Below are 55,353 nucleotides of genomic sequence, written 5' to 3'. Positions count from 1 at the left end.
GAGGTAACGATTAAGCTCCATCGTTCATGCATAGCGAATCAACTAGGACCGCTTGCTTCAGTTGCTGCTCCAGGTTGAGCACATACTCCGATGCGCTTCGGGCGTGACCACTGGCGCGAAAGATCGCGCGTTTGTCAGCCTTGAGCAGGCCGAGCCAGGAGTCGATGTAGCCCTCGTGCCGCAGCTCCCCCCGTATACCGGCGTAGGCACATAAAAAAGCAGCGCCCATCTCGGCGATCAACTCCTCAAACACGTAGCCTGGCGAGCCGAAAGGACAGGATGACGTCACACCCTCGCGTTGCAACCGAGAGTGATGCCCAGTCCAGTGCGTCAGCTCGTGAAGTGCAGTGGCGTAGTATCCACCCTCGTCTTGAAACTGCGCTTTTGTCGGCAGATGGATGAGATCCCTGATCGGGTGGTAAAAGGCTTCGTTGGCAGATCGATGAACGATGTGTGCACCCGAACTTAACAGCAGATTTTCCGCAGCGCTGTTGGGCTGGAAGGGATCACTCTGTTCCGTCTCGAGCAGGGTTTCATTGAGCATTTCGAGCCCCTCCGTTTGCTCGATGTTGAACAGGAAATGCGTCCGGAGAATGCCAAAGTGAGTGACCTTGAGCTGACCGTTTTCATCGAGTACGGGTTGGCCTGACTCGCTTTGCTCCTCACGCTCCATCGGCTTGTAGAGCACCGCCAGGGTACTGTGCTCACCCTTACGGATGTGCCCACCGGTTTTTTTGGCTTGGTTGAAGGTCAGCCAACGATCTTGAGTGAATCCCTGCAACCTGGCCTCGGCCCAAAGCAACGGTAAATTGATGCCCGAGTAGGGACGACGCGTGATGGCATTGATGGGGTAGGGTTGATGACCGATGTAAGCTGAGCCACTTGAGGACCAGGGTTTGATCCAGGGGGCAACGCCTTGGTCCAAAGCGGCAACGATCTTGTCAGTCACGTCTTGGTAGATATCGCGCATGGCATTTTCCTCGAGAGAAAACGAAGGAACGCCTTACCCGTCGGGGAGGGTTCCCCGATTGGGTGTGGGTGGATTGATGCAGGTCTTGCATGCCGTCTGAGTGTGGATCTGAGCGTCGAGTACAGTCGTGTGCACTCAGCGCTGGTGCTCTCCTACAAGAGCGATCAGCAATGCGCCAGGCTGGTCCGGCTCTTGGAGTAGGCTGAGACTCAATTGCAGCAACGGATCATGGTCTAAGTGATCTGTTGGTTGAATGTGTACTACCTCGAACAGTACATAGGGCTCGTGTGGAGAGGCGAGGTGAGCCTCGAAGGCTGCGCGCAATACGTGGCTCAGCCGATCGACCTTCAGCTTCTCAGCGTGATCTGAACACTCGAGCAGTACTGCGCGTTGCCACGCGCCAGGAGTGAACACGATGGGCAACCGAAGGGTGTTCAGTGTTTCCGGTGTAAGTAAGTCGGGCATGGTATGTCTCCGTTGAATACGCGAAGAAACCTGTCCCGTGCGGGGAAAGATTTCCCCGCAGTGGGTTGAAGAAAATCAAGAGGGCTTACCTCACGAGCAGCGCTCGAAAGGCGCTCAGAAGAGCAGTAGGCGTTCATCACCGTAGAAACGGTCACCGTGCGAGCCACCGAACGCTAATCGCACTTGGGGAGAACCATCACCGAAGTGAACGTAGCCTTGAAGGCTCTGGCTACCTGGGAAGGTGCTGTCGATAACAGCGATCCATACCTTGTATTTAGCCGGACGATTTGTATGGGTCAATGACTGTAGAGACGCTGTTTCACGGAGCTTGTCTTCTGTCTTCCAGTGAAGATTTTTCGGCTGGGGCAAACTGATAAACGGTCAGGCACGGGCCGATTTCAGTAGTACGCTATTACTCCTGTCTCAATCATGAAAACGCTCAGAAGAGGGCGAGAACATGCAGACGCAGAATCCCGTTCAAGTTTCCCGTGCCCACCGCTGGGTCTACACATGTGGCATGTCGGTAAAGCGTGGTTACCGTAAGTTGAAAACGTTTGAGTACCGCGTGGTTGAGCGTGCGGTGACGGCAGGTATGCCCGCAGGTAAATTACTTGTTCGCGGGAGTTTTTTGATTGCCAAACTGGCATTGATCGGAGGATTGCTTTTTGTCAGTGCTTGGATGGTTACTTTCATTGTGATGATGCTGGCTGTCACTACTTTGCTATGGCTCAGAGTTTTTATTGGTGCCGATCAACAAGAGAAAAATCCAGGGCCAGACTACCTAGGTGCTGACCTCTACATCGGTGACTTCGACGACAATGGGCATTATATAGGCGACAGCAAGTCATCTAATTGAGCGCTTAGCAGCACCCAATATTTGATCCGCACCTTTGCTCGCTGAGTCACTTGCAGCTTTGCTACCGTTCGCCAACATACCTTGAATCCCGTTGCCGACTGAATATCCTGCCCAGCTCATGGCTCCTAGAAATAGCATCGGCAGCACGATGAACATCGCCCCCATCACATACTCAATTACCTGCGCCGTGACAGTCCCATCCATAAACCCGGATGTGGGCAGCGATAACAGCACTTGATTGGAAGCCGAAACTTGGTTGTACAAGGTATCGAGCATGCTGGAGTCGACCCAGCGCGCCAGCTCCCACCAGAAGGTCAGCATGTGTAAGGTGAACAGTGCGAACGTCACTGTCATGACGGTCTTCAACTGATAGGTACTGACCAGCAGGATCAACGGCAAGCTGATGATGACGCCCATGATGAGGAAGGCCTGCACCATTGGCAGAGCGGCGCGTAGTGCATTCATTGCCGGGAAGTTGCTGAAGGAGCCGAGGGCCAATCCGGTATTGGTGGCCAGGTTATTAAGCCCCTGATTGATCGAGCCGCCACGAGCGCTGGAACCATAGTCCTGGTACACCTGTCCGGGCGACATGGACATCGATTGCTGGCGCGGGCTGACCAACTCACGGAGGGTGGCATCCTCTATCTCGTTGCCCGAACGGCCAGTCAACCAACCGTTCAACTGAGTCAGCAGCGAAGGATCGACCTGCTCGATCAAGCGCCCGCGCAAGCCGACACCGCTGTCGCTCCACCACTGCTTGCAGGTGGGGTAGCCCGCGCCATTCTCTAACCGAGGCAAGGAAACATCGCGGTTTTCATCATAGGGCCAGTTGACGCGCGGCCTGCGTGAACGATCCGTATCGTAGTAGCCGGGCGTATCGAGAAAAAAGTTTGAGCCGATCCAGGACGCGTCGTGACTTTGTGCCTTGTCCAACTGCGGACGGTTGGTGAACAGCCGAGAGCGGGAATAGCCATAGCAGTCGCGGGTGAAGTCGGCGACTTCCTGCAGCAGTACCTGGTTGTCGATGCGCGAACTGTCGATCTCCATGCGCATCTGCCGGATATCCGGTGCGCAAGGGATAGAGGCAGTGGCTGACGCAGTCACGCCTTTGCTCAAGGCATGCACCAGAAACCACCAGATCGGCACATTGGCGGAGCGTTCGCCGATAGTATTGAAGGTCGTCCCCCAGGCGGTTTCCGTCGGTTTGGCCACACTCACGCCGCAGCGCTGACTCGCCGCATCATCGAACGCCATCGATGCGAGGCTCAACGGAAAGACCGGCGCGCAACCGAACAACACGACTATGTAGGCCAACCACAATCGGTTCTCGATCCGCGGCACCGAGAGCAGTCCCTTGTTGCCTTCATCCGCGCCTTGCTGACGGGCAGACAACCACTCCTGCAAGATGATTGCACCAAAGGGCGCAGCGAATAGCCCGGTGTCGGACAGGACGCTCCAGAGGCCGTTGTTGATGATCCAGGCCAGCAGGGAGAGGTAAAACTCCAGGTAGCTGTTGGTGCTCATAAGCATGGGGGTGACCTCACAGTCGGGTGAGTTCGACGCAGGTAAAGAGCACGAACCCTAATGCCCCTATGCGTTGCACGCGTAGTCGATCCTGTGGTCGATGTCGGTAGCGTCGAAGCAGGTTCCACCAGAGGGCAAAGAGGGCGCCGTAAAGTAGGGTGCGCCACCCCCGCAGATAAGGTCGTGCGGATTCGAATGCCTGCTGCCAGGCCTCGAAACTACCCAGCGCAGTGCAGCCGATCCAGGCGACCAGTGCGGCGGTCAGGATCATCACCGCGGCAATCCCCAGACTCGAAAGCAAAGTGAATAGCGGTGAGCGTTTCACAGCTCACTTGCGCCTGGCGTCAGCATTATTCAGTCGACCGGGCTCGGGGTCGCCTTGCTCGACGGTGCGCGAAGCATCAGCACCGCCGGCATGCCGATCGAGCACCAGGCTGGCGGTGTTGGTGGCCAACATCTGCCGGACCTGCAGTTCGGTTTGCAGCAGGCGTATTTCGCGCTCCAGAGCGTCCATGTTTTTCGTCAAGGCGGTTTGGGCCGGCTTGGCGGAAGCAATGTTCGGTTCGTGACTGCCCGCCAGTAACGTGCGCAGTAGCAGCAGTGCCTTATCGAGTACGCTGGATAGGGCCGTCTCGCTGGCCAGGCGTCTCGCCAGCAGATCCTGGTCGGGATCGTCGCGCAAGGCTTCGATCACGCCACGGGTCACCGGCAGCATTGGGCTCGAGGCTTTAGCCAGGTTGTCAGGGGTAGGCGACAGTGAACCGGACAGCAGCCCTTGCAGGCCCTTGAGACCTTCGCTGTAGGCCTCCTGGATTAGCGGCGTCAATCCGCTGCCCGCGGTTGCACGCAGGGTTTCGCAGCTGTCGCAGGTCGAGACTTCGCTCTCGCCCAGCACGCGAACGGCCCATTCGGATTCCTCCTGGGGCGAGGTCCATGTCTGGCAAATAGCCCCACCCAGGCAATCGCCGCTACTGATTGAGGCACTGTCATCCACCGACCGGTTATGCAGCAGGTTATAGCCTGCGCGCACTACGTCGGCGGTCACTCGGATGGGTGTCTGCCCGCTACCTCCAGCCTTCTGGCCGCCGACCCAGGACACCCCATTGTTGCCGTTATGGGTCTCGGTGTTTTTTACCGCCGCCACCGCATCACCGCCGGTTTGCTCCAGATTGCCCTGCATTTCCTCGTTCTTGGCCAGCGCACCCCAGCCGGCTTGACCGACCTTGTCCGCCATCTTCTCGGCCATGGCTTGGCAGGTCAGTTTGGAGCGATCGAAGTCGATACGCCCTTGCATCACCCCGTTACTCAACAACTCGTAGAGGCCGGGGTTGGCGCGCTGGATGATCAACGCCGGCAGCGACATCACCGCTTGGGTCGCGTTCTGCACGATGCTGCCCATGATCTGCTGGAAACCTTCGGTGGCGCCGTTCAGCTGGTTTTGCAGGGTGTTGGTGAGGCTCATGTTTCCGCACATCATGTTTGCTCGCCAAGAGCCACCGACGCCGAGACCGCTGGGTCGGTAGAGCGAGCTTGGTGAGCCGACTGCCGAACCGCCACCGATGGTGTACATCACCCGGTCATCGAGCACTTCGCCTTGAGTGCCCAGGCGGTAATCGCCCTCGGCGGCGTGGACATGGAGGACAACGGTCAGCAGTCCGTAGAGCAACAGACTCACCACGCCCAACCATGGTCGTGCGAGAAACCGACTCATGACGCACCGCCTTCGAAGTCGATGCTGAACAGAAAGGTGTGCCCCTCGCGCTTGCAGCAGGTGTAGGGACGCCACAACGACCAGGCGTAGCCGCCATCCGCACTCTGTACCGGATCACTGGGGAAGATGGCGCATGTCGGTTGAACCTGAGGGTAGAGCAATTGCCATTTGTGGGTCGAAGCGTCGTTTTCAACGATCGGGCCGGGTGGCCAGTAGCCGTCGCGTTTGGCGGGCGTGAGTGGTAAGTACACATGCGGCTGCCAGTTGCGGGTAATCACATCGCCCGCCCGTTGCGCCATGACTGCGGCCGCCTTGAAATCGTCGGGCTGTACCAGAAAGCCTTGGCGGGGATAGACGTTGCCCCACATGTTTCCCGAAGCCTGACGACCGATTTCTCGTATCCCCGGCATGAGAGCTTCGGGGTAAAAGCTTTCCGGGATGCCATGGCGCCACGCCAGCGAGTCCAAGGTGCTCAGGTAGTAGGGTATGAAAGCAGTTGCACCACTGGCGCAGGCATAGCCAGATTGCGAAGCCAGTTGCGTTGCGATCCAGCCACCGGGGTGGCCGATGCCATCGACGTTCTTGAAGCGGGGCAGGTTGTCGCGGTGAGTGTTCGGGGTGATTAGGTTGCCGCCACCTTCCGCACCGCTGATGGGATAGGAGAGGGTGGCCATTTCGGTCCAGGAGTTATTGCCGGTGGTGGCGTAGCTCGAGACCACCAGCTCAGGAATGAAATGACGAACCTTGGTCGAGGTTTTGACTGTGCAGCCGAAGGGCGTGCAGAGGAGCCAGAAACAAATGCCGACGACCCTATATTCGAGACAATTTGGCGAAAGCACGGAAGACGTGATGCTGCCGGTGTCCAGAGCCATGCTTGGACCGCACGCTAGCAGGACGCTCAGCGCAAAGGGCCGTAGCTTTGTGGGCGGGATTGAGGAGCAGGCAACAAGCATGATCCAAGCTCTCGGTGGTTGGCCTGGGCAGCGTCGGTTACGGATTGAATACTGTCAGCGGTAATTATGAAGGCGGATCTATCGGATTTGTGAGACGTAAGACTATTATTTGACGTGAAGGGAACTGCGCAGGATATCGGCATCCACAAGTAACTGATCTGCGGTAATTTCAAAAATATTGGCGAGCTTGCACAGAACCAACAGCGACGGATTGCCCGTGCATCGTTCGAATTGACTGACGTAGGTGCGATCCACCTCGGCCATGAGCGCGAGCTGCTCTTGGGTAAGGTTTTTCACGCGTAGCATCAAGCGGATGTTTTCCGCCAGCTGCAGACGAAGCTGTTCGTAGTCTTGAGTCATGCGCGCAAATTGCGCCTTGAGGGACTCTCAATCCACGGGATATAGCCAATACATTGGTATTGATCTAGGCCATTTGATGCTCATTCCTGTTATCAAGCGTTCATTTGGTGTCGTTAAGCTTTTCGAAGCTGGGCCCAGCGTCTAACAAAAAATCAGAAATCTAGGGTGTGTATGGACGAAAACTACATTTCAATTCCGGCGGCGGATGGTAGCCCAAATCTTCTGACACCTTGGGGCAGCGAGTTTGCGCCGATGATCGAACGTGGGGTGCAATGCGCTCAGGCTTGGCTTGATACGTCCGGCGAGATTCCACTGTGGTGGGAGCTGGCGCAAACCCGCAAGACCTTTCCTGTCGGTGACTGCCAAGATGCATTCGAAGCCGGGTTCTTGTTGAGCATCCAGCAGCGGCTTGGAGGCGCACAGAGGTGATTCACTACTCGCAGGCTGAGTCGATGTGCATTGGCACTGTCACAAGGACAGCAATTTGAATCTCTGGAGGCTTTGAAGCTTTGTGCTTTTGCCCCGTCGTTGTAAGACCTCGATCGAACCTCGGCGAGATAGACCAATGGCGGCAATACATAACTATCCAGGCACACAGCTCCCCTAACACTTTCACTTAAACTCTCAATTTTGACCTTAGGCACCGATCATCAATGGGAGCTACTTTCACACTTCGGAACAGGGTTCTGTTGTGCATTGGAGTTTACGGCCTTTCAACACAAACTCGAGGGTTCGAAACTGCGTTGGGCAACACAAGCCGTCATTATCAGCATGCATCATCAGTTGCACGACGACACTCTCACCCTGAATAGATACGCTACGAATCTCTACCCTATCCCCCAAGACGTAAGCTTTCCCGTAAGCCCTTGCATTTCCTCTGTCATTGAAAACGGTGGCAAGGTAGTAGTAAATCCCACTGCCTCCTTCCGATGCCTGCAACACAGCGATGGCATCACCGTTACCGTCGCCATTAATATCGCCAAACGCATGGTCTACTAAATAAACGGCTATATCTTTATCGGGCAAATCACGTCCGGTGTCAGGAGCAAACTCACGCTTTCCGCCTTGCAACGTAATGAAATCGTCGTCAATTCTATACGTAAGATTTTTCAATACCTCCATCGAAATCGGAGGGTAGGTGATTGCGCCTGGTGGCTGGGCGCCAAAGCTTGCAATTGATACATATACCCAAGCCGCGATGCTTGAGAGCCCTAGGGTCAAAAAAGTGAACGCCGTGAACATGACGATCCAAAAGTTTTGTTTCTTTGTGAGGTTCGGAAAGATGACCTTTGCAATGATGTCACGGCCAACGCAAAGGGCCGCTCCAATAGCTAGTCCTGCCGGTGCTGCAATTGGTGCGACTGATTTGATTAGGTCGAGTGTAATTGTTGAAGACATAGGGGATGGCAGTGCCTAGCTATCGAGTTGATGCGGTGTGCTTGAGACTCCGCGTAGTTTGATGTTCAAGAAAGACTCTGCCGAACCACCCCTACTAGGTGTTTCACGGCCTATAGACAAGGCTCCTATCGCCCTGAGAGGGTGGCCAAGGGCCACTTGAGTATGCAAGATGCGCTAACTTGCATTGTCCAGTCAAGTTGCAAGAAAGGCAGGAGGATGCGTAAACAGATGTCCTACACAGGTTCTATTCCTCGCGCTCTATCGATCCGTTCAGCTACCCGGTAGGCCGCTTCCAACTCTGAGCAGCCGTTCTCCTGCATCAGTGTCCAGCGCTCGGCTTTTTCCTCGGGCTCCGTCATGGCCAGGGCGAGATAAAGGCTGGGCGGCACGGCCCGAAACAGCGTTTCGATCTTTTTCGACAGCACGACCCCCTCAGTGTATTTCCCCGGCTCCTTACTGGAGGAGAGCAACAAGGCTTTCTGTGCCAGCGTGAGCTTCTTGAACCGTGCGATTTCCTCAATCTCCGCGGGCGGCATGTTCAAACAAATCCACCATTCGATCATGTTGAGCATGGTCTGCGCAGCAGTGGGAAAGTCGGCAAGGTTTTGCGTCGCCAGCCAGAACCAAGCGCCGAGCTTGCGCCACATCTTCGTGCCCTTGACCACGAAGGGCGCCAGCAGCGGGTTTTTGGTGATGATATGGCCCTCGTCGGTGACCATGATGATCGGTCGCCCCAGGTATTGGTCGCGCTCGGCAAGGTTGTTCACGGTGTTCATCAGGCTGATGTAGCTGATGGACATCTGTGCCTCATAGCCTTCGCGAGCGTAAGTGGCCAAGTCGACAATGGTCACATCGCTCTCGGGCCAAGGTGTGCCCTCGCGATCGAACAACTCACCCTCGAAACCCTGACAAAACAGGTCAATGGACTCGCCCATTTCCTGGGCACGCTCACGACGCTTCTCCGGTAAGTGCGGGTCAGCAGCGACGCGCAGCAAGGCGTCGCGCACGTCGCGAGTCAGCACCTGGCGGCCCGCCGTGACGCAGGTCTGCGCCGCATCCAGGATGCACTCGCGGATCAGGCTGCGGTCGGCTCGACTCAGGCGGGCTTCTTCCTTGGCCTCGCCGCCGGTGATCATCAGCCGGGCGGTGATTTCCAATTCGCCGAGAATGTCGCGCTGGTCTTCGCGACTGGTTACCACCTCATCGTCCAGCTCATCGATCGACAGACTCGCCACCTGATCCGGCTGCTCGACCAGGCGCCTAGCATCAGTAAAGGGAGCGAGACTGACCGAAGCGCCAGGTTTCAATTGGACCTTATTGACCGACAGGCCCTGTGTCGCGAAGTAGTCGCCCTGCAAGCCGAATGAGTTACCGGCCTCGACGATAAACAGGCGAGGGCGGTACACCGCCATGACCTGCATCAGCAGGGTGACCAGGGTCGCCGACTTGCCGGCACCGGTGGGGCCGAACAACAGCAGATGACCGTTCATAGCCCGATCCAGGCGTGACAGAGGGTCGAAACTCAATGGCGAACCGCCACGATTGAACAGGGTGATACCCGGATGTCCTGTTCCTGTGCTGCGGCCCCACACCGGAACCAGGTTCGCCAGGTGCTGGGCGAATATCAGGCGCGTGTACCAGTTGCGCGTGTCTCGGGCCGGGTTGTAAGCCATCGGCAACCAACGCAGATAGCTGTTGCAGGCTGCGACTTCATCGCCTTCACGTACCGGTTGCAGCCCCGCGCCCAACAGCGCGTTGGCCAGGCTGACGGAGCGCTGGTGCAATTGCTGTTCATCGTGACCGCGCACGTAAAACGCCAGGGTTCCCCGATACAGCTTGTGCTGGCGGCCGATGATCGCGCGGGCTTCTTCGACATCCTGACGGGTTTGGGTCGAGGCCAGGTTTTCACCGATGGATTTGCGTGCCAAGCGGTTCAACTGATCCTCGAGCGCATCTTGCGGTTTGACCACCAGGGTCAGACTCATCACCGTGCCTTCAGGCAACTGGTCGAACAGGGCGTTCACCGCGTCACCCTTACGGGTTTCGCCAGTGAGTTGGCCAATCAAAGGTGCCCGCCGCAGCTTGTCCACCACCATGACCCGATGGGGTTGACCATCGAAGTACCAGAGTCCGTGCTGCACATTTGAACGCGGCTCATTGAAAAACAACCGTTCGGCGAAGTCGTGATCGAAAGGTAGTTCCAGCGACTCGCCGTTGCCTGACTCTGGATAGGCCACACGGTGATAGAACTCTTCGGGCGACTCATCGGTGAGCCTGGGTGCTGGATTGAACCAGGGCAACAACCAGGCATACAAATCTCGCCCATCGACTCGCGTTGATTGCACTCCGCACGCCTGCAACGAAGCACCGATACGTTCGCAAGCCTGTTGCAGGGATTGCAACGGGGTGAGTCCCGTCTCTTCAGCGCCAGACTCGAGCCAGCGATAGACCACCAGGCGCACCCGGCGGTTATTGCCTCGCCAGGGTAGGCGTGTCACAACCTTATCCTCAAACAGGCCACCGGGCTTGGCGATGGCCTTTAGATGACGGCGGCTGAGCTCCAAATACGCCTCGGTGAAGGCCGTGCCTCGTGCGCTGTCCTGAATGTAATCGGTAAGCCGGGACAGGTAGGTTGTGAAGTCGTTGTCGTCCTGGCAGAAAAACTGCGCCACCCAAGGCGATTGATCCAGCTCGTCAAAGCTGTCTTGCAGGGCATCCTCAAGGGCATCGCGGGCTGCCATCAGCCAATCAGGTTCGCGCCCTTCGGTGCCAACGGGCAGTAACTCAAACACCGCGCCCACCGAGCGATTGTCATCGAGCAGAAAACACTGCTCGGTGTCGAGGTACTCGACCCACGGCAGGTGATCGGTGAAGCTGGGGTTGTGCGCGTAGAGTGCGGCTTCGTCGGCTAAGGTCGCGCGAGGGCGCAAAGGGGTGCGCCAGCTTTTCCACGCGGGAGTGCCGGTTCGCATCATAAGTCTTCCTGACGTTCACCAGGTAATGCGTACTGCACACGTTGGTAGAACGGAAAGACGGTCGAGTAGCCCGGGACCGGTGCCTGCTCGGTACCACTCAAATGCGGATACACGTACAGCACTAGATCGGGATTGGGCAGGCGAGGGAACAGGTTGCGGATCTCGTTCGCTGCGGTGCGCGTATACGGTTCCTGGAGAGCCGCGGAGACATCTGCCTGAGCCAGCGGGCGGCGTAACTGCTGTCGAGCATCCAGCAGTTGCTGCTGAGTACCTTGCGAACCGGCGCCGTTCCAGATATCCATCATGGTTTGCTCGCCATGGGGCAGCAGCGTGTCTTTGTCGGTGGAACACCCCGTCAGGACCCAGCAGAGCAAGCTAATCCAGGTCAGGCAGGGAAGCATGGTCTTTTTCATGGTGAACGCTCCGGCCCTTGGGCTCGTAGTCGATGGTGATCTCATGGTCGAGGTGCAGTGCGACCTGTGCTGCAGGTGGCACGTACACGGCAGCAAAGGCTTCGCCATACAGTTTGTTGACCCACTCGCGGACGTCGCTGACCCCACCACTGAGAATTGAATTCAGTGCGCTATTGCCACTGCTGCTGGTGACCCCGAAGGCACTGCCGCCCGAACTGATCACGCTGCTGTTGTTCTGCTCATTCCCGAGCAAGGCAGCAACACCCGCGCCGGCTGCAGTGATCAGGCTCTGGCTGCCGAGGTACTGCTGTGCGTTCGAGCGGCGCTCGCCGGCAATGCAAGGAATGCCATACGGATCGGACAGGTAACCGAGCCCACCGCGGATCTTGTCGGTGTTTGAGCTCTGGGTGGTGGAGGCGTTTCGGCTGGCTACCGCCTTCGGCTGAGGCACCGTACGGATGGTGCCATCGGTAAACACAAAGGTGATCGACTCGACCTGTCCGCGTACGCACGACAGGGTCCAATCCCCGGACGCCGTGCCGCTCATCACGGCCCCCGCAATGTCTGGCAGGTCGATGCCGTTGGCGGTCAGGTTCTCCGGACCGACCAGCACCTTGAAGGGATAAGGATCATTCACTGTTCCGTCCACCGGGACTCGGCCGATCATCGCGGTCATGGCGACCGAGCCCATCAGCGTGGCGTTTTCAGGAATGGTGTAGACCGGCTTCGCGCCCTCGGTACGATCAGCGGATCGTGTCAGGTCACGCTCACCCTTGCTGACTGCACGTAGCTGTTTCTGGCTACGATCAATCGCGTTATCTTTCAAGCCTTCCAGCGAGTTGAAGGTGGTAGGCAGACTCAGTGCGGAGGCGGACTTGGTTTTGCCTCGGGCGCCGGTGGGCTGAGCATCCGAAGGTTCAATCCACTGCAGTGCATCATTGGCAGAATGCTGCCCTTCGAACTGAGCACCGTCACCCGGCTCAAGCCCCAATCCGATAGGTATGTCCTTGCCTTTGCCGGTCAGCCCCGACAACTGCTCCTGCAATTGCGTCAGCAGACCACGGGCCTGACGACTGTCTTGTTCTGCTTTGAGTCGGGCCTCGTTGGCTTGGCGTCGGCCTTCGTCGACCTGCTGGGTTACGCTGCCAAGCGCTGTCTGGATACGCGAATCGACGCTGTTTTCCCGCTCGCGCAGGCGGTTGTTCTCCGTCTGCAGCGACTCGTTGTGTTTCTTCAGGCCGAGCATGTCACTGCGCATGGCCTTCACCTGCCCGACCAGCGTGGCGACCGTGTCGCGTGGGGTATCGCCAGCAATGCCGAGCGACTTGGCTTGCTCGGCGGATAACTGAATATTTCCCTGATCAACTGGGTGCTCTGGAGAGGGCGTGCTGCCACCCGCGACCCAGCTTTTCAGGATGATCAGCACCACGCCCAGCAGCGCAGCCGGTACCAGCCATTTGAGCAAGGCGTTAGCGCTCATGGCCGCTACCTTGCGTAACAGATGGGATCAATAGGACCGCTTGTTCGAGGCCGGCACCGAGGGTGACGAGGTAGGTAATCGTGGTGTCTTCAGCATTGCCGACAGGTCCGAGGAAAGCATGCTGGAAGGCCGCGGCGAACAGCTTGGCCTGAAGCCGGCGCGGATCGAGTTGCACCGTCTCTGAACCACGATTGCGCAACTTCACCGCCGTCACCCAGTAATCACCGAGTCTCCAGGCGGCGATGGGCGTGCTGGACACGTTTTCGGTCGGCAGCAGGGTCGGCAGTTCGGTGCGCAGCTTGAGCGGTACGCGGCGTACACCGGGTAGGGATTCTACGGTGCGCAGCGGCGCGTACAGGCTCTGTGCGGCGTAGCGCGTCAAAGCGACCGGGATCGGCGTACGTTCTGGAATAGGTGCGGTGCTCGATTCCGCCTCGGTAGCCTGCACCGGAGCATTCTTGAGAATACGCACGGGCTCCAGCGGTTGATCGCCAGGGGTGGCCGCGATATCCAGGAGGATGATCTCGCCCGTCGTGACCGATTGCAGTTGCAGTCGGGTCGGTGCAATGGCTTCCGACGCTCGCAGGTACAGCGTGCCGCCGGTTGATTGCACGCGCAGCTTGCCCGTCAGGGTTGAGGGCAGGCCGACTCGAACATCCTCATCGATAAAGACCACCCGTTCCTGATTGATCACCAGAGGGACCGCGAGGGGGAGGCGTTCCCAGTGCATCAGTTCGACGGCCTGCGCCACAGCTCCCCATGTAGTCAGTGCGACGGCGAGTCCCAGGGTAGAAATCCGCTTCATGGCTCACCTCCAGGCAGGGAGATTTTTTGGGGAGTGCCCTGATAACAATCCAGTGCCAGCCCCCACTTATTGCGTTCGGCGTCCAGATCAAAACGCACCACGCGCAATGGATACCGCACCACCACCCGTTTCACCGGTTCGGCGGCGTAATATTCATCGGCATTGAGATCGAGCTTGACCAGCCAGCTGTCGCGGTCGAGTTGCTTGACCCTGAGTTCCGGATCCTCGCTGTAGCCTCGGCCCAGAATTTCGTAGACGCCACGCACCCGCTGGCGCAGCTCGCCGGCGGCCTTACGGTACTCATAATCACCGTCGAGAAAGGCCTTGCAGGCGGGGGTCAGGTAGGATTGCAAGCCATAGATGGCGCGGCGATAATCCTGCTCGCCATCCGAGGGCCAGCGGTTGAGTTGGCCAAAGATGTACAGGGCAAAGGCATAGATATTCTCTGGGGGGACATCCCACCACTTACGCGTGCTGCCCGAGCGCAGATCCGGGGGGACATGCACCGTCAGATCGGTCGGTGCCGAGCGCCAGCCATACCAAAGTCCGGCACAGACCAGGGCCAAAATCACTACCGCCAGACGCAGGCTGAAGATGTGGGCCTGTTGGGCATCCACCTTGTTTCGAAATCGGCTCATGGCTGCCACCGGGACAGGGCAGGGCGCAGCCGACGCGAACGGCGAACCGTCCAGGCGCCGGAGTGCAGGATCAGACTTCCGCGACCCAGGCGCCAACGGCTGGCCAGTACCCATTCGAGTTTGCGGTACAACCAGGTCTCTGGCCGGGCCCGTTTGGCCCGACGCAGTAGTGTGCCACCGGCAAATAGCACCACCGCCATGCCTGCGATCATGCTGGTTGGCGCCACGGCAATGGAGACGGTGGCGATCGCCAGAGGAACACCCAGCACCAGGCCGACAAGTGCGCCGGCACCGAGCGCCACCCACATCTCATCATTGGTCAAACCACGCAATACGGCAGGATCACGATTGAGTCGCTCTGGTAGAAAAACCAAAGTGCCGTCGGCAAGGTGTTCGATAGCGTCATTCATGCCAACCTCAAAGAATCGCGGCAGCCTTGGTCAGGAACCAGATGATGATCACCACCAACAGAGCACCGATACCGACCACCGCACCCAAGTCCTTCCAGGTCTTACGCTGGTTTTGCACGTCGGCGTACACGGTCAACGAATGCCAGGCCACCCCCAAGAAAGCGAGCAGGGCAATCAGCAGACCGAGCAGGATGCCGCCGTCGTAGGCGTAGTTTTTGATCGTCTCGATCAACCCGGAACCTTCACCACGTGAAGGAGCTTCCATAGTCGGTAGTTCGGCAAAAGCCAGGCTTGGACCGAGTACTAACAGCAGACCGATCAAGCGCTGGCTAGCGCGATCACGCAGATTGTTTTTCAGGGGGGCAAGGCACTTGAGCATGACGGCGATCTCCGGGGTTAGGACAAGGTGAAGAACATCAGAACCAGCAAGGTGAGCAGCACGCGCGCGGCGCTGCCGCCAAACGCGCCGAAGCGCACACTGCCTGTTGCCCAGCCCCGGTAAGCCGTCCACATCACCCAGGCACACCACAGCAAAACCAGGACGAGAACCAGGGACAGCCAGAGCGTCGAACTGCTCTGCGGTGAGAAGCCGGAGGCGTTTTGAAAGGCAGCGGTCTGCGCGTCGGTCATGCTCATGGCGACGGCTCCGGGGGCGGAGTGTCGAGGCGGTAATCGCCGACCAGCTCACCAGGATCGTGAGGTTGAGCACGCGAGGGCGACAGATAGTTCTGCATTCCTTGGCGAATGCGTTGGATGTCCTGAGACAGGCGGGGATAGTCGAAGCGATAGCGTTCGTTTGGTTCAGAGGTCCTGGCTACCTTAGCTTGCGCCGCAAGGCGCTCAATAGCATCGAGCTGCTGCTGAACTAGGCTGAGCTGTTCGCGCTCATGAGCAGATGCGGCATAGCCGCCGCTATGGAACGTCATCAATATGAGCAGCGTGCAGATTCGGAAAAATGTAGTCGGCATGTGGATAGCCCATTTGGAGATGGGGCCAGCATTCAACTAACGTCCAGAACTCAGCAGTAAGAAACACGAAACACGCAGCGTCATTTTATTTCGATACAGTCTCTGATCGTGTACCGAGTTCGAACATCGTATCGAGAGCTACGAAACGCGGAAAAATGACACGATTGGACCGCAAGTACAGCATTGGTTACTCATGAAAAACGATAAGTAGCCGTTAACGTTTGATTCCGCTAACAACATTGTTAGCGGGGCGCAGATAAGCGCGGACGAAATCAGTTAACGAAGAGTGATTGCAGAGAGTGAACATCCAACAAGCAATTCGGCGGTATCGTATTCGACAGGCCGTGGGCGTCTCCTTGATGGTCTTCGGGGCGCTATTTTATTTGGTTTCATCGTTGATTTTTCTGCACCATCAAGCAGAGATTCTCGCGAGCACAAAAATTTTTGGGCATTTTGGAGGGGTTGTGCAAAATTTAGTAGCCGATGTTTACCAGGCCACATCACCCTACATCGGTTTTGTATGGGAGCACGCGCCTACCCTCAGCCAGGAAAACCCGCTCAGCTATGGAAATTTGCTGTTTTTCGGTTTGCTGGGTGTGATGATTATTGGAAAGCAAATTCTCCTTTCCGCTAGCCAACTCAAGAGGCGTGTTCAGGTTCAACTCGAACGTCTTGAGGAAGCTCAGTGGCGCAACTCGATGCAAAATGGAGCAGCCACCCAACTCAACGCAAATCAGATCGGGCAGATCAATTTTTATCAGCAGTCTATGCCGCCGTCCCCTAGCGGTGATTGGTGGCAGCGGCCATTGGGTATTGTTGGTTTGTCTATTATTGGCGGTTATGTCGTCGCTATTTTGGCCAAATTCACCGGAATGGTTTAACACGTCAGCGTTACATTTTATTAAATGTATTTTTTAAACGTCGCCGCGGTGATAGCTGTCGTTGCTCCGAGCATCACTGCGCAAGGCAAAAAAATGGCCATGGGATTGAGCGAAAAGGGCAATGACAGGTAAATGATCCAGGGCACGATCAGCAGCGGTAGCACTGCTCGTTTAGCGCGGTGATAGACAAAACTGCTTTCTCGCCCGGCTCCAAACTTGCGCAGGTCGCGGCGCATCAAACCATCAACAAAACCGGAGAGCGTGGCCAACAAAAATAGTGGTGTGGCCAGGACTAGAATCGTCAGGCGCACCACGAAGGTAAAGGTCACATACACTGCGGCCACTACGAAATCCTCAATGCTCACGTAGAGTTGGTTGATCCAGCCCCAGATGCCGTTGCCCTGGCTCGACATCCGCGCCTGCCGGGCAAAATCCGCAAAGCCAGTCTTAACTAATAGCCATTGATTGAGAAAATCCAGCCATTGAACAATCGTCTGTCCAGGTTGTTGGAGGATGAGAGAAGATTTGAAGTGCTCACTCAGCCAGCCCAGTTCGTTCGCCAACATGGCTTGGCTGTGCCGCCAACCCTGATCGGCCCAGAACAGCAGCAAGCCGGCGAACTCGGTGAGGATCGAGAATAGCAACGAGGCAATCAGCAGTCCGATGATGCGCAGGACCAGGCTGATCGCCGAGGTGAACAACCCCGGGCGCTGGATCGGTTGTGGCGGCGTGTTCTGGACGGAAGTCGCCATCGTTCACTCCATTGCGCGCTGCAGTGTTGATGTCGTCATGAGGCCTTCTGGATAGTTTTTGCTGAATCGAAACCTGTGCCAGGGGCGGGCTACCCCACCTGATCCAGATCGAAGTTTGTTGTTGGGCCGCCACCGCTTGCGCTCCACCATTGCCCCGCCTGCTCGTTGTAGGCGGCCCGCATTCGCTGGGTGAGCTCCTGCAGGTCCTTGGGCATGGCATCGTCGTTGGAGGGTTTTGGCAAAGGCATTCGGACTTTCCAGAGCTGCCCACCGGCCTGGAAGGAGAACATTTGCCCCTTGGGCAAGCTGACGATGTGAGCGGGCTCGATCAACGGCACGCTGGTGCTGCTGACGCGATCTTGCGAGGATGAGGTGAAGTCTGTATTGGCCTCAGGATCGGAGGTGTCGGTGGCACCGGAGACCAGGGTTTTGGTCAGTACGTTGACCTTGGGCAACTGTTGGGTGAGTAGTTCAGCAGTGGCGGTCTCGCGTACCCGGAGCATCTGCAAGGTGTTGAAGTTACCAATGACCTGGCCAGCCTTGGCGCGGTTGCCGATTCGCGCTTCGATATCGCTGAGGGTCTGGGTGTAGGCCGTCACCTGGATGCCGGCCCCGCCACCCTTATTGATCAGTGGGATGAACTCATCGCCCATCAACTCGTTGAACTCATCGGCGTGCAGGTTGATCGGCAACTTGTCACTGCTGCTGCCCGATGCGGGTAGGCCATGGTCAATTCCATGTTTGTAGATGTGCCCCGCGACCGAGACCAAATCGGCGAACATGGAGTTGCCCACAGCAGCGGCCACCTCGGCGTCGGTCAGTGCATCCAGGCCGATATAGACGATGCCACGTTTTCGGATGATCTGCATCCAGTCGAAGATTGGCCGCGGGTCCTCTAAATCGGTGTAGTTGGGGGCCAGTAACTGGGCGGTCTTGCCGGTGGTGAGTTTCTCCAGCAGCGGCAGTAGCGAGGCAACGATTTTATCGAAGTACGTACGGTCATATCGTACCGCCGAACGCAGTCCGTCCATTACCGGATCAAATACACGCTTCACCGCCAGGTACTGCTCGATGGCCACCACACGCTTTTCGCGCCCGATCATATGCCGGGGAATGTTTTTCTCGGTGAGCTTGCCTTCAAGCTGGACGATCACCTCCCACGCTTTCGGATCAGTCTTGGCGAAAAACTGCTGGGCGTATTCGATGAACAGTGCGTCGATGTTGACCACATGTCGCTGGATCTGCAGGTAGTCCGGACGTCGGCCCAGCTCGATCAGGGCGCGGGCGATGATGTTGACGAAACGCCAGGCGAACTCACGGAAGGCCGCAGAGTTCCCTTCGCCACTGAGTTGCCCAGCAATGCGTGACGCCACTTCCGAGATGCGACCGAAACGTCCCACGGCGTTGTAGCGGGCGGAGATTTCTGGCCAGCCCAGATGGAAGACATAAAACTCCTTCTCCCGACCGGCTCGCTTGGCTTCGACGTACATGCGTTTGAGCAGGTCGGCATCACCCTTCGGATCGAAGACAATCACCACTTCATGTTCGACGCGGTGAATGTCCTGGGTGATGTACACCTCGGCGAGTCGCGTCTTGCCGACACGGGTAGTGCCCAGCACCAGGGTGTGTCCGACCCGTTCGCCCAGTGGCAGACTGACCTCCGTTTCGTTGGGCTCGACCCCATGCAACAGCGGCGAGCCACCTACTGGGGGCAAAGGGCGCAACGGATTGAAGGCACTGTCCCAAGCGGTGACACGGGCCAATGTGGAGAGCGGAAACGGTGCATGTTCCAGGCGGCGTTCGAGACCGCGTGCCAGACGATAGCGAGTCGGTTGGTCGATATAGTGAGCAACAGCCGGATCCTGGGCCTCGACCAAGCGCTGGGTGTGCAGGCGGGTCCAGCGAAAGCCGCGACCCATAAACAAACGCTTACGGCTGACCGGAATCTGCCGACTGGTCAGTTCGTAGCGGGGCAGCCGGCGGATATTGCGCCGATAGCGTAACACATCCCAGGCTTGTCGCAGCCGGATCAGGCCGAACAGGGCATAGGCCAGCGCTGTAACCAGACCGATCTCGGGTGACAGGGCCACAGCCCAGGGCGAGTACACGCACAACACCGCGGCAGCGATGCAGATCGCTACGGTGTACAGCTCCACCGCTGGCCGGAGCTTGGACTCCATCGCATGCTCGGCCATGACCTGGACTCACTGTTCCAGTGAGGTGGCAGTTATCAGGACGGGATAGTGCTCAATCTGCAGGCGGGTGGCGATGTCGTTGCCGTTGACCGGCAGGATGGTGATGCCCGGAGCGGCTGCTCGAATCCGGGCCAGGGCTTCAGCATCGGCCACTTCGACGGCGAGGCCGGCTGCGCCCATTTCGTGCAGTTCAGTCGCACGTTGATGCAGCCAAGCCCGCGAACGGGGATCGTCGCCCACCAGAAAGAAGGGTTGTAGGCCAGGCATGTTCAGGGTACGAGATGCGATCTGGCCGGGGCTCAAATGGGAGCTGCGGACGGGCAGTATCCAGGCTTCATCGGCAAACGTGGACAGGTCCGCCTGCATGACGCGATCAGGCTGGGTCTTGTTGTTTATTGGCGTCCTGGAACCTTGAAAATGGGGCCGGGTGAAGTCGCTAGGCTGATCCCCGGCTACGGTCAGTTCCGGCTGGGCGAAAGGAGCCAAGAGCAGGATGAAATAACAGATAAGGAATATTCGCTTCATGGCGGTGTGCCCTGTTTGAAGGAAACCTGCAGTCGTTCGAGTTGTCGGGAAAAGCCGGCGCGGTAACGCGCGGCTGGCGTTCCTCCTGCCGGGCGGTGATAACGTCCGGCAGCCAACACCCAATCACCTGTGGCAGCGTGATGCTCCTGCAACAGCGCGGCGGTCACGGCGAGATTTCGGTAGGGATCGAGAGCGTCACAGGGGCTGGAAAAACGTTGTCCCAGGTAACCCAGGTTGGTTTGTCCGAGACCGACATCGACCCGCTTGGCGTCATGCCGGGTGAGCGCTTGAAGCAAGGCGTGACAGGCGGCCTGGTGAGTGGCGAAGCGGTAGGGTGTTCCGGCGATGTTCAGGGTCCAAGGCCAGGGCAGCAGTCGACCACGGACGCGGATACCACTCTCCTGCAGGACAATCGCGAACAGCACCGTAGAAGGGATGTCGGCGTCATGCGCCGCCAGTTGGTAGGCCGGAGGCGGAAGTTCGTCAGCCTGGACGGCGAGCATTGTCAGCAGGAGCGCAATAGCACTCAGTTGAGGCGTTGCCATTTTCCATTCACCTGTTGAAATGTGGCAGGCAATGGCCCCGGAGCACCCAGGTTGAACCAGCGACCACGGTCATGGTTCAGGGTGATCTGCCGGCGTTGAACCTTGGCCGGATCGATGTCCGCTTGCCGAGCCCAGCTACGGACGCGTTTATCCTCGCCTTGGCTGCCCACCAGATAGATATCGAACGCCGTGTCGCCGCTTTGCAGACGCTGCGCTTCGGCGGTGCACGCTGGGCAGTGGTCCTCCACAAACAGGGCTTGGCGCGGCACGACCGATGAGCTGCCAGGGGACGCCGCGCCCTGGATCGGCTGCAGCCCGGGAAACAGCTTGGCCCAGGCCGCGGTGTAAGCGTTTTGGTAAGCCAACTCGCGCTCGGCGCGTTTGGCTTCCAGCGCCACCTGTAATTCGGCATAGCGCTGGCGCTCTTGGTCGGTCTGGGCCTCGACCCCGAGTGCGGTCAACGGATCGAGGTTCGGGCTCCAGAAGCTGCGCGGGCCGGCTTGGATCTGTTCGAAGCGCGTCCACTCCTGCTCCGTCAGACCCCAGCTCGCCGCCTGTTCAGAGTCAGAGCGCCCCAGCGGAGCAGACTGCGTGTCCTGGGTCCGTGACTGTGTCGTGACGGGGTTGCCCATCGCAGCGCCCATGGCCAATAGCGAAGCGAGACAGACGACGGTGGGCAGTAGCGCTCTGTTCATGATCGCTTCTCAAGGGAGGTGCACGGTCTGGTCTGGCTGAGCGGCCACCGCGAAGATAGCTGAGTTCGGCTCCAGCACTTTCAGGTGCCAGGTACCGAACTGCTCGCCGCTGTGCAGCAGCCGAACATCCATGAGCGAGCGACTGTCATGAGGTGCCACCGCCAGAAAACGCTCACCACCGCGGAACTCGACGCTCAACACTGAGAACGGTGGCGAGAGCGATACGGGCTTGGGGCGAGCGGTCTTTTTCGGTTTAGTCGCGGAAGGCGGCGGTGGGGGTGATGGCTGGGGCTTGTGCTCGTGGAACTGCTGCTCGACCTGTTCAAGGCTTGCGCGCAGCGCTGTCAGGTCTGCCGCGGTGGCGCGGGTTGCCAGACCGTCGCGCAGTTCCTGTATTTCTTGCGCCCATTGATCTAGCATCGGATCGAGGGTATTGGCCTGTTGCTCGCCGTTATCGACCATCTGCTTCAGGTCTTTTAGCGCGTACTGCAACTGCTCCTGTGCGTCCTTGAGGGCGTTTGAATCACGTTGCAGAGTGTCCAGGGTTTTTAGGTGTTGGGTGTTCGTACTCTGTAGCTCGGCCACACGTTTATACTGGTTATATAAAACCCCGCTCAGCCCGGCGGCCGCCAGACAAAGCAATCCAATAATGAAGGTTTGTAACGTCGAGGCTTTCATGGATGTGCCTCCGCCTGATGGTACGAGTTGGGTGTGACCCGCACGCTGCCGACATCAGCTTTCTGCTGTTCGAAGCAGACCGAACGGCCGACTTCATCGGCCGTGAGTTGCCAGGCGGGGCCAGCCAGCACTTGTAGCGCGCGGCGCAAAGGGATCGGGCCCAGCCGGTAATGGGCTGCGGGCAGGGGCCGGGTGAACAGCACCTTCACCGACGCAGTATCTGCGCAAAGCGCATAACCCGAACGCTGCAGCACGTAGTGCAGCGCCTCCTGTACCGAGGGGTTCAGGCTGGGCGGGATATTCACTTCAATGATTTGGGCAAGAAGATCGCGTTGTTCCTTGGTGGGCTCGGTGTTGACCAGCGTGTAGCGGCCATAACGAAGCTCTGCCGGATGGCATTCTTCGGCTATGCCCTTCGAGTGCTGGGGCCGATTGGAGCCACTGTCGATCTCTGGATTGGTCGGCAACGGGTTGGGGATTTGCGCGGTGCAGGCGCTCAACAAACCCAGCATGCAGACAGGCGTGAAAAAACGCTCCATGGAAGAAACCTCATGTCAGATTCAGTGCAGAACCTGACATGAGGTGAAGGAGCGATTCAGTGAGAAAGTTGATTCAAGGTGGGTCGTGTTAACGCTGAACACGTTGCTGTTCAACGAAAATGGCGAGCCCATCCAAGACGGCAGCGTCGGGGTCGAAGATCAAGAATCGCACATCCACCAATGCCGCCATATACAGTACGTTGACCAAGGCTTCCGGCGTACAGGCATCGAGTTGCTCCTGCCTCAGCGATGAGTAAGGACAGCCCTCGATTTTCTCCAGGTTATCGTCGGTCCAAGGCGTGCCAATCAGCTTACACCCGACGCCATTGCAGTCCGCCAGGGTAAAGGGTTCGAACAGCAGACCAGTTGGTTTGAAGTCGAAATTGCTAGCCCGGCGCTCCAAATAGCGCAATGCTTCTTCAGTGAGGTGTGCGGTACTGATCTCCCAGGTTCGACTGTAGTGTCCCGTCTCGAAGCTCAAGCAATGGATCATTGCTTGAGCATCTTCCCGGGAGTACAGATCGCCGACATGATGCCGCTCGTTAAGCATTTCGCCCATCACGGCGTAGATCACTTGGCGCACCAGTCCGGTTGATTGGAAGCGTTCATCCAACTCCTCCGGAATGGATTGGCCTTCGCTGATCAAGGCGAAATCGTCATTGAGCAGGCAGGGTAACAGTTGCAACTCATTGTCGGGCAGATGGGCTTGTGAGTCGTGCAGGGGTCGAAAGCAGGGAGGGCAGTCGTCTTCGTAAGTGATCAGTAGTCGACGTTCAATATGCAGGTTGTCGTAACCGCGAGAAAATGGGTTTGAGCCTTGCAGCAGGGCTGGGGTTTGGTTCATGAGGGTTCTCCAGAATGGAAATGAACAAGGCGCCCGTAGGCGCCTGTGAGGGTTAAAGCCAACCGTATTCGGCAAGGGAGAGAGGATGACCTTCTCCCACGATGAAGTGATCCAGTACGCGCACTTCGATTAAGGCTAAGGCCTCCTTCAGCCGTGCCGTCAGCACGCGATCCGCCTGGCTGGGTTCCGTGCACCCTGAGGGGTGGTTGTGAACAAAAATGGCGGCCGCAGCGTTATGCGCCAATGAGCGTTTAACGACCTGTCTGGGGTAAACGCTGGCCCCATCAATGCTGCCGTGAAACAGGACTTCGAACGCCAACACGCGGTGCTTTGCGTCGAGAAAGATCACACCGAAGACTTCATGCTCTTGTTGCGCAAGGTGCAGTTTTAGGTATGAGGCCACAGTATCAGGCGACGTCAGGTTAGGGCCGCGGGCGAACAGCCGACGATCCAGAATATGCAGCGCTTCGTCGATCACCTGGTTTTCTTGGACGATACGATCAGCTTCGAAATCCGAGGTTTCAATCAGTGTGAGTTGGGTGCTCATGGGGGTACCTCCGAAGGGAACAATCAGGGGTACACGCCCGAGGGGAGTGGTGTCCCCAAGGTGGATATAGAGTCGCGGGCCTTAGCAGATGGCGCGCTGTTTACAGCCGAGTGAATCGGTGGCGTTGACCGTGCAGGGGTGAACCACAACCGTCACAGGGAAATGGGGAAAAGGCTTTTATTCCCCAGCCGGCTTCGGGATCAAAGTCGGCACTGATGGGCATCAACCGAACCAGCCCACATTGCATCGCGGCGATGCGTTCCCCGGTTTCATCCGTCGTGTAGTAGAGCGATAACGTGCTGTAGTCCTCGTAAGCCGCCGCGAACAGGCAGTCGTCGCAAAGCCAGAAGGATTCCATGTGGGTTCTCCTGTGCTAATTGAAGAAAAGGCGCTCGAGGGAGCGCCTTGATGTGTACATCGTGGACTGTTCAGGCGGACTGAACGGTACGGGGGGCGTCACGGCGGGCCGTGCGGGGAGTGGGTTGAGATTCAGGTTCGACCTGAGCCTCTGTTGGGTTAGCGGTCTCCTCGGCGTCGACATCAGCCGACGTTAGAGAGGGTTCATTGATCGGCGCTTGCTCAGCAGGTGCTGTTGCTTCCTGCCTGGCGGGCGCTTTGTATTCGAACGTGCCGTTGACTTTGATCCAGTCGATGAACAGCAAACGACCTTTCAGGCTGGCGCCCGGTTGGCCTTGTTTAACGCCTTTCTCGTAGAGAAACGGATCGATCCACAGGTCGCCGATACGGAACGACAGCAAGACCTTTTTCTCGGCTTTGACGGCGTCCATATAGAGACGAATCAAGCGTTCAGCTTCACCCCCGGCGACTTTGCAGTCGAAACGGGTGTACTCCACCGCATCGGTTGCACCGTGTAGGGCTGCAATATCGCAGGCCATGAATGGCTGACCGCGGCGGACTTGTACTTCACGAACACGGTTGAGGTAACCGATACCGACGGTGTGCAGATTGAAGTAAGTGGTCGCTTCTTGGGATTGGTTGGCGTGGGCCATGGTGGTTCTCCTGTTTCATGGGAAAACGGCGACGCACAATCCCTGACGGGGATGTGAGCCCCCGTCAGGGTGGGTAGGTGAAGGCGAGCAATGTACAACTCGTCACCGGCAATCCGATGACGATCAGAACGATGCGTCCGGGGAATAGCGGTGAAGCAGAAGAGAATCCGCAGTAGTGGTCTGCGGATCTGGTGTAGTGGGCATTCATCACCGCCGAAGCGGTAACCGCGCGAGCTTCCGAACGCTGATCGCACTTGGGTAAACCACCACGAACGTGGCGTAGCCTTGAAGGTTCAAGCTACCTGGGCTGGGCTGTCGACGACAGCGAACCACGCCCTTTGTATAAGCCTGTAACAGGGGGGCGTCAAGACGCTGCAACCCGTTTTTTTAAGGCTGGAATACGGTGGCAGTCACTGGAATTAAGAAAATGAAAAAAATGAAGAGTGGGCCCGGCTGGGCGCCAGGCGAGGAAGAGAAAAGCCACCTTTGGCGGTCTTACGCAGTCGACAAGCTCCTCGCAAAACTTGGTTGAACTGCGCAATGATTCGCCAACCGACCCTTGTCGTGGCCTGGGTCGGAACATGCTGGCACGCATCCGCGCACAAAGGGTGCCCCCTTCTTTCCCCGGTGGGCTCCGGGACTGAATACGATCGCAGAAGCGGATGACCGCTATTGCCGGATAGAGGCAACAGTGGTCATCCGCCACCACAATCAGGTCGAGCAAAAAACGGGAATTAAATTCCGCAGAATAGGAGGCTCCGAACTCGAAGAGTTCGACCGAGCTGCCCGGAGCTAATCGGTCTTGGGTCGCCGTTGGCGGTGATCTGAAGCTACTACAGCAAAGAGGTCAACACGACGTCAAGTCTGTAGGAGCCCCTTCATAAGACGCTACGTTGAGCGCGATGAAAGAGGTCACTTACTGCCTAGATGTGCGGCTAATTGTTCGACGGTTGCCAAGATAAAGGCACGGTCGCTTTCTTTCAGTCCACTCAGCAGACCCGCAATCATCTGGCTCTGGTCATTGGGGCGATTACTCGATTCCGTCAGCAATTCATCCATGCGGCAATCGAAAATGTCCGCCAGTTGCATCAGTTTGACCACGGTAAGCTCCACTACTCCCCGTTCCAGGCGAGAGATGGCTTCGCTACCGATCCCTAAACGCTCAGCTACCTCTTCTTGGGTCAGATTACGTTCGCTGCGGTGCTTCGCGATCATGCGCCCGATTTGGGCTTGGGTAGGATGTTTATGTGCCAAGTGATGAGTTCTCCAGTTCAACCCGAATGGTTGAGCAAAGACCCGTTGACATGAACATCCCTAAGGGTTGAGTATCGACTCATTGGGTTGTTATAGTGACTGAAATAGCTGTGTACCGCGACGTGGTTTCTATTCCACCAGGAATCAGCGTCCAAGGTGGTCGGTGAGAATGAAAGCCTGATAGGGCCAAGCTGAGGGACGGTTGAGCATGGAAGACGAAAACAAGGACATGGATCTGATTTGGGATCGAACACTGGAGCTGTTCATCAAAATCCATGATTGCCCTGATAACCCCGAACACTTCGACAGCCTTGTTCATTGGCTCAACGAAAGTCCTGCTCATCTGAAAGCGTTCAACGAACTCGGGCAGATATGGATTTCTATTGGCATCGCCTTGGCCCGAGAAAACGGACAACCTTTGATCGATTTGGAGCGGGCTCAGGCGCCGCTGATAATGCACTGAACAGTGCAACCCCCAACATCATGACGAATTCAACTGAACGGTCATTGACGCTGCGTCTCTTTTCTTATAGGCGTCGTGCCCTTGCAGTTCGGGTACTGCGAGCATGACCAGAACGGACCAGATTTTCCCTTACGCTTGATCATTGATGCATTGCAAATGGGGCAGGTCGGCCCGGCTTTGATCGGTATCGACAAGGTGAGCGATCCACAGTGTTCGACCAATTGCGCAATCCAGTTCGCCTGCTTGGCGACGAATGCATCCAAGGTCAGGCGTCCCGCTTCGATCTCCTCCAGAGCTTGTTCCCAAACGGCGGTCATACCTGGATCTGCGACGGCGGCTGGTACCGCCTCGATCAGTGTATGGGCAGCAGCGGAGGCCATTAAGGCACGTTTTTTCTTCAGCAGATAACCGCGATCAATCAACCCCTTGATGATGCCGGCTCGGGTGGCTTCGGTACCGATACCGGTGGTGTCCCGAAGTTTCTGTTTAAGTCGTGGGTCGGTGACCAGCTTGGCGACGTTTTTCATGGCCTTGATCAGATCACCCTCGGTGAAAGGTTTGGGAGCGGTGGTACGCAAGGGCTCGAGTTCGACGTCGTCCACTGCGCACTGTGTACCCTGTTGTAAAACCGGTAAGACTTGGGACTTGTGATTGGGCTCATCCTCCTCGGTGTTTTCGCAGAGTAAGCCTTTCCAGCCCTGGACCAGGATCTGTTTGCCAACAGCGATCAAACGTTCTTCGCCACACTCCAGCTCGACCTGGGTTCGATCAAACTCATGGTGCGGCAGAAATTGCACGAGGTAGTGGCTACGAATCAGTTCGTAGACTTGGCGTTCTTGTTCAGACATCCGCGCCAGGTTTGCCGGCTCGGTGGTGGGAATGATGCCGTGGTGCGCGGTGACCTTGGCATCGCTCCACACGCGGGAGCGCAATGATCGATCGAGGCTCCCGAATGCAGGTCTGAGTGCCGGATCCGTTTCGAGCAGGGCGTCGAGCACTGCGGGCGCCTCGTTGAACATACTCTCTGGCAAATAGCGGCAATCGCTGCGCGGGTAGGTGGTGGCTTTGTGAGTTTCATACAGGGCTTGGGCGATATTAAGGGTTTCCTGGACGCCGAGCCCCAGCTTACGCGAGCAGACTTCCTGCAATGTGCTCAGGTCGAAGGGCAGGGGTGGTGCTTCGCGGGAATGTTCAGTCTGCAACGAGAGCACCGTGGCGGACTTACCATGGGTGATTGTTTGGACCGCCTGATGGGCAAGTGCCTGCTGCAGGCAGCGGCCCGTCTCATCCCTTCCCGAGTGTGGCGGTAACCACGATGCGATGAATCGATGGCCCATTGACGATAGGTGCACTTCAACGCACCAGTAAGGTACCGGGACGAAGCTGGCAATCTCACGATCCCGATCGACTACCAAACGTAAGGTGGGTGTCTGGACGCGCCCCACTGACAATACGCCGTCGTAGCCTGCCCGCCGACCAAGAAGGGTAAACAGACGACTTAGGTTCATGCCGATCAGCCAGTCGGCGCGGCTGCGGGCGAGGGCTGAGAGATAAAGCGGGTAGGTCTCCTGACCAGACTTCAGCGAGGAGAGGGCTTTGCGAATCGACGCCTCGTTGAGGGCGGACAACCAGAGGCGCTGAACGAAGCCTCGATACTTGCAGAGCTCCAACAACTCGCGGGCAATCATTTCACCTTCGCGGTCGGCGTCGGTTGCGATGACGACGGTGGTGGCTTCAGTGAGCAGGCGCTTGATGACTTTGAATTGTGCCGCGGTCTTGGGTTTGACCTTGACCTGCCACTGCACGGGAATGATCGGTAGATCATCCAACGACCAACTCTTGAATTGCTCGCCATAGGCTTGAGGCGATGCTGTCTCCAGTAGGTGGCCGATACACCAGGTGACAGTTATCTCGGGGCCGATCAGGCAGCCATCACCACGCCGGTTGGCTCCGAGAACCTTGGCGATGTCACGACCTTGGGAAGGTTTTTCGCAGAGGAAGAGGTACATATAACTACTCCGGATTGAGTTCGGAGCAGCGTTGTTCGAGGTAGCAGGGGCGAGATATGAGAAACCTGAATGGCAGGTTCCTCATATTAGTCGGTGAGGGCGGGATGGACCGAGGCTGGTACCCCGTTGTAGCGTGGACGACAGGGTCGGTCTTCACGAGCAGTGAGTAAAAGTAGACCAGCAACTTCGCGCAAAGGCGCAATTTCCATGCCTGAAAGTCTGTCAGTCCGTAGGTGGCTGCCCTCTGCGCTTTCTGGGTTTCGACGCAGGTGAACTGGCCTGTTCTGTACTTTTCCCGACGTGTGTCGCAGATACCGCCGGTTCACTGGATCGTTCGCGCATGACCACGCTGTGCACCCGGTGAGGCAGGATGCCGACTCGACGGGCCTCGATCTTGAAGGTGACCCGCGCATTGTCTTCGCTGTCCTCCCACTCATCACGTACGGTGCGGCCTTCGACCAGCACACGCATGCCTTTCTGGTACAGTGTGCTCCAGTGTTCAGCCTCACGGTGCCATAGCTCAACCGGCGCCCAATAGCCGCCTCGATCTTCATAGCTGCCCTCGCGTGGCACAGGGTTGTCGAAGTACACATTCAGCCGCAGCAAACGCCGTGGCTCGTCATTGCCTGATGGAAATTCCTGGAACTCTGGCGCACTGCCGATATTGCCTTCGCCGACAAAAAAAGTACTCATCGTGATATCTCCACTGCGGTTGTGAACTGGCGCAATAACCGTTCGGCACTGGCCATTTTGATCGCGCAGGTCGAGGCCTGGCGGTAGAGCGAATGCACCACGCTCATCTGCAGGTTCAGTGCAATGCGATCGCATTCGAAACGGTGCAATCTCTCGCGTACGGCCTGCGGCAGGGCGTTGTTGCAGATCTGGCGTTCCCAGACCGCAACCCCCATACGGGCGAAGTCACGGGTGCGCCAACGCAAAAAGGTGCTGCCTGCGCTGGTGTTCTGCAGCACTAAACGAATGTCCAGCAGCGAGTAAGGGGGCTGTCCGGCTTGCTGCACCACAGCCTCCATTAGGTGACATAACTGCGCCTCGATTTCCCTCGCCAGCTGCGCCAAGTGCTCCAACTCCCCCTTACCCTTAAAAGGTTTTAAAAGGCCTTTTAGGGAGGCTGCGTGTTCGAGCTGTCGATAGGCATCCGGTGTTAACGCTTCGAAGGGCATTGGTTGAGCCGGGATCATCCGATTCATGCTTCGTCCTCCGGCACAATCACTGTCGCAGACGACACTCCGACGTCCTCTGCCAGCGCGTCGGCGTCATGCACTGCCACAGCACCACGGCGAGTGATTGGCGGCGCGAACTGGGAGCGGCGATGACCCTCCAGGATGTCCATTGGGGGCAAACCCATCTTCTCGATGGCCGCAATGGCTCGGGCGTTGTTCGCCGCCATATCATCGCGTGTGACGCCGGCATGCCGATAGCGCTGGGCCTGGCCGAATAGGCTGCGCAACAGATGGGCGCCGTCGTCGATCCAGGCTTCCATGTCGATGCGGCCGATCAAGGCGGTGTGATGGGCCAATAGAGTCTGGCGTACCAGGGTGTCGTAGTCGGTCAGCAGGTAGACCGCGAGAAAGCCCAGCTGGCTGCCGATGTACAACGGCAAGGTGACGGGGTGGATGTTGAGGTTGTCGCCCATGTCGATCTGTGTCGGCAGGTCCTGCCTGATTCGGTCCAGCTGTCGGGTCAATTCCAGCATCCCAGCCTTGGCCTGCATCAGCTTTTCTTCGAGTTGCACCATGGCCCAGTCGGCATAGGGGTCGTCTTGGGCCGCGGTTTGTTTGATTAGGTTGGTGACGCTGATGTAGCCGGCCATGCCCATGATCGAGTGGACGCCTTCGCGTGCGGTTCGACCCTGCCAGATACGGGCGGCATGGTGAGTGTGCAGGGTCAGGGTGATGCTGCTGCGCAATGAACCCAGATTGAGTTGATAGTGATCGGCCACGGTGTTGTCCTCGCATTCGCTTGGACGGGAACGTTGCGACAGATGAGGGGCAAGGGCAGCCAAAAAGCTGAATGCGGTCTGTTCGGTTTGGTTTAAGGGGCTAACTATGAAGACCTCAGTGGATTTGATGCCACTGGCATCAAATCTACTGGCGTCCACCCCGTTTGCCGCGCAGTTGGCGCAGCTCATTCAGGCACGCTTGAGCAAGGGCAGACACGGGTTCGCCCTGTTTTCGAATCGGGCGCAAGGGTGGTTGTGCAGGCGGTTCTGCAATGGGTGGCGGTTCGGCCTGACCTGCCCAAGGATGAAAGTCACCTTTCAGCGCGCGCTGGATCAGGCCCATCAGATACGCCGCTGGCTTGCGGATTCCACCGGCCGCACAGCGTGCCCCCGCTTCGTTGAGCACCGCCTGCCGATCCGCTGGTTTGAGCTTGTTCAGCGCCACGGCGACGGCCTGACGCTCGCTTGGGCTCAGGTGCAGCGCAGCGGGCCAGTGCAGGTTATCCACCGTCGGAGTCGCGCGCGGTACTGTACAAATACTTTCTTTTAATACAGTACAGGCGGCGTTCGGATTCCGAACAGTGCCGGAAACACTGGCGTTCAGCCCCGGTTCGGAATCCGAACGAGGGCCTGCACGATTCCGAACGAGGGCATCTTCCCCCCGTCCGGAATCGAGCAGAGCGGTACCGGTTGCCGGATCCAATCCTTGCTGCGTCCAAATTTCGCCCCAGCTGTCGAGCCGTGTCGGTAATCGACCCTGATCGATATCGGTGTCCTGGCGGATTTCTTCCACAATGTTCTGCGCGACAATGCGCACCGCCTTGGTCGCATGACCGAGGGCATGTCCGACCATCGCCAGGTAATCCTGATCCAGTTCGATGGCTTCGGCGGGGGTTAACGGCTCATCGTGCAGAACGTACAGCGAACCTTGAAGACGTCCGCTGAGCTGATCGCGTCCGCGACTCACCAAACTCAGCCAACGCGTCAACCTGAGCATCGTCAACACCCGAGCAATGGTTTCCCGGGAGGCTGACGCACCGTAGGGCACGCTTGACAGGTAAGGCTGCAAATCCTCATAGCGCGGCGTGACCACGCCCTGGCCTTGCAGCATGAGTCGGAACACTTGCCAGGCATTCCGTTCCAATGGCGTCAATCGACTATCCAACAGCAGCCGACGTGGCACGACTTCGTGAGATTGGCCGCTGAACAGAAAGCCCGCCTGCAGAGCCGGGTTGGAGGGGTGTTCAGTGGTGGGGCGTGCGGGCCAGCGTTCACTCAGCTGCTGGGTGCATTGTTGCAGGACACGCTGCCAGCGACTGGAAGGGGCAGTATTCATGTGTTGTTGCTGTACTGGTCAATCTGCTGCCACACGATGGTCAAGCTGATCTGTTGCTCCTCCGCCAGCATCATCATGGCGTCGAGCTGATCCTCGGTACCGTCCTGAGCCCGCAGTTGGCACCAACGCTGCCATAGCGCGTGTTCCTGGGTTTCGCTCAAATGCTGAGGGCGGCCCTTACGGGTTTCTATCTTGAGCAGGCGTCGACGCAGGGCGGTTTCCGAATGCGCCAGGCCGAAGCACTGATACATGATGGTGCTGCTGGCGCCAAGCTTGAGCGCTCGATTGATCAAGCGCTCGTTCTGCTCGTCGCGCTCGGCTTGTTCGATCAATCGATGCAGCACCGGCGAGTCGATCTTGACCTCTACCCAAGGTACGGTGGCATGGGCCAAACGCGACAGCGTGGTGGGTGGTAAAGATTGCAGCAGGTAGATGTCGTCTTCACTCAGCCCGAGCGCCTTACAGCGTTGCAGGTTACCCAGGCGCAGCTCATGCAGTACCTGAGTCAGCATGGCCTGGTTGAGCACATTGAAGGACAGGTTCATGGCAGTTCCTTCGGTGAGTCATCTTCAGGGGTAAGTGTTAAGTCGATCAGGCGACGGGCCAGGCGGATCAGGCGATATAATTTGATTAACAGACTATCAGGTAGTCGTTCGAGGCCTACGTCCATGACGGGACGGTCTGGTAGCGAAAGTTGATAGATCCCCAGCAACAACTGGCCGAATAGCGCTGACGGCAGTTGCTTACGATCTTCCCAGTTCACGTCGTCTTGAGCGCGCAACAGGGCCAGGAGCAGCAGGTGAACGCCGGCCGCGCGAGGCGTGGCAAGATCAACCCGTTCGATGTCTAGAGCGAAGCCCAAGCCATGCTTCTGATCGATAATGCTCTCAGGATGTCCGGCATAGGCCGCCATTTCCCGAGCCAGCCCGGCAATGGCTAAACGCAGTTGTTCGGGGGTATCGAGTGCTGGTGCGATGATCCAGATGTCGTCGATCGTGCAGGTTTCGACGGTGGGCGCTGCATCGGTGGAAGTCTCGCGGTCAATCTGTTCACGAATCTTTTGAACGCGTGACGGAGGGTTGGCCGCTGAGACGACATCCATTTCAGGCGGTTCTGGCAGTTTCTCGCCCCGTGGTTCGATCAGACTCTCGGTTGACTTGGGACCGGGCTTGGAGGAACGCGGTCCTGTCTCGGCTTCATCAATACCCGGCGGAACACTGTTCTCCGAAGGTTTGGTGACTACAAAGCCAGGTGTAGGAGTGACGCGTTGGGTATCGGTCAGCTCTAAGGCCAACATACGGTAGGACTGTCCGAGTAAACCGCTCATGCGTTCGAGCAGTTCATCCTGGATCTGCTCAAGATCGAAGGATTCGGGATCGGCATCGAAGATGACCAAGGTGCCGAGCCAAAACTCGGCGAACGAAACGGTGACGGGCGGGTAACGGTTCCAGGTTCGTTCTGCCTGGCTACGCAGAGCGATCAGGCGTTCGATCTGAGGCTTACCCAATCCGGCATATAGTGTTTGCGGAATGGCGGGCAGCAAGTGTTCAAGGGTGTCCAACATTCGGCTGATATGCGACTGCGAAATGGGATAGCCGCCAGCGGCAAGACGTCGTGCCAGCTCACGTTGAGAGAGCACAGCTCCCTCTGGTTCGAGCATGGTTTTGAGTTTGGCCACGGCCAGCGCACGTTCGATAAAGGTGAGCTGACCATGCAGATCGCTTTCGGCCAAATGGCCGAGCAGGGCGGTGAGTTCATCGGTCCAGGGGCGGAACAAGCAGTGAATGCGAAAGAACCGCTCCTCGCGGGTTTCCTGCCACAGTTCGCCGAGAATCGCCAAGCGTGTATTGCCTCCGTTACGGATTATGAAATAAGACTCTCCCGGACGGCGGGTAATCGGCGGTGGTTGATCCAGCCCGCGCTCACGGATCGAGGCTTTGATATCGTCATACAGAGGATTACGGATGAAACGCGGGTTGTGTTCGTAGGGCCGCAACTGCTCCAGCGTGACCAACATAGGCGTGTCAGCAAGTGGATCGGACAGCCGCTCCAGTTCCGGCCCTCGAGGGAAATGCTCCTGGTGCAGCTTGTCGGTGATCTCTTCCTGACTGAGCTTCTTCATCGGAACAACCTCAGTTAACGCCGGTTACGCAAATGGTCACCGACCTCGAATTTTACGATCTCGGCAGTTCCCGAACCTTCGAAATGTCGGGAGAGCTCTTCGAGGAGCCAACCCATGGCCGAGCGCCCACCCCGCAGGCGAAACACCACAGTGCAGTACTCCTCGCGGGGTGGGTGCTGTGGGCGAGTGGATGGTTGAGCGATGATGGGAAGCTGATCCAACATCAAAAGACTCCTTGCCAAACGCTGTTGGCATCAATGTCGATAAAAAATGACTTGGCGAGAAATGCCGGCTTGGTATTTCGTCTTATTAAATCTCCGCGCATCCGTTCACCCTAGAGATCGCCTCGCGCCATTCCGGAAACAATTCGATAGCTAGCGATTGCATGGTTTGATGCGCGGATGGAGAGCGTTTTTGATGTGACCGACGCTTCTCGATTCGATGGGCCGGTAACCCAAGAGAAGCAGCGTTGAGATACGCCACTCGGTCAGGAACTATGTTATCTAGTACAGAGATGTTATTAACCTTAGCGAAGCTTTCACGCAGGCCACGGATGATCATTCGGCTGTCTACCCGATTGGCGTTCACTTGGTTAAGTAGTAGCCGCAAGGCTGGCGGTGAAACGCCCAGGTGACTAAACGGTTCGAGCTCACTGAGCAGCTTCAAGGTACCGCGGCGCAGTTCGCGGGCCGCGAGCATTTCCGGAGTGATGGGAGAGAGGGCGAGGTCAGAGGCCAGTAAGGCCATCTCCAGTAGGACGCTGCGTGCGCCCTGTGTATCGATCAACAGCAGGTCATAATGGGGGCGCAATGTGTATAGCAGATTGCGCAGCCGCAGCCGCCCATCTGGGGCATGTAGTAACAATGAGCTCAGTCGGCCTTGATCATCGTTGGATAGGATCAGGTCAAGTCCTACAATCACTGTCTTGGAAATAAACTGCGCAGGGGTTGTTAAGTTGAGCGCGATGAACTCGTACGCACCCACATCAGCCTTCTGACTCAAGGCGTAATAGCTGGAGAGGGTGGGTTGGCTATCCAGATCGAGTAGCAGAACGCGGAGACCCGCATCTGCCAATAGACCGCCAAGGTTGGCAGCTATTGTGGTTTTGCCCACCCCACCTTTGGTGGAGACCACCGAAATCACACGCATTGCATCAGGCCTGCGTATCTAAGCGTTCTACGACCCACTGCTCAATCTCCAGCGAGTCCCAGCCGACAGCACGCATCCCAATGCGTTTAGCCTGAGGAAATTTACCTTCCTTCATCAAGTTGTAGATGTGGGCACGCTTGAAACCGGTTTTACGCTCCACCTCGTCGCGCCGCATGATATGACGTTCGATTTGTTTTGGTGGCGGAGCAACGATGGGGGAGGATTGATGGGACATGGTGGTCACTCCTAGAGCCAGATGGCGTTGGGTGGGAAGTGACCTGGATTCAATACCAGAAAATGCTATCGGTCATTGCAATGCAACGTCGATGATTGCAATGCAATCCTCATGTTTTGGCTTGGGCGAGACTACGTTTTGCGGCTGCAAATTTCTCATCCAACGATCGCTTGCTCAGCCCTGGTACTCCGTCGTAATAAGCGGTTATGGAGTCGACGATCGAAGCCTGACTATCGAATATGGAATGCTTTCTTCCTGTTGAAGACGATCCCAGTATGGTGTTTACCAGCGCTCCAATGACATTCAGGTAGCTCGCTTTACTTTGGTTACTGATCTGCTCTTTGTTTTCGGCAAACATGCGCAGATTTTCGCGCTCCAGCCCAGCTGCTTTTAGCTCATCGATCAGCATTTGGAGATGCTTTTTGGTTGCCTTTAACTGCACCCGCAAGGCGTCCCGATCTGCTTGTAAAATCAAGTAGGTGCTGTAATGGATCGCAACCTGATCGGCTGCAACTGGGCTGAAAAGGAAGGTGGGCCGCTGATCTGGATGGTAGTGAAACATCCACCGCTTTAAGTCCGAATGCCTGACGGTCAGTAGTTTAATATCAACGGGAGTGCCTGGTGCAACCGTAGTTCCCAGAGCTCCGTAAGGTAGTTCGTGGTTTCGAATGGCATCCAGAATTTTTTCTATTTTTATGTGCAAGCAGGGCCATTGTGGAAAGGAATGGATAATCCGGCCTGGGGTCTCCCATTCTGATTCCAGAATCTGAGCCTCATAAGCAATTAAATCGCACCAGCGTATCGCTGCTTCGATGGGACTATAGAACAGCTTTTCGATCGAGCCGAAGCTATTGAGGTCGTACATAAAGGTCGCCTTGTTATCAAAGGGCAGACCCGCTAGGTATTGTCTAAAGATCCAACACTTGACCTAGGCTTCCATGCGGTTGCTGTCCTATTTCCCTGATAGGTTGCAATTTCTGTGGTCCTGATGCTGTTTTTCAGGTGGTTTTGTGGGGCACTGTTCGAAGATTGCCAGGCCGTTCCCTCACAGGGCGGTTTGGACGTCACAAAGCAACACGAACGATTGATACGATACCCGTAATTATTTTTTCACCCGTCAGTAGTCCGTTGTACCGGCTGAAGCACTCATCAACGCCATCCAACGTCATGACAATTATCGAGGCGCTGATTCAGGTGCCGACCTTGTTCGATGTCCAATATCTCGGAGACCATGAGGCCGCACAAAAAACCTTGTATTTGATGATATGTGTTTACCATTCCCGCATGATGTAGGGTTTCCCAGCGATATGCTTCGACCTGAGGCCGCAAAAGGGGCAGCTCTTCTCTAGCGTCCACCAACCGGCACAAGTCATCAAAGAACTGATTGGTGGCCGCGATGGTGGCTACGCCTTGTAGGGGCTCAAGCATGAATCGACCTCCTTCCCGTTGATACCTGACCCAGAGCGGAAAACTGACGAACATGGGGGATTCGCGCTGTCTAGAGTCAAGCCGTGATCTGCTGAAGTTTATCACCCTAATCACTATGCATTTTGGCGTCGCCCTGTCTCTGCCGCGAAGGTCTTTTACTCAAATAGGAAGCAGGGAATTCATAGTAGGTCGCACATTGGCTTTCGAACACATGAGCTTTCCGCTACCAATCGACTCAAACGAATGCTGCTATTTTGAGGCACAGCCCAGCAGGGTTAGTGAATGGCTGTGTAGACAGTATTAGCGGTCGATGAGGTTAAGTTAAGATTCTTCTTCTGATCGATAGCTAGCGTCTTGAAATCAACGATCCAGTACTAAAGTTGCCGGCAGGTCTTGGCAGCCGAGGCCTAAGGCGACAGCTGCAGGAGAAAAACGCCATAGCCCCAAAGGAGAAAATGCTTATGGCGGAGAGCCATCAGACCTCAAAGTAGGATCAACCCAATTTAAGCAAGTGGCATCTAAAACGAATTTCGCGCTGTGTCTGCCTATAGGCTGTCACTTGATTATCAAGATTGTATGAAGGATCTATCAATTTTTTATTGAGGGCTGGATATTCAGAGACTTGGGCGATGAATGGCTCATCGGCGTGCAGTAAAAGCTTCGAATGATGGCTTTTGGCCCAGAAAGCCTGAACCTGATGGCTGCCCATGGTTTCGCTAGCTGGCTGCTTGAGGCGACTCAGGTCTTGAGCATAGTGTGCCCGTCTTATCGGCCCGGCTCTATCGTTGATCAGCACTCTGAGTCTGAGAGTTCGTGGCGCAAGCACAGTCCTTCGCCAAGCAACCGCAACGTTTAACATGTGTACGCAGTTGGCTATTGCTTATTTTTTAAATCAATTGGCTGGTGATTTTGGCGAAGTTTTAGTTTCTAGTAAATCAACATCTTGACGAAATATTGAAAAAAGCTCGACCGTTTATTAAAAAACCCGAGCTAATTTTAGAGGCCATGATCATAAAAATATAGGTGTTGTGATGGCCCAAACGTCCAAGTTCGAGCGCTCGCTTATCATAAGCAAGCTTGAGTTGTATGCCGAACGGCTTGCCGAGCTAGCGTATGATCTTAAATGTTCTGGCCAACCCGACAATGCGGCCGAGTTTATGGCCCAGGTGGAGCAGTTGATCAATGTCATTGATCGCCTTATGGCGATAGATAACGATTAGTCGTGTGCGTCCGTCTAACCCACCTTGCGTGATTACACTCGGTCTACCTGAAAGATTTCGCCTCCAATAGCAGTTGAGTACTATAAGGGGTCGCCGATGCTGCCAGCCGCTCGCTCCGTAAAGGAAAGGGGAGAGCATGTTTTTACGAACCATATCGAATTTCTCTTGATGAAAGAGGTTTGGCAAGGCGAGCACCAAATGTCTCCATTTCAAGAGAAATAATGTCTTCAATCTAGAAGCCAAACGGATGGCCAAGGGCCTGTGTGCTTCGTTAGGGACGCGCAATTAACGCAATTAAGAAGTGTCGCCCACCGTTGCACTCGAACTGGTCGCACAGCAGTTGGGTTATAAGGGCTGGAAGGTAGCATCAGCGATGCTTCCGGATGAAAATCCTGACCCCGCTGTTACATTTGACAAATCGACTCCCGTATTGCGAATTTTTGACGAAACTAAGGCCCGCGAGTTATATGTTGATTTTCTGGGCTTCAGCGTCGAGTTTGATCACCGATTCGAAGCGAATCTACCGTTGTATTCAGGGGGCAACAGAAACAGTTTATAGCTCCACTTGTCCGAACAGCAGGGTGATGCCTGTCCAGGATCGACAATATTTATTCCGATGCAAAATATCGAAATTCTACGCAATGAGTTACTTGGCAAACGGTACGGATTTGGTCATCCGGATATTGTTCAGCAGGGAGGGGGGCAGGTTCTGGAGGTTTATGACCCTTTCGGTAATCGGATACGATTCTGCCAAAGTTGATTCGAGCGCCATATCGATCTGATTCGTCTCGGATCCTATAGCTAGCGGAATAGCGCTCACCTAAAACCACCTGCGTGGTTAGGTGGCGCCCACCGATTTGACAACAATTGGCCAATTTCACTCGCTCGCTGCATCGGTAGACGGGGGGAGAAAGACCTTCAAATTTTGCGTCCCAGAATCCATGGTCGAATATGGTTCTCGCGCCAATTATTATCAGTGGGTTGGCCCGCTGCGTATTACCCACATCAGGGACCTTTCCAGCAAATAAGAGAATTCCCTGCTAAGAGTGCTTCATCATGCCTCGGTCTCTGGTCGCCGAAGGGCGCGCCTCAACAAATAACCAGGACGCCTACAAAGAAATGCACCAGGCCCGTATTCACCTCTGCGCTAAAGTGGTGTGAAGAGTTTCCGATCAGTTGCACTAGGGATGGCGTTTCGCCGGAGCATTGCTTCCAATGGGTCCCATCCATGCACTCCTTCGTTGCTGGGCCTCCCTGTGATACATCGGTCTCATCAAAAAATCGACGCGACCGATGCCCGGCTCCGCCTATCACGCATCCAAGAGAACGCATATTGGGGGGGCGCTTGCGATTCAGCGCTTCCGCCTTAGACGTTCTGTTCCTTTTCCTTGTTGGTAATCCGCTCCCCGATGGCGCCCGCGAAAAGCAGGTCATACAACACCGGGATCAACCCTAATGTAACTAAGGTGCCGAGCGCCAAACCGCCAATTAGCGTGATCGCCATGCCTGTCCACAAAGGACCGGCAAACATCATCAACGGGATCAGTCCGACAATGCAGGTCAGTTTGGTCATCAAGATTGGCCGTAGCCGTTCTACTGCTGCCGTCAGTACAGCATCGTGACGGGATTGGCCTTCGGCGACACCCACCTCGATTCGCTCAAGCAGCAGGACCGCGTTGTTCACAATTATCCCTGCCAAGGATAGCAATCCAAATGTGGCCATAAATCCAAACGGATAGCCGGTCACCACCAATGCCAGTGCGGCGCCAATAAGTACAAATGGGATGCTGGCAACGATGATCAGCAGTTTTCGGAACGAGTTGAATTGCCAGACGAACAGTAACAACATCGACAATACGGCAACTGGCATATATTGCACTAACGACTCATTGGCCTCTGCGGACTCCTCCATTTCCCCGCCGATTTCAATATGATATCCAGGTGGCAGTTTAAACTCTGCCACCTTAGGCGCAATCTGCGCGACTAGGGTCGCCGCCGTCAGCCCGGGATTACGGCCTGAGATGGTAATGGTCCGATTTAAATTCCGACGCTGAATCGCAGAGGGCTCTGAACTAAGCGTCACTTGCGCGATAGCCGCCAGCGGAACCGGCGAGCCGTTCGCTTGCGGATAGATCAATGTGCTACCCACGTCTTCAGCTTGGTCACGCTCAGTCATCGACCCACGTAGCATGATTGGCACCGTCGTGTCATCGTCATGGATCTGAGACACCTGTGCGCCTGAGTACCGAGTCTGTAGCGCTTGAGCGACATCGGCGCTGGTCACGCCCGCGCGTCGGGCGCGCACTTGGTCAACCACCACTTCGTAACGTGAGATTCGAGCATCCCAATCGTCCTGCACGTTGACCGTGCCTGGCAGGCCATGCAAAGCCTTAGCTATATGGTCGGCCGCTGCACGTAATACGGTCTCGTCCGGTCCGCTGACGCGATAGACCGCCTTTCCAGATTCGGTGGTGCCAAGGGAAAATCGTTTTGGCTCAGCACGCACTTGCGGGTAGGTCTCAAGCATATGATTGCGCACGCGCGCGATCACCGCATCCATGTCGCTCCCTTGGCGCACACTGATGGTGAAGTAACCGGCGTTCGTGGCAGGCAGCGGTGGATTCAATCCCAGTACGATGCGTGGGCCACCGTCTGAGACGTAGCCGATGCTGTCGACAACTTCCGGATTTACCTGGTCATTCGCTAGCCAGTTGCTGATCTCCTTGACGGTCTGCAGTGTCTGACGAGAATCGCTACCCGGTTCAAGCGTCAATGGCATCTGAAATTGCAGCCGATCTGACTCAGGCAAAAAACTGTAGGGGAGGGACGCGAGTACGGCGACAGCTCCAGTCAGCATCAACAGCATCATGGCAATGAACATCAGTTTATGGAGCATGAGCGCTTGGATAACACGGCGATAGCCCCGATACAGTTTTGAATCGTAGGCGGCCTCCTTATTGCCCGCTGGGGCATGAGCCTTGGCAAAGTAAAGGCATAACAAGGGGGTTACCGTCAGGCTCAATACCCATGATCCCAGCAGCGTTACGGCGAGCACGATCGGAAGTGATCTCAAGTACTCGTTTGTGCTGGTCTGGCCAAGGAAAAAAGGTGAAAACGCCAACACAATAACCAACGATGAAGTCAACAGTGGAATGGCTAGCGTGCGCCCCGCCTCTATGCAGGCGGAGCGTCTCTCCTCTCCGGCCTGAAGACGTCGTTCGATGTCTTCGGCAATCACTATGCCATTATCCACCAGAAGTCCCAGTGCGATGATGATCGCTGCGATGGACACCGTTTGAAGTTCGACCTTCAGCGCGCTCATGACAATCAGTGAGCCGAGAATGGTCAGCGGCACGATTGCCCCCACCACAAGCCCAGTGCGCCAGCCCAGAAACAACATCACCACCGCCATCACAATAATGACTGTCTCGGCCATCACGCTGTTCATCTTGCCCATTTCGCGCTCAACCACGTCGGCCTGGAAGGTCACGATATGTTGGGCAAAACCGGCCGGCAGTTGCTTGGCGATTTCGTTCAATCGTTGGCGTAATTGAAGGCCGAAAGCGGCGATGTTCTGGCCGGATGCCATCGAAACGGCAAGTACCACGGCCGGTTGTCCTTCATAAATTGCCGCCGTTTCCGGCGGGTCGGCTGGCATCAAGCGAATGTCTGCCAATTCACCCAACGCCACAATTGTTGTGTCATTTCCCCTCGGGACGGAGATTAGAAATCGACGCAGGTCGTCCAGAGTTCGCATCTCTCCGGTAGTCATCACGGTGAAAGCCGATCCGGAAACAGAGGGCAGTCCGCCAGGCGTCACAACGTTTTGAGTACGCAGTTGCTCCAGTACAGCGTTGGGACCCAGCCCGAGGCCAGCAAGGCGCTGGCGGTCAAATTCGAGGTAGATGCGTTCTTCTTGTAAACCGTATATAGAGACACGTTCAACGCCTGGTAAAGCGTAGAGCTGCTCACGAGTATTTTTAAGTTGCTCGCGTATTTCGCTCATACTAAAACCGGGCGCGGTGACTGCGACGGACGCTACGGCCACGCGGCCGAAATCATCATCGACAAACGGCCCGAGGCTGCCCTGCGGGTATCCTGCAGCTGCCTCGTTCGCCTTAGCGCGTACACGCTGCCACAGCGCGCTAAGGTCTTTGACCTGATCGTAGGCCGTGATCTGAATCATTGCGCTTCCGGGGCGCACGGTTGTGATGATCTTTTTGATGCCCGCCAGTTCACGTAACTTTTCTTCGGTCGGTCTGGCTAGCAAATTTTCTATGCGCTCTGCCGGCATACCCGGAAAGTAAATTGCAACAAGCGCGTCACGAATGGTGATCGTTGGCTCCTCTTGGGAGGGGAACCGCAGGAACGTTAGTACGCCGCCTATCAAAATCAGAAGTGCGGTAAATAAGGTCAGGCGGCTGGCGCCGAGTGCGCTTCGCGTCAGGTTCATAAGGCTTTGTCTCGGCCAATGTGTGTGGCGGGTTGATACAGACGTACCTCCTGACCATCAACCAGGAATGCGGCGCCTGCGACCACGACGGTTTCGCCGACGGCAAGGCCGTCATGTACAAGTACTCGACCGTTTTCCACCGTTTCTGGGGTGACCTCGCGACGGCTGACTTTTGCGGTCCCTGAGTCATACACAAAGACACTCGCTTGTTTGCTCTGTGTTTGTGGGATAAGTGCTGTCACCGGTACAGAGGGCGATCGTGCTTGCGCTGTTGGCAATGTAATTAGTACTGCCTCGCCGCTGCGCAGCTCGCTGTTAGCATCGACGGGACGAAAGATGGCTTGTACCAGCGCGCCATTTTCCAGGCGACTGGATAGGCTTTCCAATCGGATGGAGACGATTCGCGTGGGGTTTGCATTTGTATAGGCTGACGCGACATCCCCAGGCTTAAGTTTAGTGACCAATGCCGCGGGAAGCATTCCGACGACTTCAGCCTTCTCGGCGCCCTCAATCTGAAGCACGCTTTGTCCCGCTGTCACGTCTACGAAGGGCTGAACTGAACGAGCGACGATGCGTCCATTAAATGGCGACACAATGGCGCTGGTGCGCACGGCTCGACTGGCCATTGCTTCTGTTGCCTTTGCGCTGTCCAACTGCTCGTTGGCGCTCAGGTAGGCTGCACGAGCAGCAGCGAGCGTAGCGGGTGAGATCACGCGATCATCAAACAATGCTTGTTGCTGGCGAAAATTCAGCTCTCGTTCAGCTTTTTGCGCTTTTGCAGCGCTCACATCCGCACGGGCCTGTTGTAGTTTGAGTTGTGCCGGCTCTGGATCCAGCCGTGCGAGTGTTTGTCCGCGCCGAACCGTATCGCCGACATCCACGGCAATGGAAGCTATACGGCCTGAACCTTCAAAGCTCAGATCAGCGCGTTGTTCAATCCGGACCCGACCCGTAATAGGGAGGCGATTGCCATCGCTATCCCGCACGGTTTCAACCTTCACCGAACGAGGCGGGGGTTGTGGGGGCGGTGTTGAACGACCGCACCCAGCAATTAGACTTAACATCATTATTAAAGGTACAAGAGGCGCACGAGGGGCATGGATCACGACATGTATTCCCGATATTTATAGTTGAGCGGCTGCCGTCTAGCAGGGTCAGAACGTATAACTGATGGAGGTAACGGCGCTCACAGCTCCTTTGCGTTCGATCAGAGGGCTGTCCTCAACTTTTCCGCCCAATTCCGATGCGGTTACCAGCACATACGTTGACCAGTTTTCGTCAAATTTATGAGTCCAGTTCGCGTTCAGAGCGTACTGATTCAGGCCGCCCCCAGGGGTAAATGCGGTAAACCTCGATTGCTGAGATTGCTGACCAGTTACGCCGAAATAGGCCTGGTTGTAGCGATGATCGGCAGCTCGGACGTCAAGCCCAAGCACAATGATGTCTCTGGACTGGTTCAATACCGTCGCTTCTAGCCCGGCGCGATAGCGTGTTCCCCTTTCTCCACCATCCAGCGCAAATTCGGCTTCGCCATTGACCGAGAGCCATGGCGTCACTTGCTGACTTAGATACAGAATACTGGTTGCTGTGCTGTTGACTTCGCCCATGCCTGAGAGTCGGTTAGACCCAGGCCTGAAGTCGTTATTGCGATCATCCCTGCCAGCGTCGTAGAAAAATGACTGACTGATGTAGAAGCCGGAAGACGACTGCCACTGCAAGCCTAACCCTCGGTAGGTATCAACAAAAAAAATGCCGCGGCTTAGCGAGAGCACCGGAACCGGCACACTCCGGTAATCCTTTGAGCCCATGTAGCGGGGCCCACCGGCAACACCTACACCGATGCTAGCTTGAGTTTCGCCACCAAAGATGCTGTCGGTAATTGAGGGCGTTTCAGCCTGCACTTGAAGCGCCAACGGCAAGGACATGACCGAACCGTAGAATATGTGGGCAGCAGAGCGTCTTAATGCGTGCGCAGAAAGTTTTTTCATGATTTTTTTCCTAACGTTGCTGGAGCGTTCATGGTTACGCCATAGAAGGCGTGGAAAAGGGCGATACGATTAAGGGCTAAGTCCCGTTGCGCGAAAATACCGTCGATGCGGGTTTGGTGGAGCCGAAGGCGTGCCGACAATAGCCGCGGTTGGTCCTCCCATCCCGCTTCGAAGCGCGCAGTCGCTCGCCGAACACGTTCATCCTCTGTGATCCCCAGTCCACGCTCGCTACGTACTCGTTCAATCAGCGCGGTGCGGGCAATGAGCGCATCGGATACTTCTCGGAACGCTGATTGCACGGTTCTTTCGTAGTCGGCCACTGCCGCTTCTTTACGTAGCTGTGCCAGATCGAGATTGGCGCTGTTACGGCCATGATTGAAAATGGGCAGCGTGATTTGAGGAATGAAGGTCCAAACGCGGCCACCTGAATCGAACAGGTTTCCCAGACCATCGCTGGCAGTACCCAATGAGGTACTCAACGTAATTGATGGAAAGAACGCGGCTCTGGCTGCGCCGATGTCAGCATTGGAGGCCCGCAGTTGCTCCTCCGCCTGAAGGATGTCGGGACGTTCCAGCAGTACCTCAGAGTGCAACGAATTCATCCAGTCGAGCGACTCATTGGGATTGGCCAACTCCTCGACCTTTCCCGCGGGGGGCGCGCCGGCGTAGCCAGTCAGCAACTGCAGCGCATTTCGTGCGCCAGCCGCGTCGGTTTGAGCCTGCTGCATGCTTGCGTGTGAGTGTTCGGTGTCGCTGCGTTGCAGGTTCACTTCATCTTCAGATAACGTCCCAACGTCTCGTTGGCGTTCGGCGAGATTGAGTAGGGTCAGCGTATCGAGATATGCGTTTCGCAGTTGTTGTGCTTGAGCCGCAGCTGCGCGATCAATGACATAAGCACGTAGAACTTCTGAAATCAGAGCACCGCGAAACGCGCGTTGTCCTTGAGCGCTGGCCAGATACCGATGCCTGGATGCGTCGGAAAGGCTGCGAACCCGGCCGAAGAAATCCAGCTCGAAATCCGATGTACCAATGGTCGCAGCACTCAATTTCTGTCCGTAGCGCGCATCGAGGCTGGGATCATCGAATTTCTGACGGAAGCGTTGGACTGAGGCACTCACGCTGGGAAGCTGTTGTGCGCGATCAATGCGATTTAGCGCGCGTGCTTGTTCGACCTGGAGCGTTGCGACTTTAAAGTCACGATTGTTAGCCAAAGCACGTTCGACGAGCGGGACGAGATCATCGCTTGTCGAAAACGCCTTAAGAAAAAGGCGTTCCTGCGTAGAGAGCGGTTCCGATCTTCCTTCCGAAACCTTCGAGGTGGGAACCGTCGAAGTATCAAATTTTGCAGGAATCGATGCTTCAGGTCGCTGGTACGTTGGTGCCAGTGAACAAGCAGATAGACTGATGACTACGGGGAGCAGAACCCCGAATACCAGCGTCCCACTGCGTCGGAAGAAACTGGTCTGATTCTCTGTTGGTAAGAAAGTAGCCATCAACTCAACCATTCGCTGTTATCTTGGAAACAGATGGTTGCATATGACTTTCAAGAATCGTTGCGGAAATTATCAAGGTTTCATCAAGAGGCTATTATGGTAGGCAAAAAGGTGCTGGTGGTTGAGGACGACGCCTTAAGTGCAAACACGCTCGAGGCATATCTTCGTGGTGACGGATTTGAAGTGGCTATCGCCGAGGATGGCGAGCGCGGTGTAGAAATGCATGCCCGTTGGAGACCGGATTTGGTCCTGCTGGATGTGATGCTGCCTAAACTTAGTGGTACGGAAGTTCTTTCAATCATTCGCCGTTTGGGAAACACACCGGTAATTATGGTGACTGCGATTGGTGACGAGCCAGAAAAATTAGGGGCACTTCGTTACGGTGCAGATGACTATGTTGTTAAACCTTATAATCCTAAGGAGGTGGTTGCCAGGGTAGTTGCAGTTCTTCGTAGAACAGATGCCGGTGTCCTTGCGCCAAAAAATCAACTTCGCGATGGTTCTCTACTGGTTGATCTCCAAACATTTACCGCGCATGTAGAAGGAGGGAAAATGGGTGGCGAATTGTTGGATCTCACTCCGACTGAATTTAATTTATTAGCAACCTTGCTCCGCGCCCCATTCAAAGCATTTACGCGCAATGAGTTGTTAGAGGCGTGTTTGCCTGAAAGTGGAGCTTTAGATCGCGTTATAGACACTCATATTCACAATCTCCGCAAGAAATTGGAGGTGAATGGTATAACTGATGTGTTGGTCACCGTCCGAGCCGTCGGTTATCGGTTTCGGAGGGCACAATGAAACTCCCTTTTTCGCGTAAAACTCGCTCAACACTTTGGTACTGGGTTTGCCTACGCATGAGCTTGCTTGCACTAGGTGTGGTTTTCAGTATTACATTTGGCATGTGGCTACGATTTGCGATTTGGGACTACACCACGACTCAGCAGATCCCTGCGTCGGTAAGGCCCGAACTCGAAGAGCTTCGCGCAGATCCAAATTACAATCAAGCTCGATTGTGGGAGCTATTTCAACGTTATTATGACGTAGGAGACTTTCTCCCGGGTATGGCAAACCGTGATTGGTGGTGGCTTGCACTATTTGTCATGGTCTCAATACCGGTCGTGATTTTAGGTGGCCTATTGGCTTCTCGGCCATTGTCTCAACAATTTTCAGATGTTGCCCGTGCTGCCCGGAAAGTTGCACAGGGGGACTTTTCGGTGCGGGCGCCAAGTGTCCCTGGTGCTCCCGCCGAGCTTAGAAAACTGGCGAAAGACTTCAACAGGATGACTGCGAAGCTTGAGCAGTATGAGCGCGAGGTTCGTGTGTCCAGTGCGGTGCTCGCCCATGAGCTTAGAACTCCGCTCAATGCGGCGATGGGGCGCGTGCAAGGCATGCTGGACGAGGTGTTCCCCAGTGATCCTCAACAGCTAATGCTGGTCAAAGGTCAGCTTGACCAGTTGAATCGACTAGTGGGTGATTTGCATTTGTTGTCTCTGGCCCGGGCTGGTCAGTTAGCGATGGAGAAATACCAGTTTTCCGTGAATGAGCTGATTTCTGAGCGCCTTGAATGGGCTGCGCCTCAGATTGTCGCTGCGGGTGTCGTGGTGCAGGTTAATGCTGTACGTGAATTCACGCTGATGGCTGATCGAGATAGGATTGGCCAGGCGTTGTCGATTCTGATTGACAACTTGCTGCGCTATGCCGCTCAAGGTAGACATTGCGAAGTGACAGCAAGTCAGTTTGACGGTGCTTTTTTCTTGGTTGTCGCCGATAGAGGCCCTGGAGTGAAGGAGGACCAGCTATCACGCATGTTCGACCGTTTTTGGCGAGCTGAAAGTTCTCGCGCTCGGCCTTGGGGCGGTACGGGGTTGGGGTTGTCAATTGCCTCGGCGATTTGTGAGGCTCATGGCGGTAATATCAGTGCGTCCAACCGCGATGGTGGGGGCTTGGCTATTCAAATATCAATCCCTGCGCTTAATTGAGAACCTCCACACGGTAATCGTGGCGATCGTCGCGCACTGCCTTAGTGAGTATTGCTAAATCTTGATAAAATCTTGATATTTTCTGAATCGTTTATTGAAAAGCGCAGTGTAGCCTTGCTCTGTGCTTTTCAAATTAGACCATCGCTCCCCGTTTACTGACCGCTTGTGGGTTCCTGGTTAAGAATCTTCGAGTGTTCTATACGTTTACGTAGTTACTCAGTAAGAGTGGATGGTGTGTCGAACCCACGTTTAGGAAAACTTACATGCAGCAAAATTCTGACTGGATTATCTGTGAGCATTGCGATTCAGTTTTCGAATATGTAATGCTGGAATCTGGTCAGACAGCGTTTTGCACACGGTGCAAGGGAGTGCTTCAACAGGGATCTACATTTACGATTGAACAGTTGTTTGCGATCTCTATCGCCAGTGCGCTTTTGTTCGTCTTTGCTAATGTATTTTCTGTCATAGATGTGAGTTTTCAGGGGGTGGGTAATCAGGCAATATTGTGGTCTTCGGTTTGGGCATTAGCGCAAGGCGAAGTTACCCCGATCGCTTTTGTGGCTGGATTATGCATTATTTTGGCTCCGGGTCTGCAGATTGCTTTATTGTGCTGGTTGCTTGGATTTGCTAACCGACATCGACGTGCGCCCGGTTTCGAGCGCTGCATGCGTCTGCTAGTGGACTTAAAACCTTGGAGCATGCTCGAGGTATGTTTGCTGGGTATTCTAGTCGCGCTTATTAAACTGAATGGGTTGTTAGATGTTCGGCCAGGATTGGGGCTGTTGGCGTTAGTTTTACTTTGCGTTGTCAGTATTGTTGTAACCAATAAAAGCATTGAGCAGTTATGGGGCGAGGCGCGTTACGTATGATGGCCCGACGTCCTCCAAATGCCTCAGAGTTACAGTTGGTTCTTTGTCATACCTGTAAAAAGACATGCTCCATTCTCGTGAACATTTGTGATCGTTGTGGAGCACAACTTCACCACCGTAAGCCCAATAGCCTTATTCGAACGTGGGCGCTGCTCCTCACGGGCATGATTTTTTATCTGCCGGCTAATTTAATGCCGGTTATGCGTACTGATATTCTAGGTCATGGTCGTGATAGCACCATCATGGGTGGTGTGATCGAACTGTGGAAAAGTGGTGCTTGGGACATCGCGTTATTGATATTTGTAGCCAGTGTAGTAGTGCCGTGCATGAAGTTTCTTATTATGTTCCTGCTACTGACAAGCACTCAGCGCCGCAGCCGATGGCGCACATTAGAGCGATCCAGTCTCTATCGCATTGTTGAACGCATTGGCTATTGGTCCATGCTCGATGTGCTGGTCGTCGCGGTGCTGGCTGCACTTGTACAATTTCAGTTGTTGAGCAATATCGAACCCAGAATAGGGATCGTTTTTTTTGGCCTCGTGGTGGTCTTCACCATGCTGGCTTCTATGAGTTTTGATCCCCGACTTATTTGGGATTCTGAGGTAGAAAATGTCTGATCAACTGAGTGTCGGTGCTAACCAAGAGCCTGAAAGACCTCGTGTAAAAGATCGAAGCAAGGGCTTCTCACTGGTTTGGTTGCTTCCTATAGTTGCTGCATTGATCGGCGTATCGATGGCTGCGCATAACCTTCTGTCAGAGGGACCAGAAATCCAAGTCAGTTTTTCAAGTGCCGAAGGTCTCGTGGCGGGAAAAACTCAGGTGAAATACAAAAATGTAGTCATCGGCCAAGTCGCTAATATTTCTTTGAGCGATGATCGTGATCACGCTGTGGCGACTGTTCAATTAGAACGTTCCGCTAAAGCGTTTACAGCTCAGAATTCGCGTTTTTGGGTTGTTCGACCCCGCGTCGGTGCACAGGGTATTTCGGGCATCGACACGCTTATGTCGGGCGCCTTTATTGGCGCAGATCCCGGTGAATCAAGTGAAACCAAGGTAGCTTTCAAGGGGTTGGAAAGTCCGCCGCCAATAACCTATGGGCAGAAAGGGACGCGTTTTACATTGAACGCTGACGATCTTGGCTCGCTTGACGTCGGTTCTCCGGTTTACTACAGGCGCATCGAAGTCGGGCAGGTTGTCTCTTACCAGCTGTCTGTTGATGGCAAAGGTGTCGAAATCGAAATTTTCATTAACGCGCCAAATGATAAATTTATCACCTCTGGAACTCGATTCTGGAATGCCAGTGGGGTAGACGTGAGTTTTGGCGCAGAAGGGCTGAAGGTTAATACCCAGTCTGTGGCGTCCATCGTATCGGGCGGTATTGCTTTTATGGAGCCGCCCTATGGGGCCGATGCTAAAAATACTGAAGAGCATAGCGCCTTTCCATTATTTAAAGACCAAGCAACTGCTTTGGCTCCGCCAGATGGTGAGCCCTTCTTCATTCGAATGCATTTCGATCAGTCAATGCGCGGTTTAGCGGTAAATGCGCCTGTCGAATTCCTAGGCGTGAACATTGGGAAGGTTGTGTCCACCGATCTGGACTTCAACCCGTCAACCAATAGCTTCGCGGTTATGGTTGGCGCGGTTATTTACCCCCAACGCTTAGGCCAGGCTTATGACCAAATACTTACTGCGTATGGTACAGGTGAAGATGAAGACGGTAAAAAGTCAGCACAGTTAATATCAACATTCGTCAAAGAGGGGCTGCGCGCTCAAGTCCGAACAGCAAACTTGTTGACGGGCCAACTTTATATTGCACTTGATTTCGTCCCAAATGCTCAGCCCGTACATTTTAATTTAGCCGCTCGTCCTATGGAAATGCCAACAGTTCCTGGCAGTTTAGACAAACTGCAGGACCAGGTTCAGCGTATCGTGGAAAAAATCAGTAAAGTTCCGTTCGAGCAGATTGCAGGTAACTTCAATAACAACTTAGTAGAAATGCGTAAGACGTTGCAGCAGGTTAATGGACAGGTACTGCCGCAAATGCGTGATGCGTTAGGCCAGACACAAAAAACGCTGACCATAGTCAACGAGAGTTTTGCTGAGGACTCCCCACAGCGCCAGCAGTTTGGTCAGGTGATGGATGAAGTACAACGTTCTGCACGATCAGTGCGTGTGCTTAGCGATTTGCTGAGCCGACACCCAGAAGCGTTGATTCGCGGCAGAGTGAAGGATGGGCAACCTGACGGTATTCGCTCAAGCAATTCCTCTTCACCCGCTCTATCTTCGGAGTCTTCTGAGTGAAAATAGGTTTTTATGTCCTTGTAGCGTGCCTAACCCTGACTGCTTGCAGCTCTGCGCCCACGCATTATTACACGCTGATGCCTGCTACGGATTCACTTATCACCCCAACAGTGGTGCCGTTTCAGTATGAGCTGACGACCGTTAACGTACCGGCTCAAGTTGATCAGCCTCAGATAGTTGTTCGTCAAGGAGAGAGTGGCGTTCAGATACTGGAGACAGAACGCTGGGCCTCCCCTTTGTCAGATGAGGTGAGATCTGCGCTACGGCATCACCTAAGACTGCAGATGGGGCGGGCGGACAGTGCGGGTGTCGCTCGCGACTCAGGTTTGCAAAATGCGTCTATACAGGTCGACATACGTCGTCTCGAGATGGTTCCAGGGCACTATGCTTTGATTGAGGCAATTTGGAGCCTGAGAAATACTAGGGGAGCTGGTCCACGCAGAAGCTTGAGCTGCACATCAGTGATTCGTCAGGAGGCGACCGCTGAAATGAGCGCGTTGGTTTTGGCGCATCAACAATTGATAAGGGAGCTCAGCGTCCGCATTGTTCAGACGGTGATACCTTGGATGGCAAGCTCGGACTACGCTTGCCCAAATTAAATCAAGGATTTCTACAAACTCTGGCTGTGCGGCGGCTACAGCCTAATTAGCTAACGAGGAAACCGAATGAAACAGTGGATATGGCTTCTTATGGCGATAGTACTTGAGGTTGTGGCGACGCTCTCACTCCGCGCTGCAGTGGATAATCCTCAGTGGATCGTGGTCGTTATTTGCGGCTATGTGGGGGCGTTTGTAGCGCTTTCCATGGTGCTGCGAGAAGGCATGGCTATTGGCGTCGCCTATGGTATCTGGGCCGCTTGCGGAGTGGCGTTTACCGCCGTGGTGGCACACATTTTGTTCAGCGATCCCCTTACTTGGATTATGGGACTAGGCATCGTTTGCATCATCGCTGGCGTCTGGCTAGTTGAAGCGGGATCTGTCGCATCTCATCGCAAAGTGGAGGAATGACAATGAGTTGGATCTACTTGATTGGTGCCATTTTGTTCGAAGTCGCAGGCACGCTCTCAATGCGTGCTTCAGATGGTTTTCGCCGTAAAGTATGGATTTTGCCAGTTCTGGCTTCCTATTTAATTGCGTTTTCATTGCTCAGTTTGACTCTTGCTGAAGGGTTGAGTGTCGGAGTCGCTTATGGGATATGGTCTGCCTGTGGTGTGGCCCTGACTGCAATTGTTGCGAACTATCTTTTTAAAGATCCACTTACTAAATTAATGGGGTTGGGTATTGTCTTAATCGTTGGTGGGGTTTTGCTAATTAAACTAGGCGCTCAGCAGGCTGGTTGATTGTGTCATGCTCGCAGTTAATGCTGGTCAAGGGGATGGTAGGATAATTTTTCACTAGTACTACGCATCTCGGAATCTCCCCTGGCGGTATTTTTATAGAAAAATCTTAAGTGATGGAAGAGTTAAATATCTGAAATTAAGGGGTGTGGGTATGAAAAGAGTCATCATGGCAATACTTCTGTTTTTTTTTCCTCTGCCTCGCAGGCCGTTGAGCTGTCCTCGTCTGTTGGTTCGACAAGTCAGGGCGGCCTGACTGGTCGCGCTGGTCTGAGCGTGAATTGGGGCAGTTCATGGTTGCAGAGTCGAATAGGGAAACTTACAGGATATTGGGATTTTGGTTACACCTTTTGGGAGGCTGGTAGAAAAGCTGGTGCTAGACATTCCTTATCTTTTGCTCCCGTTTTCGTCTACGAATTCGGTACCTCTCACATCAAACCTTTCATAGAGTTGGGGGTGGGTTTAGCCGTTTTCTCCGGAGGAAATGCAGGTGATAGGGCTATGGGGTCCGCTTTAACTTTGAGGATCGTCTAGGTGCTGGCTTGAAAATCGGTGAGACTCAAAAAGTAGGTGTTCGAGCAATACATTACTCAAATGCTGGGATAAAAGAACCGAATGATGGGATTGAGTCTTTTTCTTTATTCTATAGTCGCGCTTTTTAGTGCGCCTCTGCAAATGCTTTGAAGTTATGCTGATCAGACTGCTGGCTAAATTTCTAACGTCTGATATCTGAAGTTTTAGATATAATCTTTTGCACAGTGATTGTTGTTTCGGCATGTTTAATGCGAGGCGCGCGATCGCGCTGTATCCTATTTTTTTACGAGCGTTGGTTTTATGTGTTCGCGCTATTTTTGCGCGAGACCAGGTGTTTCAATCATTAAGGGCTAATATATGAATGCTTCAAAAAGTGCGTGGCGTGCAAGTTTGGTATGTGGGTCTTCGCATAAAGCCTCAGATAAAATCCATTATTTTGGGAGAGGCTGTTTTTTGATCGCGGCGGTTTTCGGTATTAGTGCGTGTGCCTCGCATACTCCACTAAAATCTGACCAGGCGACGTCTTATCAGGGCTTGGCAGCAAGTGGTGAAAACGAGATGTCGATTCCTCCCCAGCCTGTCGATTTTGGTCGGTATAGAGTGGCCGTTATAGAGTCGGTGCAGGTTGCTCCTGCCGTTGCCAAGGAAGTATCTCCTGAGGTCTGCACAGAAATTTCAGACGTGCTGCGTGATGATGTTAATGCGCAGATGCGAAAGAAGTTTGATTTGAAGGGTGACCCTACTACTGAGCCGGTTCTTCGTATAAAAATTCGTATTACACGAATTACAGAGGCATCTCCTGTGATCAATACTGTAACTTCCTTGGCCATAGGACCGCTACTGAACGGCGCCTTGGCTGTCGAATTGGAGGCGTTAGATGGCAACACTGGGGAGCAAAAGGCAATGTTGTTGTGGGCAGGCTCGGGAGGACTTAAGGAGTTCTTTGGGAACTATAGCCGTACCTCCCACGCACGTACGCTCGCTGGACGCTTCGCCGTTGATGCTACAGCGTTCATCTCTCCGTTGAGTAAACGCTGACGCTGAGCCGATTAGGCGGTGAATTAATAATTAATGGGGAAAGGTGGCGTGTGATAAACGTTTTCAATGATGATGTAAATGCTGGTGGCCTCACACGAGTTACTAGCAGGATGGCTGCTAGTGATATTAACAACACAGATGCAGCTAAGTTACAGCTCTCTAATGTAGCAGCTGCAAGAGGTGCAAACAGTTCAGAAGTTGATAAAGAAACGAGTAGGGGGGAGGGTAACTCTGGCGCTGCATCATCTGATATAATGTCGCAATTGAAACGTCAGATAGCTCAGCTTCAAAAGCAGCTCCAGCAAGAACAACAACAGCTACAAAAAATTCAATCCAGCCAACAGGCTGCCGAGTTGAAAGCGGCCGCCGTTGGCGCTGTTCAGACTCAGATATCAAGCACGTCAGCAGCGTTACAGACTGTAATGGCTGCATTGTTGCAAGCTGTAAAAGGCGCTGGGAGTGAAAATTCTGGCAATATGGTTAACGTCACTGCATAAGAGAACGGCCACTCTCATTAGAGAGTGGCTTTTTTACGGTGGCCCTTGTTGCTTTTGGTAACCTAGCTCGCTGCTAATGCTAAAGCTGCAATCCAATAATAATTCTCGATATTGCGTTTCAATCCCGTCGGGATCCATTACTGCATCGGGCCCAGACAGATTAATAGCGGCCACTACTTTCCCGCTATAATCTTTGATTGATGCTGCAATAGCTGTCGAATAATCGGACCGATGCAGTACCCAGCCTCGTGCTCTGTCTTCGGCAATCAAGCTTTGTAATTCCACTAGTGTACGGGGTGCTGGGTTCGGATAGTCGTCCAGACGGATGTGTTGATAAAGTTGTCCTAGCTCTATTTCGCCAAGTGAGGTTAGAAGCATACGACCCATTGCGGTACAGTGGCACGCAATGCGCGTGCCCACAGGAATATTCACCGAGAGCCGCTGGGCGGCGAAGGCCCGATATAGATAGACGCTGTCACTTTGCTCACGAATGCTTAGATGGCAGGACAAAGATGTGCGATCACGCAGCTCGTTTAAGTGCGGCATCGCCAC

The 55,353-nt window shown here is 55.3% G+C and carries 62 protein-coding genes and 2 pseudogenes (1 of these 64 cut by a window edge); 17 read left to right on the top strand and 47 right to left on the bottom strand.

Annotated elements, in window-relative coordinates; translation table 11 throughout:
- Positions 1-10 precede the first annotated feature (10 nt).
- A complete protein-coding gene (locus ACZRMO_RS10325; protein ID WP_102879535.1) occupies positions 11-970 on the bottom strand; it encodes an ArdC family protein in 960 nt (319 codons plus the stop codon).
- Between the two features lie 135 nt (positions 971-1,105).
- The gene (locus ACZRMO_RS10320) at positions 1,106-1,435 is read right to left on the bottom strand and encodes a hypothetical protein (RefSeq protein WP_102879534.1); all 330 of its coding nucleotides are present in this window, start codon (positions 1,433-1,435) and stop codon (positions 1,106-1,108) included.
- 457 nt (positions 1,436-1,892) lie between these two features.
- Here ACZRMO_RS10320 and ACZRMO_RS10315 point away from each other — a divergent pair, with 457 nt between their 5' ends.
- Positions 1,893-2,291 (top strand): DUF3742 family protein, encoded by a 399-nt coding sequence (locus ACZRMO_RS10315; RefSeq protein WP_102879533.1) that lies wholly within the window; start codon positions 1,893-1,895, stop codon positions 2,289-2,291.
- Here the strand turns inward: ACZRMO_RS10315 and ACZRMO_RS10310 are convergent.
- The 5 genes from ACZRMO_RS10310 to ACZRMO_RS10290 all read right to left on the bottom strand — a co-directional run bounded on the left by ACZRMO_RS10310 (position 2,280) and on the right by ACZRMO_RS10290 (position 6,839).
- Positions 2,280-3,821, bottom strand: coding sequence for a conjugal transfer protein TraG N-terminal domain-containing protein (locus ACZRMO_RS10310; RefSeq protein WP_102879532.1), 1,542 nt, complete (start codon positions 3,819-3,821; stop codon positions 2,280-2,282). The genes ACZRMO_RS10315 and ACZRMO_RS10310 overlap by 12 nt on opposite strands.
- Positions 3,822-3,831: 10 nt before the next feature.
- Positions 3,832-4,140: a hypothetical protein gene (locus ACZRMO_RS10305; RefSeq protein WP_102879531.1), complete on the bottom strand. Its 309-nt coding sequence runs from the start codon at positions 4,138-4,140 to the stop codon at positions 3,832-3,834.
- A gap of 3 nt (positions 4,141-4,143) precedes the next feature.
- Positions 4,144-5,526, bottom strand: coding sequence for an integrating conjugative element protein (locus ACZRMO_RS10300; RefSeq protein WP_102879530.1), 1,383 nt, complete (start codon positions 5,524-5,526; stop codon positions 4,144-4,146).
- Positions 5,523-6,479 (bottom strand): TIGR03756 family integrating conjugative element protein, encoded by a 957-nt coding sequence (locus ACZRMO_RS10295; protein ID WP_102879529.1) that lies wholly within the window; start codon positions 6,477-6,479, stop codon positions 5,523-5,525. The genes ACZRMO_RS10300 and ACZRMO_RS10295 overlap by 4 nt, the downstream gene beginning before the upstream one ends.
- Before the next feature lie 105 nt (positions 6,480-6,584).
- Positions 6,585-6,839 (bottom strand): helix-turn-helix domain-containing protein, encoded by a 255-nt coding sequence (locus ACZRMO_RS10290; RefSeq protein WP_102879528.1) that lies wholly within the window; start codon positions 6,837-6,839, stop codon positions 6,585-6,587.
- A 171-nt stretch (positions 6,840-7,010) separates the two neighbouring features.
- Here ACZRMO_RS10290 and ACZRMO_RS10285 point away from each other — a divergent pair, with 171 nt between their 5' ends.
- Positions 7,011-7,268, top strand: a complete 258-nt coding sequence (locus tag ACZRMO_RS10285) for a LasR-specific antiactivator QslA (protein ID WP_102879527.1) — start codon at positions 7,011-7,013, stop codon at positions 7,266-7,268.
- 237 nt (positions 7,269-7,505) lie between these two features.
- Here ACZRMO_RS10285 and ACZRMO_RS10280 read toward each other — a convergent pair whose 3' ends face one another.
- From ACZRMO_RS10280 to ACZRMO_RS10235, 10 genes are all read right to left on the bottom strand, one after another.
- Entirely contained in the window at positions 7,506-8,237 is a 732-nt protein-coding gene (locus ACZRMO_RS10280) for a hypothetical protein (RefSeq protein ID WP_146036630.1), read from the bottom strand.
- A gap of 233 nt (positions 8,238-8,470) precedes the next feature.
- Positions 8,471-11,212 (bottom strand): conjugative transfer ATPase, encoded by a 2,742-nt coding sequence (locus ACZRMO_RS10275; protein ID WP_371359949.1) that lies wholly within the window; start codon positions 11,210-11,212, stop codon positions 8,471-8,473.
- Positions 11,209-11,625, bottom strand: a complete 417-nt coding sequence (locus ACZRMO_RS10270; RefSeq protein ID WP_102879525.1) for a TIGR03751 family conjugal transfer lipoprotein — start codon at positions 11,623-11,625, stop codon at positions 11,209-11,211. The genes ACZRMO_RS10275 and ACZRMO_RS10270 overlap by 4 nt, the downstream gene beginning before the upstream one ends.
- Complete coding sequence (locus ACZRMO_RS10265) at positions 11,588-13,105, bottom strand: TIGR03752 family integrating conjugative element protein (protein ID WP_102879524.1); 1,518 nt, start codon at positions 13,103-13,105, stop codon at positions 11,588-11,590. Before ACZRMO_RS10265 ends, ACZRMO_RS10270 begins: the two co-directional genes overlap by 38 nt.
- Positions 13,095-13,910, bottom strand: coding sequence for a TIGR03749 family integrating conjugative element protein (locus tag ACZRMO_RS10260; RefSeq protein WP_102879523.1), 816 nt, complete (start codon positions 13,908-13,910; stop codon positions 13,095-13,097). The genes ACZRMO_RS10265 and ACZRMO_RS10260 overlap by 11 nt, the downstream gene beginning before the upstream one ends.
- Positions 13,907-14,548 (bottom strand): PFL_4703 family integrating conjugative element protein, encoded by a 642-nt coding sequence (locus tag ACZRMO_RS10255; protein WP_102879522.1) that lies wholly within the window; start codon positions 14,546-14,548, stop codon positions 13,907-13,909. Before ACZRMO_RS10255 ends, ACZRMO_RS10260 begins: the two co-directional genes overlap by 4 nt.
- Complete coding sequence (locus ACZRMO_RS10250; protein ID WP_102879521.1) at positions 14,545-14,958, bottom strand: TIGR03750 family conjugal transfer protein; 414 nt, start codon at positions 14,956-14,958, stop codon at positions 14,545-14,547. Before ACZRMO_RS10250 ends, ACZRMO_RS10255 begins: the two co-directional genes overlap by 4 nt.
- 7 nt (positions 14,959-14,965) lie before the next feature.
- On the bottom strand, positions 14,966-15,337 hold the full coding sequence (locus tag ACZRMO_RS10245) for a TIGR03745 family integrating conjugative element membrane protein (protein ID WP_060738069.1): 372 nt from the start codon (positions 15,335-15,337) through the stop codon (positions 14,966-14,968).
- A gap of 17 nt (positions 15,338-15,354) precedes the next feature.
- Positions 15,355-15,594, bottom strand: coding sequence for a TIGR03758 family integrating conjugative element protein (locus ACZRMO_RS10240; protein WP_102879520.1), 240 nt, complete (start codon positions 15,592-15,594; stop codon positions 15,355-15,357).
- Entirely contained in the window at positions 15,591-15,926 is a 336-nt protein-coding gene (locus ACZRMO_RS10235; protein WP_102880068.1) for an integrative conjugative element protein, RAQPRD family, read from the bottom strand. Before ACZRMO_RS10235 ends, ACZRMO_RS10240 begins: the two co-directional genes overlap by 4 nt.
- 299 nt (positions 15,927-16,225) lie before the next feature.
- Here ACZRMO_RS10235 and ACZRMO_RS10230 point away from each other — a divergent pair, with 299 nt between their 5' ends.
- Positions 16,226-16,807: a hypothetical protein gene (locus ACZRMO_RS10230; RefSeq protein WP_102880067.1), complete on the top strand. Its 582-nt coding sequence runs from the start codon at positions 16,226-16,228 to the stop codon at positions 16,805-16,807.
- Between the two features lie 20 nt (positions 16,808-16,827).
- Here ACZRMO_RS10230 and ACZRMO_RS10225 read toward each other — a convergent pair whose 3' ends face one another.
- The 12 genes from ACZRMO_RS10225 to ACZRMO_RS10170 form a co-directional block, all read right to left on the bottom strand.
- Complete coding sequence (locus ACZRMO_RS10225; protein WP_102879519.1) at positions 16,828-17,559, bottom strand: TIGR03747 family integrating conjugative element membrane protein; 732 nt, start codon at positions 17,557-17,559, stop codon at positions 16,828-16,830.
- Between the two features lie 89 nt (positions 17,560-17,648).
- Entirely contained in the window at positions 17,649-19,754 is a 2,106-nt protein-coding gene (gene traD, locus ACZRMO_RS10220) for a type IV conjugative transfer system coupling protein TraD (RefSeq protein ID WP_102879518.1), read from the bottom strand.
- A gap of 9 nt (positions 19,755-19,763) precedes the next feature.
- Positions 19,764-20,279 carry an integrating conjugative element protein gene (locus tag ACZRMO_RS10215; RefSeq protein WP_102879517.1) on the bottom strand — a complete coding sequence of 172 codons (516 nt, stop codon included), beginning with the start codon at positions 20,277-20,279 and terminating at the stop codon, positions 19,764-19,766.
- A complete protein-coding gene (locus ACZRMO_RS10210; RefSeq protein ID WP_102879516.1) occupies positions 20,276-20,824 on the bottom strand; it encodes a lysozyme family protein in 549 nt (182 codons plus the stop codon). The genes ACZRMO_RS10215 and ACZRMO_RS10210 overlap by 4 nt, the downstream gene beginning before the upstream one ends.
- Entirely contained in the window at positions 20,806-21,519 is a 714-nt protein-coding gene (locus ACZRMO_RS10205; RefSeq protein ID WP_102879515.1) for a TIGR03759 family integrating conjugative element protein, read from the bottom strand. Before ACZRMO_RS10205 ends, ACZRMO_RS10210 begins: the two co-directional genes overlap by 19 nt.
- Positions 21,520-21,528: 9 nt before the next feature.
- Complete coding sequence (locus tag ACZRMO_RS10200) at positions 21,529-22,197, bottom strand: chemotaxis protein (RefSeq protein ID WP_102879514.1); 669 nt, start codon at positions 22,195-22,197, stop codon at positions 21,529-21,531.
- Entirely contained in the window at positions 22,194-22,736 is a 543-nt protein-coding gene (pilL2, locus tag ACZRMO_RS10195) for a PFGI-1 class ICE element type IV pilus protein PilL2 (protein WP_102879513.1), read from the bottom strand. Before pilL2 ends, ACZRMO_RS10200 begins: the two co-directional genes overlap by 4 nt.
- 88 nt (positions 22,737-22,824) lie before the next feature.
- Positions 22,825-23,580, bottom strand: a complete 756-nt coding sequence (locus ACZRMO_RS10190) for a DUF5983 family protein (RefSeq protein ID WP_102879512.1) — start codon at positions 23,578-23,580, stop codon at positions 22,825-22,827.
- A gap of 52 nt (positions 23,581-23,632) precedes the next feature.
- Complete coding sequence (gene radC / locus ACZRMO_RS10185) at positions 23,633-24,127, bottom strand: RadC family protein (RefSeq protein WP_102879511.1); 495 nt, start codon at positions 24,125-24,127, stop codon at positions 23,633-23,635.
- A 100-nt stretch (positions 24,128-24,227) separates the two neighbouring features.
- Positions 24,228-24,485, bottom strand: coding sequence for a hypothetical protein (locus tag ACZRMO_RS10180; protein ID WP_102879510.1), 258 nt, complete (start codon positions 24,483-24,485; stop codon positions 24,228-24,230).
- A 70-nt stretch (positions 24,486-24,555) separates the two neighbouring features.
- Positions 24,556-25,137 (bottom strand): STY4534 family ICE replication protein, encoded by a 582-nt coding sequence (locus ACZRMO_RS10175; protein WP_102879509.1) that lies wholly within the window; start codon positions 25,135-25,137, stop codon positions 24,556-24,558.
- Positions 25,138-26,049: 912 nt separating this feature from the next.
- A complete protein-coding gene (locus ACZRMO_RS10170; protein WP_102879508.1) occupies positions 26,050-26,391 on the bottom strand; it encodes a helix-turn-helix domain-containing protein in 342 nt (113 codons plus the stop codon).
- Between the two features lie 208 nt (positions 26,392-26,599).
- Here ACZRMO_RS10170 and ACZRMO_RS10165 point away from each other — a divergent pair, with 208 nt between their 5' ends.
- Positions 26,600-26,854, top strand: coding sequence for a hypothetical protein (locus ACZRMO_RS10165; RefSeq protein ID WP_102879507.1), 255 nt, complete (start codon positions 26,600-26,602; stop codon positions 26,852-26,854).
- A 41-nt stretch (positions 26,855-26,895) separates the two neighbouring features.
- Here ACZRMO_RS10165 and ACZRMO_RS10160 read toward each other — a convergent pair whose 3' ends face one another.
- From ACZRMO_RS10160 to ACZRMO_RS10100, 13 genes are all read right to left on the bottom strand, one after another.
- On the bottom strand, positions 26,896-28,863 hold the full coding sequence (locus ACZRMO_RS10160) for a DNA topoisomerase III (protein WP_102879506.1): 1,968 nt from the start codon (positions 28,861-28,863) through the stop codon (positions 26,896-26,898).
- Positions 28,864-29,085: 222 nt separating this feature from the next.
- Complete coding sequence (locus ACZRMO_RS10155) at positions 29,086-29,556, bottom strand: single-stranded DNA-binding protein (protein ID WP_102879505.1); 471 nt, start codon at positions 29,554-29,556, stop codon at positions 29,086-29,088.
- Entirely contained in the window at positions 29,553-30,071 is a 519-nt protein-coding gene (locus tag ACZRMO_RS10150) for a DUF3158 family protein (RefSeq protein WP_102879504.1), read from the bottom strand. Before ACZRMO_RS10150 ends, ACZRMO_RS10155 begins: the two co-directional genes overlap by 4 nt.
- Positions 30,068-30,823, bottom strand: a complete 756-nt coding sequence (locus ACZRMO_RS10145; protein ID WP_102879503.1) for a PFL_4669 family integrating conjugative element protein — start codon at positions 30,821-30,823, stop codon at positions 30,068-30,070. The genes ACZRMO_RS10150 and ACZRMO_RS10145 overlap by 4 nt, the downstream gene beginning before the upstream one ends.
- 145 nt (positions 30,824-30,968) lie before the next feature.
- The gene (locus tag ACZRMO_RS10140; protein ID WP_102879502.1) at positions 30,969-32,159 is read right to left on the bottom strand and encodes an STY4528 family pathogenicity island replication protein; all 1,191 of its coding nucleotides are present in this window, start codon (positions 32,157-32,159) and stop codon (positions 30,969-30,971) included.
- A complete protein-coding gene (locus ACZRMO_RS10135) occupies positions 32,156-32,704 on the bottom strand; it encodes a DUF2857 domain-containing protein (protein WP_102879501.1) in 549 nt (182 codons plus the stop codon). Before ACZRMO_RS10135 ends, ACZRMO_RS10140 begins: the two co-directional genes overlap by 4 nt.
- The gene (locus tag ACZRMO_RS10130) at positions 32,701-34,281 is read right to left on the bottom strand and encodes a ParB family protein (protein ID WP_102879500.1); all 1,581 of its coding nucleotides are present in this window, start codon (positions 34,279-34,281) and stop codon (positions 32,701-32,703) included. The genes ACZRMO_RS10135 and ACZRMO_RS10130 overlap by 4 nt, the downstream gene beginning before the upstream one ends.
- Before the next feature lie 14 nt (positions 34,282-34,295).
- Positions 34,296-34,505, bottom strand: coding sequence for a hypothetical protein (locus ACZRMO_RS10125; RefSeq protein WP_102879499.1), 210 nt, complete (start codon positions 34,503-34,505; stop codon positions 34,296-34,298).
- A gap of 85 nt (positions 34,506-34,590) precedes the next feature.
- Positions 34,591-35,430: a ParA family protein gene (locus ACZRMO_RS10120; protein WP_102879498.1), complete on the bottom strand. Its 840-nt coding sequence runs from the start codon at positions 35,428-35,430 to the stop codon at positions 34,591-34,593.
- 4 nt (positions 35,431-35,434) lie between these two features.
- Positions 35,435-35,665: an AlpA family transcriptional regulator gene (locus ACZRMO_RS10115; protein WP_102879497.1), complete on the bottom strand. Its 231-nt coding sequence runs from the start codon at positions 35,663-35,665 to the stop codon at positions 35,435-35,437.
- A 109-nt stretch (positions 35,666-35,774) separates the two neighbouring features.
- On the bottom strand, positions 35,775-36,530 hold the full coding sequence (locus ACZRMO_RS10110) for a hypothetical protein (RefSeq protein ID WP_169905052.1): 756 nt from the start codon (positions 36,528-36,530) through the stop codon (positions 35,775-35,777).
- Positions 36,531-36,814: 284 nt separating this feature from the next.
- A complete protein-coding gene (locus ACZRMO_RS10105; RefSeq protein WP_102879496.1) occupies positions 36,815-37,093 on the bottom strand; it encodes a hypothetical protein in 279 nt (92 codons plus the stop codon).
- A gap of 493 nt (positions 37,094-37,586) precedes the next feature.
- Entirely contained in the window at positions 37,587-37,889 is a 303-nt protein-coding gene (locus ACZRMO_RS10100) for a hypothetical protein (RefSeq protein ID WP_169905049.1), read from the bottom strand.
- 235 nt (positions 37,890-38,124) lie between these two features.
- Between ACZRMO_RS10100 and ACZRMO_RS10095 the strand changes: the two genes are divergently transcribed.
- Both ACZRMO_RS10095 and ACZRMO_RS10090 read left to right on the top strand, forming a co-directional pair.
- Entirely contained in the window at positions 38,125-38,313 is a 189-nt protein-coding gene (locus ACZRMO_RS10095; RefSeq protein ID WP_102879495.1) for a hypothetical protein, read from the top strand.
- Between the two features lie 301 nt (positions 38,314-38,614).
- Positions 38,615-39,073 (top strand): annotated as a pseudogene (locus ACZRMO_RS10090) (glyoxalase superfamily protein); the annotation flags it as partial.
- Between the two features lie 606 nt (positions 39,074-39,679).
- Here ACZRMO_RS10090 and ACZRMO_RS10085 read toward each other — a convergent pair.
- The 4 genes from ACZRMO_RS10085 to ACZRMO_RS10070 all read right to left on the bottom strand — a co-directional run bounded on the left by ACZRMO_RS10085 (position 39,680) and on the right by ACZRMO_RS10070 (position 46,259).
- The gene (locus ACZRMO_RS10085) at positions 39,680-42,766 is read right to left on the bottom strand and encodes an efflux RND transporter permease subunit (RefSeq protein ID WP_102879494.1); all 3,087 of its coding nucleotides are present in this window, start codon (positions 42,764-42,766) and stop codon (positions 39,680-39,682) included.
- Positions 42,763-43,767 (bottom strand): efflux RND transporter periplasmic adaptor subunit, encoded by a 1,005-nt coding sequence (locus ACZRMO_RS10080; protein ID WP_169905047.1) that lies wholly within the window; start codon positions 43,765-43,767, stop codon positions 42,763-42,765. Before ACZRMO_RS10080 ends, ACZRMO_RS10085 begins: the two co-directional genes overlap by 4 nt.
- 153 nt (positions 43,768-43,920) lie before the next feature.
- On the bottom strand, positions 43,921-44,754 hold the full coding sequence (locus ACZRMO_RS10075) for a MipA/OmpV family protein (protein WP_102879492.1): 834 nt from the start codon (positions 44,752-44,754) through the stop codon (positions 43,921-43,923).
- Complete coding sequence (locus tag ACZRMO_RS10070; protein WP_197880421.1) at positions 44,751-46,259, bottom strand: efflux transporter outer membrane subunit; 1,509 nt, start codon at positions 46,257-46,259, stop codon at positions 44,751-44,753. The genes ACZRMO_RS10075 and ACZRMO_RS10070 overlap by 4 nt, the downstream gene beginning before the upstream one ends.
- 84 nt (positions 46,260-46,343) lie before the next feature.
- Between ACZRMO_RS10070 and ACZRMO_RS10065 the strand changes: the two genes are divergently transcribed.
- From ACZRMO_RS10065 to ACZRMO_RS10015, 11 genes and pseudogenes are all read left to right on the top strand, one after another.
- Entirely contained in the window at positions 46,344-47,045 is a 702-nt protein-coding gene (locus ACZRMO_RS10065; protein ID WP_198832037.1) for a response regulator, read from the top strand.
- A complete protein-coding gene (locus tag ACZRMO_RS10060; RefSeq protein ID WP_102879490.1) occupies positions 47,042-48,226 on the top strand; it encodes an ATP-binding protein in 1,185 nt (394 codons plus the stop codon). Before ACZRMO_RS10065 ends, ACZRMO_RS10060 begins: the two co-directional genes overlap by 4 nt.
- Before the next feature lie 263 nt (positions 48,227-48,489).
- Positions 48,490-49,095, top strand: a complete 606-nt coding sequence (locus ACZRMO_RS10055) for a paraquat-inducible protein A (RefSeq protein ID WP_198832035.1) — start codon at positions 48,490-48,492, stop codon at positions 49,093-49,095.
- Complete coding sequence (locus tag ACZRMO_RS10050; RefSeq protein ID WP_232103917.1) at positions 49,092-49,712, top strand: paraquat-inducible protein A; 621 nt, start codon at positions 49,092-49,094, stop codon at positions 49,710-49,712. Before ACZRMO_RS10055 ends, ACZRMO_RS10050 begins: the two co-directional genes overlap by 4 nt.
- Positions 49,705-51,396, top strand: coding sequence for a PqiB family protein (locus tag ACZRMO_RS10045; RefSeq protein WP_102879488.1), 1,692 nt, complete (start codon positions 49,705-49,707; stop codon positions 51,394-51,396). Before ACZRMO_RS10050 ends, ACZRMO_RS10045 begins: the two co-directional genes overlap by 8 nt.
- A gap of 77 nt (positions 51,397-51,473) precedes the next feature.
- Positions 51,474-51,995 (top strand): PqiC family protein, encoded by a 522-nt coding sequence (locus tag ACZRMO_RS10040; RefSeq protein ID WP_102880063.1) that lies wholly within the window; start codon positions 51,474-51,476, stop codon positions 51,993-51,995.
- Positions 51,996-52,061: 66 nt separating this feature from the next.
- On the top strand, positions 52,062-52,403 hold the full coding sequence (locus tag ACZRMO_RS10035; RefSeq protein ID WP_102879487.1) for a DMT family transporter: 342 nt from the start codon (positions 52,062-52,064) through the stop codon (positions 52,401-52,403).
- A 2-nt stretch (positions 52,404-52,405) separates the two neighbouring features.
- Positions 52,406-52,735: a DMT family transporter gene (locus tag ACZRMO_RS10030; RefSeq protein ID WP_102879486.1), complete on the top strand. Its 330-nt coding sequence runs from the start codon at positions 52,406-52,408 to the stop codon at positions 52,733-52,735.
- Positions 52,736-52,870: 135 nt separating this feature from the next.
- Positions 52,871-53,394 (top strand): annotated as a pseudogene (locus tag ACZRMO_RS10025) (acyloxyacyl hydrolase).
- Between the two features lie 229 nt (positions 53,395-53,623).
- The gene (locus tag ACZRMO_RS10020) at positions 53,624-54,304 is read left to right on the top strand and encodes a DUF3313 family protein (protein ID WP_102879485.1); all 681 of its coding nucleotides are present in this window, start codon (positions 53,624-53,626) and stop codon (positions 54,302-54,304) included.
- Positions 54,305-54,414: 110 nt separating this feature from the next.
- Positions 54,415-54,801: a hypothetical protein gene (locus ACZRMO_RS10015; RefSeq protein WP_146036628.1), complete on the top strand. Its 387-nt coding sequence runs from the start codon at positions 54,415-54,417 to the stop codon at positions 54,799-54,801.
- 33 nt (positions 54,802-54,834) lie between these two features.
- On the opposite strand, the gene ACZRMO_RS10010 is transcribed toward ACZRMO_RS10015, so the two are convergent.
- Positions 54,835-55,353 carry the 3' portion of an IclR family transcriptional regulator gene (locus tag ACZRMO_RS10010; protein ID WP_102879484.1) on the bottom strand. 276 nt of this gene lie beyond the right edge of the window, so 519 of the gene's 795 nt are visible here — the last part of the coding sequence; its start codon lies off the right edge, out of view; its stop codon occupies positions 54,835-54,837.

This window comes from Pseudomonas sp. B611, from assembly GCF_055407965.1.
This window is presented reverse-complemented; position numbering and strand designations above follow the sequence as displayed.

Coding starts and splice junctions, on each gene's coding strand:
- ACZRMO_RS10120 (WP_102879498.1), bottom strand. CDS start 35,430: ATGCGTGTGATTTCGGTGGTCTCCACCAAAGGTGGGGTGGGCAAAACC.
- ACZRMO_RS10190 (WP_102879512.1), bottom strand. CDS start 23,580: ATGAACCAAACCCCAGCCCTGCTGCAAGGCTCAAACCCATTTTCTCGC.
- ACZRMO_RS10075 (WP_102879492.1), bottom strand. CDS start 44,754: ATGAAAAAACTTTCTGCGCACGCATTAAGACGCTCTGCTGCCCACATA.
- ACZRMO_RS10280 (WP_146036630.1), bottom strand. CDS start 8,237: ATGTCTTCAACAATTACACTCGACCTAATCAAATCAGTCGCACCAATT.
- ACZRMO_RS10140 (WP_102879502.1), bottom strand. CDS start 32,159: ATGAATACTGCCCCTTCCAGTCGCTGGCAGCGTGTCCTGCAACAATGC.
- ACZRMO_RS10180 (WP_102879510.1), bottom strand. CDS start 24,485: ATGGAATCCTTCTGGCTTTGCGACGACTGCCTGTTCGCGGCGGCTTAC.
- ACZRMO_RS10285 (WP_102879527.1), top strand. CDS start 7,011: ATGGACGAAAACTACATTTCAATTCCGGCGGCGGATGGTAGCCCAAAT.
- ACZRMO_RS10095 (WP_102879495.1), top strand. CDS start 38,125: ATGGCCCAAACGTCCAAGTTCGAGCGCTCGCTTATCATAAGCAAGCTT.
- ACZRMO_RS10060 (WP_102879490.1), top strand. CDS start 47,042: ATGAAACTCCCTTTTTCGCGTAAAACTCGCTCAACACTTTGGTACTGG.
- ACZRMO_RS10320 (WP_102879534.1), bottom strand. CDS start 1,435: ATGCCCGACTTACTTACACCGGAAACACTGAACACCCTTCGGTTGCCC.
- ACZRMO_RS10035 (WP_102879487.1), top strand. CDS start 52,062: ATGAAACAGTGGATATGGCTTCTTATGGCGATAGTACTTGAGGTTGTG.
- ACZRMO_RS10215 (WP_102879517.1), bottom strand. CDS start 20,279: ATGAAGCGAATATTCCTTATCTGTTATTTCATCCTGCTCTTGGCTCCT.
- ACZRMO_RS10295 (WP_102879529.1), bottom strand. CDS start 6,479: ATGCTTGTTGCCTGCTCCTCAATCCCGCCCACAAAGCTACGGCCCTTT.
- ACZRMO_RS10020 (WP_102879485.1), top strand. CDS start 53,624: ATGAATGCTTCAAAAAGTGCGTGGCGTGCAAGTTTGGTATGTGGGTCT.
- ACZRMO_RS10165 (WP_102879507.1), top strand. CDS start 26,600: ATGGAAGACGAAAACAAGGACATGGATCTGATTTGGGATCGAACACTG.
- ACZRMO_RS10240 (WP_102879520.1), bottom strand. CDS start 15,594: ATGAGCATGACCGACGCGCAGACCGCTGCCTTTCAAAACGCCTCCGGC.
- ACZRMO_RS10300 (WP_102879530.1), bottom strand. CDS start 5,526: ATGAGTCGGTTTCTCGCACGACCATGGTTGGGCGTGGTGAGTCTGTTG.
- ACZRMO_RS10175 (WP_102879509.1), bottom strand. CDS start 25,137: ATGGCCCACGCCAACCAATCCCAAGAAGCGACCACTTACTTCAATCTG.
- ACZRMO_RS10070 (WP_197880421.1), bottom strand. CDS start 46,259: ATGGTTGAGTTGATGGCTACTTTCTTACCAACAGAGAATCAGACCAGT.
- ACZRMO_RS10055 (WP_198832035.1), top strand. CDS start 48,490: ATGCAGCAAAATTCTGACTGGATTATCTGTGAGCATTGCGATTCAGTT.
- ACZRMO_RS10290 (WP_102879528.1), bottom strand. CDS start 6,839: ATGACTCAAGACTACGAACAGCTTCGTCTGCAGCTGGCGGAAAACATC.
- radC (WP_102879511.1), bottom strand. CDS start 24,127: ATGAGCACCCAACTCACACTGATTGAAACCTCGGATTTCGAAGCTGAT.
- ACZRMO_RS10030 (WP_102879486.1), top strand. CDS start 52,406: ATGAGTTGGATCTACTTGATTGGTGCCATTTTGTTCGAAGTCGCAGGC.
- ACZRMO_RS10310 (WP_102879532.1), bottom strand. CDS start 3,821: ATGCTTATGAGCACCAACAGCTACCTGGAGTTTTACCTCTCCCTGCTG.
- ACZRMO_RS10150 (WP_102879504.1), bottom strand. CDS start 30,071: ATGAATCGGATGATCCCGGCTCAACCAATGCCCTTCGAAGCGTTAACA.
- ACZRMO_RS10130 (WP_102879500.1), bottom strand. CDS start 34,281: ATGAAGAAGCTCAGTCAGGAAGAGATCACCGACAAGCTGCACCAGGAG.
- pilL2 (WP_102879513.1), bottom strand. CDS start 22,736: ATGGAGCGTTTTTTCACGCCTGTCTGCATGCTGGGTTTGTTGAGCGCC.
- ACZRMO_RS10125 (WP_102879499.1), bottom strand. CDS start 34,505: ATGTTGGATCAGCTTCCCATCATCGCTCAACCATCCACTCGCCCACAG.
- ACZRMO_RS10260 (WP_102879523.1), bottom strand. CDS start 13,910: ATGAAGCGGATTTCTACCCTGGGACTCGCCGTCGCACTGACTACATGG.
- ACZRMO_RS10045 (WP_102879488.1), top strand. CDS start 49,705: ATGTCTGATCAACTGAGTGTCGGTGCTAACCAAGAGCCTGAAAGACCT.
- ACZRMO_RS10110 (WP_169905052.1), bottom strand. CDS start 36,530: ATGTACGACCTCAATAGCTTCGGCTCGATCGAAAAGCTGTTCTATAGT.
- ACZRMO_RS10115 (WP_102879497.1), bottom strand. CDS start 35,665: ATGTCCCATCAATCCTCCCCCATCGTTGCTCCGCCACCAAAACAAATC.
- ACZRMO_RS10065 (WP_198832037.1), top strand. CDS start 46,344: ATGGTAGGCAAAAAGGTGCTGGTGGTTGAGGACGACGCCTTAAGTGCA.
- ACZRMO_RS10255 (WP_102879522.1), bottom strand. CDS start 14,548: ATGAGCCGATTTCGAAACAAGGTGGATGCCCAACAGGCCCACATCTTC.
- ACZRMO_RS10085 (WP_102879494.1), bottom strand. CDS start 42,766: ATGAACCTGACGCGAAGCGCACTCGGCGCCAGCCGCCTGACCTTATTT.
- ACZRMO_RS10040 (WP_102880063.1), top strand. CDS start 51,474: ATGCCTGCTACGGATTCACTTATCACCCCAACAGTGGTGCCGTTTCAG.
- ACZRMO_RS10245 (WP_060738069.1), bottom strand. CDS start 15,337: ATGCTCAAGTGCCTTGCCCCCCTGAAAAACAATCTGCGTGATCGCGCT.
- ACZRMO_RS10015 (WP_146036628.1), top strand. CDS start 54,415: ATGGCTGCTAGTGATATTAACAACACAGATGCAGCTAAGTTACAGCTC.
- ACZRMO_RS10105 (WP_102879496.1), bottom strand. CDS start 37,093: ATGCTTGAGCCCCTACAAGGCGTAGCCACCATCGCGGCCACCAATCAG.
- ACZRMO_RS10235 (WP_102880068.1), bottom strand. CDS start 15,926: ATGCCGACTACATTTTTCCGAATCTGCACGCTGCTCATATTGATGACG.
- ACZRMO_RS10155 (WP_102879505.1), bottom strand. CDS start 29,556: ATGAGTACTTTTTTTGTCGGCGAAGGCAATATCGGCAGTGCGCCAGAG.
- ACZRMO_RS10270 (WP_102879525.1), bottom strand. CDS start 11,625: ATGAAAAAGACCATGCTTCCCTGCCTGACCTGGATTAGCTTGCTCTGC.
- ACZRMO_RS10250 (WP_102879521.1), bottom strand. CDS start 14,958: ATGAATGACGCTATCGAACACCTTGCCGACGGCACTTTGGTTTTTCTA.
- ACZRMO_RS10160 (WP_102879506.1), bottom strand. CDS start 28,863: ATGTACCTCTTCCTCTGCGAAAAACCTTCCCAAGGTCGTGACATCGCC.
- ACZRMO_RS10265 (WP_102879524.1), bottom strand. CDS start 13,105: ATGAGCGCTAACGCCTTGCTCAAATGGCTGGTACCGGCTGCGCTGCTG.
- ACZRMO_RS10205 (WP_102879515.1), bottom strand. CDS start 21,519: ATGAACAGAGCGCTACTGCCCACCGTCGTCTGTCTCGCTTCGCTATTG.
- ACZRMO_RS10275 (WP_371359949.1), bottom strand. CDS start 11,212: ATGATGCGAACCGGCACTCCCGCGTGGAAAAGCTGGCGCACCCCTTTG.
- traD (WP_102879518.1), bottom strand. CDS start 19,754: ATGGCCGAGCATGCGATGGAGTCCAAGCTCCGGCCAGCGGTGGAGCTG.
- ACZRMO_RS10135 (WP_102879501.1), bottom strand. CDS start 32,704: ATGAACCTGTCCTTCAATGTGCTCAACCAGGCCATGCTGACTCAGGTA.
- ACZRMO_RS10200 (WP_102879514.1), bottom strand. CDS start 22,197: ATGAAAGCCTCGACGTTACAAACCTTCATTATTGGATTGCTTTGTCTG.
- ACZRMO_RS10325 (WP_102879535.1), bottom strand. CDS start 970: ATGCGCGATATCTACCAAGACGTGACTGACAAGATCGTTGCCGCTTTG.
- ACZRMO_RS10050 (WP_232103917.1), top strand. CDS start 49,092: ATGATGGCCCGACGTCCTCCAAATGCCTCAGAGTTACAGTTGGTTCTT.
- ACZRMO_RS10225 (WP_102879519.1), bottom strand. CDS start 17,559: ATGGCGACTTCCGTCCAGAACACGCCGCCACAACCGATCCAGCGCCCG.
- ACZRMO_RS10315 (WP_102879533.1), top strand. CDS start 1,893: ATGCAGACGCAGAATCCCGTTCAAGTTTCCCGTGCCCACCGCTGGGTC.
- ACZRMO_RS10210 (WP_102879516.1), bottom strand. CDS start 20,824: ATGGCAACGCCTCAACTGAGTGCTATTGCGCTCCTGCTGACAATGCTC.